This is a genomic window from Stenotrophomonas sp. P2112 (assembly GCF_041897515.1).
Taxonomy (GTDB): Bacteria; Pseudomonadota; Gammaproteobacteria; order Xanthomonadales; family Xanthomonadaceae; genus Stenotrophomonas; species Stenotrophomonas sepilia.
This window is the reverse complement of sequence record NZ_CP169216.1, coordinates 4,154,157-4,210,293: the sequence shown is the minus strand read 5'-3', so window position 1 is coordinate 4,210,293 and position 56,137 is coordinate 4,154,157. Positions and strand designations below refer to the sequence as shown.

General features: G+C 67.9%; 51 protein-coding genes and 1 tRNA gene (2 of these 52 only partly in view). 27 read left to right on the top strand and 25 right to left on the bottom strand.

The window, feature by feature from the left end:
- Both mgtE and ACEPA4_RS19375 read left to right on the top strand, forming a co-directional pair.
- Positions 1-1,257 carry the 3' portion of a magnesium transporter gene (gene mgtE / locus ACEPA4_RS19380; RefSeq protein WP_005420274.1) on the top strand. It extends 114 nt beyond the left edge of the window, so the window shows 1,257 of its 1,371 coding nt (coding positions 115-1,371); its start codon lies off the left edge, out of view; the stop codon is at positions 1,255-1,257.
- 149 nt (positions 1,258-1,406) lie between these two features.
- A complete protein-coding gene (locus ACEPA4_RS19375) occupies positions 1,407-4,133 on the top strand; it encodes a bifunctional acetate--CoA ligase family protein/GNAT family N-acetyltransferase (RefSeq protein ID WP_005420272.1) in 2,727 nt (908 codons plus the stop codon).
- Between the two features lie 55 nt (positions 4,134-4,188).
- Here ACEPA4_RS19375 and ACEPA4_RS19370 read toward each other — a convergent pair whose 3' ends face one another.
- Entirely contained in the window at positions 4,189-4,569 is a 381-nt protein-coding gene (locus tag ACEPA4_RS19370) for a YbjQ family protein (protein ID WP_065185897.1), read from the bottom strand.
- Between the two features lie 139 nt (positions 4,570-4,708).
- Here ACEPA4_RS19370 and ACEPA4_RS19365 point away from each other — a divergent pair, with 139 nt between their 5' ends.
- Positions 4,709-5,416 carry an alpha/beta fold hydrolase gene (locus tag ACEPA4_RS19365; protein ID WP_005420268.1) on the top strand — a complete coding sequence of 236 codons (708 nt, stop codon included), beginning with the start codon at positions 4,709-4,711 and terminating at the stop codon, positions 5,414-5,416.
- Between the two features lie 115 nt (positions 5,417-5,531).
- On the opposite strand, the gene dkgB is transcribed toward ACEPA4_RS19365, so the two are convergent.
- The gene (gene dkgB, locus ACEPA4_RS19360; protein WP_139727987.1) at positions 5,532-6,341 is read right to left on the bottom strand and encodes a 2,5-didehydrogluconate reductase DkgB; all 810 of its coding nucleotides are present in this window, start codon (positions 6,339-6,341) and stop codon (positions 5,532-5,534) included.
- 246 nt (positions 6,342-6,587) lie between these two features.
- The gene (locus ACEPA4_RS19355; protein ID WP_139727985.1) at positions 6,588-8,708 is read right to left on the bottom strand and encodes a methyl-accepting chemotaxis protein; all 2,121 of its coding nucleotides are present in this window, start codon (positions 8,706-8,708) and stop codon (positions 6,588-6,590) included.
- 183 nt (positions 8,709-8,891) lie between these two features.
- Between ACEPA4_RS19355 and ACEPA4_RS19350 the strand changes: the two genes are divergently transcribed.
- Both ACEPA4_RS19350 and ACEPA4_RS19345 read left to right on the top strand, forming a co-directional pair.
- Positions 8,892-9,347, top strand: coding sequence for an Rrf2 family transcriptional regulator (locus ACEPA4_RS19350; protein WP_065177851.1), 456 nt, complete (start codon positions 8,892-8,894; stop codon positions 9,345-9,347).
- A complete protein-coding gene (locus ACEPA4_RS19345; protein WP_374082917.1) occupies positions 9,337-10,242 on the top strand; it encodes an NAD(P)/FAD-dependent oxidoreductase in 906 nt (301 codons plus the stop codon). The genes ACEPA4_RS19350 and ACEPA4_RS19345 overlap by 11 nt, the downstream gene beginning before the upstream one ends.
- 128 nt (positions 10,243-10,370) lie before the next feature.
- Here ACEPA4_RS19345 and ACEPA4_RS19340 read toward each other — a convergent pair whose 3' ends face one another.
- The 4 genes from ACEPA4_RS19340 to ACEPA4_RS19325 all read right to left on the bottom strand — a co-directional run bounded on the left by ACEPA4_RS19340 (position 10,371) and on the right by ACEPA4_RS19325 (position 14,839).
- A complete protein-coding gene (locus tag ACEPA4_RS19340) occupies positions 10,371-11,591 on the bottom strand; it encodes an RtcB family protein (RefSeq protein ID WP_279946559.1) in 1,221 nt (406 codons plus the stop codon).
- Positions 11,592-11,647: 56 nt separating this feature from the next.
- Positions 11,648-12,772 (bottom strand): slipin family protein, encoded by a 1,125-nt coding sequence (locus ACEPA4_RS19335; protein WP_065177854.1) that lies wholly within the window; start codon positions 12,770-12,772, stop codon positions 11,648-11,650.
- A 357-nt stretch (positions 12,773-13,129) separates the two neighbouring features.
- Positions 13,130-13,200 (bottom strand) — tRNA-Gln (locus tag ACEPA4_RS19330).
- 682 nt (positions 13,201-13,882) lie between these two features.
- Complete coding sequence (locus ACEPA4_RS19325; protein ID WP_329843934.1) at positions 13,883-14,839, bottom strand: aldo/keto reductase; 957 nt, start codon at positions 14,837-14,839, stop codon at positions 13,883-13,885.
- A gap of 169 nt (positions 14,840-15,008) precedes the next feature.
- Between ACEPA4_RS19325 and ACEPA4_RS19320 the strand changes: the two genes are divergently transcribed.
- Positions 15,009-15,866, top strand: a complete 858-nt coding sequence (locus ACEPA4_RS19320) for a class I SAM-dependent methyltransferase (protein WP_139727978.1) — start codon at positions 15,009-15,011, stop codon at positions 15,864-15,866.
- Positions 15,867-16,107: 241 nt separating this feature from the next.
- Positions 16,108-16,647 (top strand): pseudouridine synthase, encoded by a 540-nt coding sequence (locus tag ACEPA4_RS19315; RefSeq protein WP_065177857.1) that lies wholly within the window; start codon positions 16,108-16,110, stop codon positions 16,645-16,647.
- Positions 16,648-16,741: 94 nt separating this feature from the next.
- Here the strand turns inward: ACEPA4_RS19315 and ACEPA4_RS19310 are convergent, their stop codons facing one another.
- A complete protein-coding gene (locus ACEPA4_RS19310) occupies positions 16,742-17,116 on the bottom strand; it encodes a hypothetical protein (protein ID WP_005420251.1) in 375 nt (124 codons plus the stop codon).
- A gap of 209 nt (positions 17,117-17,325) precedes the next feature.
- Positions 17,326-19,830, bottom strand: a complete 2,505-nt coding sequence (hrpB, locus tag ACEPA4_RS19305) for an ATP-dependent helicase HrpB (protein WP_164092793.1) — start codon at positions 19,828-19,830, stop codon at positions 17,326-17,328.
- A 67-nt stretch (positions 19,831-19,897) separates the two neighbouring features.
- On the opposite strand from hrpB, the gene ACEPA4_RS19300 reads away from it, so the two are divergent.
- Positions 19,898-20,695 (top strand): TatD family hydrolase, encoded by a 798-nt coding sequence (locus tag ACEPA4_RS19300; RefSeq protein ID WP_005420232.1) that lies wholly within the window; start codon positions 19,898-19,900, stop codon positions 20,693-20,695.
- Between the two features lie 56 nt (positions 20,696-20,751).
- Here the strand turns inward: ACEPA4_RS19300 and ACEPA4_RS19295 are convergent, their stop codons facing one another.
- From ACEPA4_RS19295 to ACEPA4_RS19280, 4 genes are all read right to left on the bottom strand, one after another.
- Complete coding sequence (locus ACEPA4_RS19295) at positions 20,752-21,636, bottom strand: NAD-dependent epimerase/dehydratase family protein (RefSeq protein WP_065177860.1); 885 nt, start codon at positions 21,634-21,636, stop codon at positions 20,752-20,754.
- Positions 21,633-22,571, bottom strand: a complete 939-nt coding sequence (panE, locus tag ACEPA4_RS19290; protein WP_065177861.1) for a 2-dehydropantoate 2-reductase — start codon at positions 22,569-22,571, stop codon at positions 21,633-21,635. The genes ACEPA4_RS19295 and panE overlap by 4 nt, the downstream gene beginning before the upstream one ends.
- A gap of 159 nt (positions 22,572-22,730) precedes the next feature.
- Entirely contained in the window at positions 22,731-23,522 is a 792-nt protein-coding gene (locus tag ACEPA4_RS19285) for an ABC transporter permease (protein WP_005420226.1), read from the bottom strand.
- The gene (locus ACEPA4_RS19280) at positions 23,519-24,487 is read right to left on the bottom strand and encodes an ABC transporter ATP-binding protein (protein ID WP_005420224.1); all 969 of its coding nucleotides are present in this window, start codon (positions 24,485-24,487) and stop codon (positions 23,519-23,521) included. The genes ACEPA4_RS19285 and ACEPA4_RS19280 overlap by 4 nt, the downstream gene beginning before the upstream one ends.
- 84 nt (positions 24,488-24,571) lie before the next feature.
- Between ACEPA4_RS19280 and ACEPA4_RS19275 the strand changes: the two genes are divergently transcribed.
- On the top strand, positions 24,572-25,321 hold the full coding sequence (locus ACEPA4_RS19275) for a ferredoxin--NADP reductase (protein WP_081280473.1): 750 nt from the start codon (positions 24,572-24,574) through the stop codon (positions 25,319-25,321).
- A 115-nt stretch (positions 25,322-25,436) separates the two neighbouring features.
- On the opposite strand, the gene ACEPA4_RS19270 is transcribed toward ACEPA4_RS19275, so the two are convergent.
- From ACEPA4_RS19270 to ACEPA4_RS19260, 3 genes are all read right to left on the bottom strand, one after another.
- On the bottom strand, positions 25,437-26,603 hold the full coding sequence (locus ACEPA4_RS19270; RefSeq protein WP_065177863.1) for a lytic polysaccharide monooxygenase: 1,167 nt from the start codon (positions 26,601-26,603) through the stop codon (positions 25,437-25,439).
- A 175-nt stretch (positions 26,604-26,778) separates the two neighbouring features.
- Positions 26,779-27,948, bottom strand: coding sequence for a lytic polysaccharide monooxygenase (locus ACEPA4_RS19265; protein WP_065177864.1), 1,170 nt, complete (start codon positions 27,946-27,948; stop codon positions 26,779-26,781).
- 233 nt (positions 27,949-28,181) lie between these two features.
- Positions 28,182-28,667: a DUF1203 domain-containing protein gene (locus tag ACEPA4_RS19260; protein ID WP_005420217.1), complete on the bottom strand. Its 486-nt coding sequence runs from the start codon at positions 28,665-28,667 to the stop codon at positions 28,182-28,184.
- Between the two features lie 296 nt (positions 28,668-28,963).
- Between ACEPA4_RS19260 and ACEPA4_RS19255 the strand changes: the two genes are divergently transcribed.
- Genes ACEPA4_RS19255 through ACEPA4_RS19245 form a run of 3 tightly spaced genes read left to right on the top strand, consistent with a single transcriptional unit; the run spans position 28,964 to position 32,414 of the window.
- A complete protein-coding gene (locus ACEPA4_RS19255; RefSeq protein ID WP_065177865.1) occupies positions 28,964-30,490 on the top strand; it encodes an alpha/beta hydrolase in 1,527 nt (508 codons plus the stop codon).
- Entirely contained in the window at positions 30,487-31,233 is a 747-nt protein-coding gene (locus ACEPA4_RS19250; protein ID WP_053496785.1) for an ATP-binding cassette domain-containing protein, read from the top strand. The genes ACEPA4_RS19255 and ACEPA4_RS19250 overlap by 4 nt, the downstream gene beginning before the upstream one ends.
- The gene (locus ACEPA4_RS19245; RefSeq protein ID WP_053496786.1) at positions 31,230-32,414 is read left to right on the top strand and encodes an ABC transporter permease; all 1,185 of its coding nucleotides are present in this window, start codon (positions 31,230-31,232) and stop codon (positions 32,412-32,414) included. Before ACEPA4_RS19250 ends, ACEPA4_RS19245 begins: the two co-directional genes overlap by 4 nt.
- A gap of 51 nt (positions 32,415-32,465) precedes the next feature.
- On the opposite strand, the gene ACEPA4_RS19240 is transcribed toward ACEPA4_RS19245, so the two are convergent.
- Both ACEPA4_RS19240 and ACEPA4_RS19235 read right to left on the bottom strand, forming a co-directional pair.
- Complete coding sequence (locus ACEPA4_RS19240; RefSeq protein ID WP_065177867.1) at positions 32,466-33,146, bottom strand: transposase; 681 nt, start codon at positions 33,144-33,146, stop codon at positions 32,466-32,468.
- Between the two features lie 99 nt (positions 33,147-33,245).
- Positions 33,246-34,043, bottom strand: a complete 798-nt coding sequence (locus ACEPA4_RS19235; RefSeq protein WP_065177868.1) for an AraC family transcriptional regulator — start codon at positions 34,041-34,043, stop codon at positions 33,246-33,248.
- Positions 34,044-34,121: 78 nt separating this feature from the next.
- Here ACEPA4_RS19235 and ACEPA4_RS19230 point away from each other — a divergent pair, with 78 nt between their 5' ends.
- Complete coding sequence (locus ACEPA4_RS19230; RefSeq protein WP_065177869.1) at positions 34,122-34,376, top strand: hypothetical protein; 255 nt, start codon at positions 34,122-34,124, stop codon at positions 34,374-34,376.
- An 82-nt stretch (positions 34,377-34,458) separates the two neighbouring features.
- On the opposite strand, the gene ACEPA4_RS19225 is transcribed toward ACEPA4_RS19230, so the two are convergent.
- Positions 34,459-35,472, bottom strand: coding sequence for an energy transducer TonB (locus ACEPA4_RS19225; protein WP_065177870.1), 1,014 nt, complete (start codon positions 35,470-35,472; stop codon positions 34,459-34,461).
- Between the two features lie 200 nt (positions 35,473-35,672).
- A complete protein-coding gene (locus ACEPA4_RS19220; RefSeq protein ID WP_065177871.1) occupies positions 35,673-36,293 on the bottom strand; it encodes a TIGR00645 family protein in 621 nt (206 codons plus the stop codon).
- A 112-nt stretch (positions 36,294-36,405) separates the two neighbouring features.
- On the opposite strand from ACEPA4_RS19220, the gene ACEPA4_RS19215 reads away from it, so the two are divergent.
- From ACEPA4_RS19215 to ACEPA4_RS19200, 4 genes are all read left to right on the top strand, one after another.
- Positions 36,406-37,095 carry a glutathione binding-like protein gene (locus tag ACEPA4_RS19215; protein WP_053496792.1) on the top strand — a complete coding sequence of 230 codons (690 nt, stop codon included), beginning with the start codon at positions 36,406-36,408 and terminating at the stop codon, positions 37,093-37,095.
- Between the two features lie 161 nt (positions 37,096-37,256).
- Positions 37,257-39,482, top strand: coding sequence for a S9 family peptidase (locus ACEPA4_RS19210; RefSeq protein ID WP_053496793.1), 2,226 nt, complete (start codon positions 37,257-37,259; stop codon positions 39,480-39,482).
- A 25-nt stretch (positions 39,483-39,507) separates the two neighbouring features.
- Positions 39,508-40,023 (top strand): cytochrome c oxidase assembly factor Coa1 family protein, encoded by a 516-nt coding sequence (locus tag ACEPA4_RS19205; protein WP_049414402.1) that lies wholly within the window; start codon positions 39,508-39,510, stop codon positions 40,021-40,023.
- A 67-nt stretch (positions 40,024-40,090) separates the two neighbouring features.
- Positions 40,091-41,887, top strand: a complete 1,797-nt coding sequence (locus ACEPA4_RS19200) for a DUF885 domain-containing protein (protein WP_065185882.1) — start codon at positions 40,091-40,093, stop codon at positions 41,885-41,887.
- Positions 41,888-41,977: 90 nt separating this feature from the next.
- Here ACEPA4_RS19200 and ACEPA4_RS19195 read toward each other — a convergent pair whose 3' ends face one another.
- Positions 41,978-42,442, bottom strand: coding sequence for a hypothetical protein (locus ACEPA4_RS19195; protein ID WP_049439393.1), 465 nt, complete (start codon positions 42,440-42,442; stop codon positions 41,978-41,980).
- A 186-nt stretch (positions 42,443-42,628) separates the two neighbouring features.
- On the opposite strand from ACEPA4_RS19195, the gene ACEPA4_RS19190 reads away from it, so the two are divergent.
- The 4 genes from ACEPA4_RS19190 to ACEPA4_RS19175 all read left to right on the top strand — a co-directional run bounded on the left by ACEPA4_RS19190 (position 42,629) and on the right by ACEPA4_RS19175 (position 45,229).
- Entirely contained in the window at positions 42,629-42,877 is a 249-nt protein-coding gene (locus tag ACEPA4_RS19190) for a hypothetical protein (RefSeq protein WP_005420185.1), read from the top strand.
- A gap of 123 nt (positions 42,878-43,000) precedes the next feature.
- Complete coding sequence (locus tag ACEPA4_RS19185; RefSeq protein ID WP_065177874.1) at positions 43,001-43,918, top strand: bestrophin family protein; 918 nt, start codon at positions 43,001-43,003, stop codon at positions 43,916-43,918.
- A gap of 19 nt (positions 43,919-43,937) precedes the next feature.
- Entirely contained in the window at positions 43,938-44,927 is a 990-nt protein-coding gene (gene hemB, locus ACEPA4_RS19180; RefSeq protein ID WP_262090189.1) for a porphobilinogen synthase, read from the top strand.
- Between the two features lie 32 nt (positions 44,928-44,959).
- Positions 44,960-45,229, top strand: a complete 270-nt coding sequence (locus tag ACEPA4_RS19175) for a hypothetical protein (RefSeq protein WP_061479005.1) — start codon at positions 44,960-44,962, stop codon at positions 45,227-45,229.
- Between the two features lie 82 nt (positions 45,230-45,311).
- Here ACEPA4_RS19175 and ACEPA4_RS19170 read toward each other — a convergent pair whose 3' ends face one another.
- Complete coding sequence (locus ACEPA4_RS19170; RefSeq protein ID WP_262090186.1) at positions 45,312-46,175, bottom strand: TolB family protein; 864 nt, start codon at positions 46,173-46,175, stop codon at positions 45,312-45,314.
- 48 nt (positions 46,176-46,223) lie between these two features.
- Between ACEPA4_RS19170 and aroE the strand changes: the two genes are divergently transcribed.
- The 3 genes from aroE to dinG all read left to right on the top strand — a co-directional run bounded on the left by aroE (position 46,224) and on the right by dinG (position 49,684).
- Complete coding sequence (aroE, locus tag ACEPA4_RS19165; RefSeq protein ID WP_005420177.1) at positions 46,224-47,069, top strand: shikimate dehydrogenase; 846 nt, start codon at positions 46,224-46,226, stop codon at positions 47,067-47,069.
- 3 nt (positions 47,070-47,072) lie between these two features.
- Positions 47,073-47,426 (top strand): hypothetical protein, encoded by a 354-nt coding sequence (locus ACEPA4_RS19160; RefSeq protein WP_005420176.1) that lies wholly within the window; start codon positions 47,073-47,075, stop codon positions 47,424-47,426.
- A 155-nt stretch (positions 47,427-47,581) separates the two neighbouring features.
- Positions 47,582-49,684 (top strand): ATP-dependent DNA helicase DinG, encoded by a 2,103-nt coding sequence (gene dinG / locus ACEPA4_RS19155; protein ID WP_005420175.1) that lies wholly within the window; start codon positions 47,582-47,584, stop codon positions 49,682-49,684.
- Positions 49,685-49,741: 57 nt separating this feature from the next.
- Here the strand turns inward: dinG and ACEPA4_RS19150 are convergent, their stop codons facing one another.
- Both ACEPA4_RS19150 and ilvD read right to left on the bottom strand, forming a co-directional pair.
- The gene (locus ACEPA4_RS19150) at positions 49,742-50,350 is read right to left on the bottom strand and encodes a hypothetical protein (protein ID WP_058979311.1); all 609 of its coding nucleotides are present in this window, start codon (positions 50,348-50,350) and stop codon (positions 49,742-49,744) included.
- Between the two features lie 139 nt (positions 50,351-50,489).
- Complete coding sequence (gene ilvD, locus ACEPA4_RS19145; protein ID WP_065185880.1) at positions 50,490-52,328, bottom strand: dihydroxy-acid dehydratase; 1,839 nt, start codon at positions 52,326-52,328, stop codon at positions 50,490-50,492.
- A 407-nt stretch (positions 52,329-52,735) separates the two neighbouring features.
- Between ilvD and ACEPA4_RS19140 the strand changes: the two genes are divergently transcribed.
- From ACEPA4_RS19140 to ACEPA4_RS19130, 3 genes are read left to right on the top strand one after another with little or no spacing between them, the layout of a single operon-like run.
- Positions 52,736-53,308 (top strand): DUF1190 domain-containing protein, encoded by a 573-nt coding sequence (locus ACEPA4_RS19140; protein ID WP_005420172.1) that lies wholly within the window; start codon positions 52,736-52,738, stop codon positions 53,306-53,308.
- A 7-nt stretch (positions 53,309-53,315) separates the two neighbouring features.
- A complete protein-coding gene (locus ACEPA4_RS19135) occupies positions 53,316-54,494 on the top strand; it encodes a glutathionylspermidine synthase family protein (RefSeq protein WP_065177878.1) in 1,179 nt (392 codons plus the stop codon).
- Positions 54,494-55,141, top strand: coding sequence for a hypothetical protein (locus ACEPA4_RS19130; RefSeq protein ID WP_005420170.1), 648 nt, complete (start codon positions 54,494-54,496; stop codon positions 55,139-55,141). Before ACEPA4_RS19135 ends, ACEPA4_RS19130 begins: the two co-directional genes overlap by 1 nt.
- 98 nt (positions 55,142-55,239) lie before the next feature.
- On the opposite strand, the gene ACEPA4_RS19125 is transcribed toward ACEPA4_RS19130, so the two are convergent.
- A protein-coding gene (locus ACEPA4_RS19125; RefSeq protein ID WP_164092984.1) for a DUF58 domain-containing protein crosses the window boundary here: on the bottom strand, positions 55,240-56,137 show its 3' portion. It continues 401 nt past the right edge of the window; the window shows 898 of its 1,299 coding nt (coding positions 402-1,299); its start codon lies off the right edge, out of view; its stop codon occupies positions 55,240-55,242.

The following is a 56,137-nucleotide window of genomic DNA, read 5'->3' as shown; positions in this document are numbered from 1 at the left end:
CGCGCGGCGGAAACGCTGGCCGCGCTGCCGTTGCCGCGTGCAGTGAAGATGCTGGAAGCGCCGGAGCTGCACCGCAGCGGTGAGCTGGTGGCCGCGCTGCCGCCGGCACGCGCCGCTGCCCTGCTCGGGCTGATGGCTGACGACCGCGCCACCGACATCGTCCACGAGCTGGATGAGGAAGAACGCGCGCGGCTGATCCCGCTGCTGGGCACCGACGCCCGCCAGGTCATCCAGAAGCTGCTGAGCTACCCGCCGAACACCGCCGGCGCGCTGATGACCACCGAATACGTGGCGGTGCCCGCCAGCTGGACCGTGGCGCAGACCCTGCAGCACATCCGCCAGGTCGAGCGCACGCGTGAAACGGTGTACGCGATCTACGTGCTGGACCCGGCCAGCCAGCAGCTGCAGCAGGTGGTGACCATGCGCCGGCTGATCACCGGCCTGCCCGAGGAATCGATCCTGGACGTGGCCCAGGTCAATCCGCCGGTGACGGTGGACGCGCTGATGGACCAGGAAGAAGTGGCGCGGCTGATCCGCCGCCACGACCTGCTGGCGATCCCGGTGGTCGACGCGCAGCAGCAGATGCTCGGCATCGTCACCGTGGACGACGTGCTCGATGCGCTGATCGAGGAATCGACCGAGGACGCGCACAAGTTCGGCGGCATGGAAGCGCTGGACAAGCCGTATATGCAGATCGGCTTCTTCGAGATGCTGCGCAAGCGTGCCGGCTGGCTGAGCGTGCTGTTCCTGGGCGAGATGCTGACGGCCAGTGCGATGCAGCACTACGAGGACGAACTGGCGCGCGCAGTGGTGCTGACCCTGTTCATCCCGTTGATCATGAGTTCGGGCGGAAATTCCGGCTCGCAGGCCACCTCGCTGCTGATCCGCAGCCTGGCGCTGCGCGAACTGCGCCTGCGCGACTGGTGGAAGGTGGCCATCCGCGAGATCCCGACCGGCATGGTGCTGGGTGCCATCCTCGGCTGCCTGGCGATCGTGCGCATCGTGATCTGGCAGCTGGGTGGCCTGCATGACTACGGCGAGCACTGGATCCTGCTGGCGATCACCATCGGCGCCGCGCTGGTCGGCATCGTCACCTTTGGTTCGCTGTCCGGCTCGATGCTGCCCTTCGTCCTGAAGCGGCTCGGCTTCGACCCGGCCAGCGCCTCGGCCCCGTTCGTGGCCACCCTGGTGGATGTGACCGGCCTGGTGATCTATTTCAGCATCGCCGCGCTGATCCTGCACGGCACGCTGCTGTAACAAAACGTGCACGCCGGGGTCGGATCCCTTCGCGCAGCGAAGGGCTCTGACCCCGGATATCCGCAGCAGGGGTCGGAGCCCTTTCCTGCGAAAAGGGATCCGACCCTTCCTCCGACCCCATCGCCACGGAATTTGGGTACCGTAGGCGCATGAGTACCTACCACCTGCAGTCCGTATTCCGTCCGCAGTCGGTCGCGGTGATCGGCGGCAGCCCGCGTGAGCGTTCGGCCGGCCGCGCAGTGATGCGCAACCTGCGCGGCACCGGCTTCCCCGGCAAGGTGGCGTGGATCAACCCGCGGCACGCCGAGATCGATGGCATCCGCACGGTCAAGCGCTTGAAGGACCTGGACTGGGTGCCTGACCTGGTGGTGATCACCGCGCCGGCGGCGATCGTGCCGCAAGTGGTGCGTACAGCTGCAGAGCGTGGCGTGCAGGCGGCGATCATCCTCACCGCGCACCTGGGCGAAGGCCCGGGTTCGTTGTCCGCACAGGTAGAGGCGGTGGCGCGCAAGCATGGCCTGCGCATCCTCGGGCCGCATTGCCTGGGCGTCATCGCGCCGCACGCGCGACTCAATGCCAGCATCGCCGCGCACTTCCCGCAGGCCGGCGACCTCGCGCTGATCTCCGAATCCTCGGCCATTGCCGCCGCGCTGGTGGAGTGGGGCGTGGCGCGCTCGGTGGGCTTCTCCGCCGTGGTTTCGCTGGGCGACACGATGGACGTCGACTTCGGCGACCTGCTCGACTACTTCGCCACGGACTACCGCACCCGCGCCATCCTGCTGTATGTCGAGCAGATCAAGGACGCGCGCAAGTTCATGTCGGCCGCGCGTGCCGCCGCCCGCGCCAAGCCGGTGGTGGTGGTGAAGTCCGGTCGCGCCGAGCGCGTGCAGCCGGGCAGCCGCGATACCCATGTGCAGGCCCTGGCGCGTGCCGATGATGTGTATGGTGCGGCCTTCAATCGTGCCGGCCTGCTGCGCGTGGGTGCGCTGGACGAACTGTTCACTGCTGCCGAATCGCTGGGGCGGCTGGGAACCTTTCCCGGTCGCCGCCTGGCCATTCTCAGCAATGGCGGCGGTGTCGGCCGCCTGGCCGTGGACCAACTGATCGCGCTGCGTGGCACGCTGGCGACCCTTTCCGACAGCACGGTGGAGAAGCTCGATGCGGTGCTGCCGCAGGGCTGGTCGCGCAGCAATCCGGTGGACATCGTGGTCGACGCCGATGGTGACCGCTATGCGTCGGCCATCGAAGCACTGCTGGCCGACAACGAGAACGATGCGGTGATGGTGGTCAACGTGCCAACCGCGTTTACCTCGTCCGCCGACGCGGCGCAGGCCCTCACCCGCACGCTCGGCCTGCGCCCGCGCCATCATCGCGACAAGCCGGTGTTCGCGGTGTGGCTGGGCAACGACGACCAGGCCACCGCCACGCTCAACGCAGCACGAGTGCCGACCTATCCGACCGAGGCCGAAGCAGTACGGGGCTTCCAGCACCTGGTACGCTACCGCGAGGCACAGAACGCGTTGATGGAAACGCCGCCCAGCCTGCCGCAGGACTTCAGCGTCGACACGGCCACCGCGCGCGCACTGGTCGATGCCGCGCTGGCCAACGGCCAGCAGTGGCTGGACCCGCTGGCCACGCACGAGCTGCTCAAGGCCTACGGCATCCCGTCGGCGCCGGTGATGCATGCGCGCGATGCGCATGAGGCGATGGACCTGGCGCAGCCACTGCTGGAACGCGGTGCGTCCGTAGCGCTGAAGATCCTGTCGCCGGACATTCCGCACAAGTCCGAAGTGGACGGCGTGCGCCTGAATCTGTCCACGCTGCCGGCGGTGCAGAGCGCGGCCAACGCGATCCTGTCGCGTGCGCGCCAGCTGCGGCCGGATGCGCGCATCGATGGCCTGCTGGTACAGCCGACCATCGTCCGCCCGAAGGCGCGCGAACTGATTGTCGGCATCGCCGATGACGCGACGTTCGGCCCGGTGATCGTGGTCGGACGCGGCGGAACCGCCGTCGAAGTGATCAACGACAAGGCGCTGGCCCTGCCGCCGCTGGACCTGCGCCTGGCCCACGAGCTGATCGGCCAGACCCGCGCTTCGCGCATCCTCAAGGCCTACGGCGATGTGCCCGCCGCCGACGAGCGCGCACTGGCGCTGGCACTGGTCAAGCTGGCACAGCTGGCCGCCGACATTCCCGAAGTGCGTACGCTGGACATCAACCCGCTGCTGGTCGACGGCAAGGGCATCCTCGCCCTCGACGCGCGCGTGGCAGTGGCACCGTCGCGCATCCTGCACAAGGGCCGCGGGCATCCGCGCTTCTCGGTGTTCCCGTACCCGAAGGAGTGGGAGCGCACCATCGAACTGTCCGATGGCGGCCGCGCGTTCGTCCGCCCGGTGCGGCCGGAAGACGATGCGCTGTTCCGCGCGTTCTTCGCCCGCGTCAGCGACGAAGACCTGCGCCTGCGCTTCTTCCAGTCGGTGAAGCACTTCAGCCACGAATTCATCGCGCGCCTGACCCAGCTCGACTACGCGCGCTCGATCGCGCTGGTAGCGATCGAACCGCGCAGCGGCGAGATGCTGGGCGCAGTGCGCCTGCACGCCGATGCCGATTACCACCGTGGCGAGTACGGCATCCTGATCCGCTCGGACCTGAAGGGCCACGGCATCGGCTGGCGGCTGATGGCGATCATGATCGAGTACGCGAAGTGGCTGGGCCTGGACGTGGTCGAAGGCCAGGTGCTGCGCGAAAACAGCACCATGCTGGCGATGTGCCAGAGCCTGGGATTCAAGACCAGGCTGGACCCGGACGACCCGACGGTGATGATGGTGACCTTGCCGGTGCAGCAGGTCGAGGTGCCCGACGTGCCGCCGGTGGCGTAATTCCTGTAGAGCCGAGCCTACGCTCGGCTGCTTTTGCGTACGCTTGGCGGCTGCATCACCGCACCGGCTCTACCACCACCGCCGTGCCATAGCACAGCACTTCGGTCAGCCCGGTCATCACATCAGTGGCGTCGTAGCGCATGCCGATGATCGCGTTGGCACCCAGCTGCCGCGCGTGCTTGACCATGTCGCGGTAGGTTTCCTCGCGAGCCTGTTCGCACAGCTCGGTGTAGATGGTGATGTTGCCACCGAAGAGCGTCTGGATACCGCCCAGGAAGTTGCCGACGATCGAACGCGAGCGCACGGTGATACCGCGCACCACGCCGAGGTTGCGCACGACGCGATGGCCGGGCAGCTCGAAGGCGGTGGTGACCAGCGCATCGTCGAAGCGCAGTGCCGGCGGGGAAGGGGTGCCGCTGTTGTAGGGGTCTGCCATGGTCGCGTCCGTGTCGCTGCCTTCTGTAGAGTCGAGCCATGCTCGACGGGCTGTGCTGCAGTCGAGCATGGCGCGACTCTACAACGCAATCGCCCGTTGCGGCATGGTTCCGTCACCGTGCTGGCGCGACAATATCCCCATGACCGACCGTATCCCCCTGTTGCTGCTGCCCGGCCTGCTCAACGATGCCGAGCTGTGGCGCGCGCAGCTGGCCGACCTGGCCGATATCGCCGACTGCACCGTGGGCGACCAGACCCGTGGCGAGACCCTGCAGGCGGTGGCCGAAGACGTGCTGGCGCAGGCACCGGAGCGCTTTGCGCTGGCCGGGTTCTCGCTGGGCGGCTTCGTGGCCCAGCAGATCCTGCGCATCGCGCCGGAGCGGGTCCTGCAGCTGGCGCTGATTGATACCTCCATCCACGCCGACTCACCCGAGCGGGCCGAGCAGCGCCGCAGCCAACGTGCCAGCGTGCGCCTACCCGGCAAGTTCCATGGTTTCGGTGATGTGCTGATGCGCAGCTACATCGATGCCTCGCGGCTGGATGATTACGTGCTGGTGCAACGTGTGCGTGACATGACCGCCCGCCTGGGCGCGGAAGTGTTCCTGCGCCAGAGCGCACTGGAACGCCGCGATGGCCATGATGTGCTGGCCGGTTACCGTGATCCGCTGTTGATCGTGTGTGGCGCCAATGACCGCATTACGCCACTCGCGGTGAGCGAGGAAATGCGCGCGATGGTGCCGCACTCGCAGCTGGTGGTGGTGCCCGATTGCGGGCACCTGGCGCCGATGGAGAAACCGGACGAGGTCAGTGCGGCAATGCGTGGGTGGTTGTTGCAGGGCAGGGGATGATCCCCGCGTTCTGGTAGGTGCCGACCTTGGTCGGCACGGTGTTTCATCGATCGGTCAGACGTCTGCGCCGACCAGGGTCGGCGTCTACCAGAGCAGTTGCGCGCCGTCGTTGGAATCAATCCCAGGCTGGGGCGATGCCTTCCGGGTTGGCAAGGCGATGGCCGCGGTCGAGCTTGGCGATCTGTGCCATGTCTTCGTCGGTCAGGCGGATCGCTGCTGCCTCCAGGTTGCTGGCCAGGTTCTCGCGCTTGGTCGAGGACGGAATGACCGAGAAGCCCTGCTGCAGCGCCCAGGCCAGCGCGACCTGCGCCGGCGTGGCCTGGTGGCGGCCGGCGATGGCCTGGATCACCGGGTCCTTGATTACCTCACCATAGGCCAGGCTCATGTAGGCGGTGATGTGGACGCCGTTGTCCTGCAGGAATTTCACCAGCAGGCGGTTCTGCAGGTACGGGTGGATCTCGATCTGGTTGGTGGCGATGGCGCCGGCACCCAGGATGCCGATCGCCTTGCGGGTCTGCGCGATGGTGAAGTTGGAGATGCCGATCTCCTTCGTCAGGCCCTGTGCCTTGGCCTCGGCCAGTGCGGTCAGGTACTCCTCCATCGGCACGTCGACCTTGCCGTTCGGCGACGGCCAGTGGATCAGCGTCAGGTCCACATGATCGGTACGCAGCTTTTCCAGACTGGTACGCAGGCTGGCCAGCAGCGCTTCGCGCTTGAACGCGGTGATCCAGACCTTGGTGGTCAGGTAGATCTCATCGCGCGGCACGCCGGAATCGGCGATGGCCTGGCCGACTTCGGCTTCGTTGCCGTAGATCTGCGCGGTGTCGATGGCGCGGTAGCCGACCTCCAGCGCGTTGCGCACGGAATCGATCACGGTCTGGTCTTTGAGGCGGAAAGTGCCGAGACCGAAGGCGGGGACTGTCATGAGGGGCTCCAGCAGTGGGGGAGGGAGACGGGACTATCCACGAAAGGGTAGGTCAGCGGCCGTGTGCATGCCGGCAACGGTGCATTGCACTGCCGTGTACGACCACAGGCCGTAATGAGTGCGGAACGTTGGTCCGCACTGTTCATGCCGCCACCCATGTAGCGTTGGACGCTGCCGGCCAGCGGCCGGCACTACCCCCGTCCGCGCTCCACGGTGGTGCCGGCCGCTGGCCGGCAACCGGATCACTCAGGCTGCGCGCGCCAACGCGTCCTTCGCTGTCGCCGTGGCCGACAGGTCGAACACATCCACCGCATCGATCAACCGGTTCGCCTGCTGTTCCAGGCTGCGCGCCGCGGCGCTGGCTTCTTCCACCAGCGCGGCGTTCTGCTGGGTGGTGCCGTCCATCTGGATCACCGTCTGGCTGACCTGTTCGATGCCTGCGCTCTGCTCCTGCGACGCCGCGGAGATCTCGGCCATGATGTCGGTCACGCGCTGCACCGAGGCGACGATCTCGGCCATGGTGTCACCGGCCTCGCGCACGCGCTGCGCACCCTCACCGACCTGTTCCACCGACGCCTCGATCAGCGATTTGATCTCCTTTGCCGCCGCCGCAGAGCGCTGCGCCAGGGTGCGCACTTCGCTGGCGACAACCGCGAATCCGCGGCCCTGCTCACCGGCGCGTGCCGCTTCCACCGCAGCGTTCAGCGCCAGGATGTTGGTCTGGAACGCGATGCCATCGATCACGCTGATGATCTCGGCGATCTGCCGCGACGACGTTTCGATCGCACCCATGGTCGCCACCACCTGCCCGACCACGCTGCCACCGTGTGAGGCGACACTCTGTGCACCGATCGCCAGTTGGTTGGCCTGGCGCGCGTGCTCGGCATTCTGGCGCACGGTGGAGGTCAGCTCTTCCATGGATGCCGCGGTCTCTTCCAGATTGGCGGCCTGCTGCTCGGTACGGCGCGACAGGTCATTGTTGCCGGCGGCGATCTCCGCGGCGGCGGTGTGGATGTTGCCGGAGGCGTGCTTGATGTCGGTGACGATGGTCGCCAGCTGCGTGGCGGTGGTATTGGCATCGCCGGCGATACGCGCGAACACACCCTGGAAATCACCGTGCATGCGTGCACCGAGGCGGCCATCGGCGATCGCGCGCAGCATCGTCGAGACTTCGCCGAGGTTCAGTTCTGTGGTCTGCATCAGGCGGTTCAGGCCATCGACCATCGCGCGGAAGTCATGCTCGAAGCGCGCGCTGTCGCCGCGCTGGCTGAAGTCACCGGCGGCCGCCGCTTCGGCCAGGCGGCGGATCTCGCCGTTGATCGCCCCGAGGTTGTGCTTGACCGCATCCAGCGCTTCGGTGATCACTGCCTTCTCGCCGGGCAGGCGTTCCATGTCCTGGCTGAGGTCGCCGACGGCGTAGCGGCCCATGATCGAGATCGCGCGCATCTTCACCCGGATGTGCGCGTCGACCAGCGTGTTGCAGTCGGCCACCATGGTGCCGAACGCGCCGGGGAAGGCAGCGGCGTCCATGCGATGGCTGATGGTGCCGGCCTCGTGCGCCTGGGCCATCGCGGCCTGCGCATCCAGCACGCCGCGCAGCGTGGACTGCAACGCCTGCATCGCTTGGGCGAGGCGTCCGATCTCGTCGCGGCTGCGCACCTGCACCACGTGCTGCAGATCGCCGGCAGCCACTGCGCGTGCAGCGGCTTCCACCGCCAGTACCGGCTGCACGACGGCGCGCCGCAGCCACCAGGCCAGGCCGATCAGCAACAGCACCGCGGCCAGCACCGTCAATGACGCGCACAGCAGCAGGGTCTGCCGCGCCTGCTGCGAACGTGCCGCCAGCGCCGCTTCGGCCACCTGCGTGGCATGCGTACTCAATGCATCCAGTGCGGTCGCCACCGCGCGATCCTTGCCGCGCACGAGGGTGTCGCCGGCGGCGGGATCGTAGCCGGCCGCGGCAAATGCCTGCAGCGCCGCGTGATAGTCCTGCTGCAGCTGCGCGTGCAGGCCGATGAACGCCTGCGCCAGTTCACGCGTGCGCGCGTCCGGGCTGGTCACCAGGCCCTTGGCCAGCTGTTCGACCAGCTGGCCTTCGTTGTCGAAGGCGTCCAGGTGGCGCTGACGCAACGCGTCGTCGTGGCCGCGGAGCAGCACGTTCTTCCATTCCTGCACCTGGCCGCGGAACTCACGCTGCAGGCGTTCGGCGTCGCGGCTGTGCGTGACTTCGGGCGGAACCTCGGTGGACAACTTGAACCAGGCGGAGGCCAGGCCAGCCAGCGCGCACAGCAGGACCACGGCCAAGCCAACAGACACCGCGCCGAGCAGCTTGGACTGCAGGCGCGGAGCACGGACAGACGCATTCATGGGGAAGCACTCTCGGGAAGGGGCATTGCGGTATCGACCCGCCAAGCTCCCGCTGAAGTGCGACGGAAATCACATTGGCGTTTCGTTTAGTGATGTGAAGGAACTGTTTCATAGGACAAATGTGTCCGTATGGAACGAATGTGGACCCTGGACAGGGGATATAAATGTAACTATCGTAGTTACATGAAGACCGCGAACCCGCTCTCCGACGCCCTGCACGTGATGGCGCATCTGGTCGGCCAGGACGGCCCGCGCACCTCCGAGCAGCTGGCGTCCTGCCTGCCGACCCATCCGGTGGTGATCCGCCGTCTGCTGGCGCAGCTGCACAGGGCGGGCCTGGTTCGCAGCGCCCGTGGCCATGGCGGTGGCAGCCACCTGGCCCGTGATGCTGCAACGATCACCCTGCATGACATCTATCTGGCTGTGGGCGCACCACCGCTGGTGCAGGTCGGCGCCCGCGATTCCGGCGGCGGCTGCCCGATCCAGCAGCTGGTCAACAGCGCTTTGCTGGAGGGTGCACGCGAAGCACAGCGCCTGCTCGAACAGCGCCTGCGGGCGACCACACTGGACAAGCTCGGCGCCGACTTCGCCCGCCACCTCGCCCATCACCGCTCCCTGGAAGGTCACCATGAATCCTGATGTGCTCATCGTCGGCGGCAGTTATGCCGGCATTGCTGCGGGCCTGATCCTGGCCCGTGCCCGCCGCCCGGTCACCGTCATCGACGCCGGTTTGCCGCGCAATCGTTTCGCCAGCCATTCGCACGGGGTGCTGGGGCTGGATGGCATCAGCGGTGCCGAGCTGCTGAAGGCCGCGCGCCAGCAGCTGCTGGACTACCCCAGCGTGCGCTGGGTGCATGCCGAGGCAGTGCAGGCCACCGCCGGCGCAGAGGGTGTGGAAGTGCGAACCGCCGATGGGCAGGTGCTCGCCGCGCGCAAGCTGCTGCTGGCAAGCGGTATCGCCGACCAGCTGCCGGAGCTGCCCGGGCTGGCCGAGCGCTGGGGCAGCACCGTGCTCCACTGCCCCTATTGCCACGGTTACGAAGTGGGCGGTGGCGCCATCGGGCTGCTTGGTGGGCATCCGATGTCCGCCAGCAAGGCGCCGCTCTTTGCCGACTGGGGCAATGTCACCTTCTTCAGCCAGGGCATGCCGATCACCGATGAGGAACGGGCTGCCATGCAGCAGCGTGGCGTGCGGATCGAGACGTCGCCGGTGCTGGGCGTGCAGGGCGACCAGCCGACCTGGCTGGAAGTGGAGCTGGCCGATGGCCGCCGCATCGCCCAGCGTGCGCTGTTCGTGCCGGCCACCCAGGCGATGGCCACGCCGCTGGTGCAGCAGCTCGGCTGCGTGCTGGCCGAGAGCCCGTTGGGCGTGCTGATCGAGGTCGATGCGATGAAGCAGACCTCGGTGCCGAACGTGTATGCCGCAGGCGATGCGACCACGGTCGGCAACATCACGTTGGCCGCTGCCGAGGGCGTGCGGGCAGGTATCGGCGTGCACCACGCGCTGGTGGCCGAGGACAGCATGCCGCGCTGAAAGCGCGTGTTCCGGTAGATGCCGACCTTGGTCGGCGCCGTTCCATCCACGCATGGCGTGGCTCGACTGCAGCGCGGTCGAGCATGATTGATGCGCGGTGGGTGCCGGCCTTGGCCGGCACCGCTCCATTACCCCTTCACGCACAACACCTGGCGCAGCGTGTGCACCACGTCGACCAGGTCCAACTGCGCGGCCATCACATCGTCGATCGACTTGTACGCGGCCGGTGACTCGTCCAGCACGCCGCTGTCCTTGCGGCATTCCACATGCGCGGTGGCCTCGCGATGCTGGGCCAGCGTGATCTGCTGGCGCGCGGCGCCACGGCTCATCACCCGGCCGGCACCGTGGCTGCAGCTGTTGAAGCTGTCCGCGTTGCCCTTGCCACGCACGATGTAACTGCGCGTGCCCATGCTGCCGGGAATGATGCCCAGCTCACCCTCGCGGGCACTGACGGCCCCCTTGCGCGTCACCAGCAGCTCCTGTCCGTGGTGCGTTTCCTTCTGCACGTAGTTGTGGTGGCAGTTCACTGCCATCGCCGCCAGCTGGAACTTCGGCAGCCGGTGGCGCATCTCGGCCAGCACGCGCGACATCATCGCCTCGCGGTTCTGCCGGGCGTAGTCCTGTGCCCACGACACGGCTTCGACGTAGTCATCGAACAGCGGCTCGCCTTCCATGAAGAACGCCAGGTCCTTGTCCGGCAGGTGGAAGCCCAGCACGCGCCGGGCCAGTTCCTCGCGCGCCTTCTCGATGAAGTAGGTACCGATCAGGTTGCCGGTACCGCGCGACCCGCTGTGCAGCATCACCCACACCGTATCCGTCTCGTCCAGGCACAGTTCGATGAAGTGGTTGCCGCCACCCAGCGTACCGAGCTGGCGGTCGAGCTTGTCGGTGCGGATCCTGCGGTGCCTGTCCTTGATCTTCTCCAGGCCGACGGCCAGCCCGGACTGCACCAGCCGGGTGTGGATGCTGTCGGGCATGCGCTGATGCTCGCCGCCGCGCCCGTTGCCGACCGGGATGCTGCGCTCGATGCTGTTGCGCAGCTGCCGCAGGTCATCGGGCAGGTCGTTGGCGCGCAGCGTGGTGCGCACGGCCGCCATGCCGCAGCCGATGTCGACGCCGACCGCCGCCGGGATGATTGCACCGCGGGTCGGGATCACCGAGCCGACGGTCGCGCCCTTGCCCAGGTGCACGTCCGGCATCACCGCCACCCACGGCCCGACGAACGGGATCGCGGCGATGTTGCGCAGCTGCTCATGCGCCTGCGCCTCCAGTGGCACGCCGTTGACCCAGCCTTTGATCGGCGTGCTGCCCTCGGCATGCAGCCATTGATAATTGTATTGAGTGTCCATGTCTTCGTGTATGTCCTTGATGGGCCGGCGGCGCGTCCCTGCGCCACCGCGAGCCCCTACCTGATCGTCACCAGCTGCTTCAGCACGCCGTCCAGGCCGCCGAACACGGTGAGCTTGTCGATCTTCTCGGTGACCTTCTCCAGCGCCTCCAGCTCCTTCAGGCGCATCAACACCGGGTTGTCCTCGATCAGCTTTGCGGTGTTGAGCTGCGAACGGGTGGCATTGGCCTCCTCGCGGCGGCGGATCACGCTGGCCTGGGCCTGCTTCTCGGCCAGCACCACGCCGTTGAGAATCTCCTTCATCTCGCCCGGCAGGATCACGTCCTTGATGCCCACGCCAAGCAGACGTACACCGTGGCCCTCGATCGCGGCCTGCACATGGGCGGCGATCTCACCGTCCAGTGCCGCCTTGTCACCCAGCAGCTCGTCCAGGCTGCGCGCGGCAATCGCCTGGCGCAGGCCGAACTGCAGCTGACGATAGATGAACTCATCAGCATTGCTGAGCGAGCGGTGTGCGCGCACCGGGTCGACCACCTGCACGGTCGCGGCCAGGTTCACCCGCAGGGTCACCTTGTCGCGGCTGAGCAGCTCCTGGCCGGACACGTCCAGCGACCGCGCACGCAGCTCCACACGCTCCACCGACACGTTGCCGTTGAAGTTCCAGAACGCGTGCAGGCCGGCGTCCAGCGTCTGCCGCAGCGTGCCATCGATGAACAGCAGGCCCACCGACTCGCTCGGCACGGTGCTGATCACCGCCACACGCGGCAGCACGCCCAGCTGGCCCAGCCGCTGCTGCACGTCCGCCGGGACGCGCGGCTCGTCACCCAGTGCCATCACGCGCACCTGGGTGTCGACAGAACCGCGCCAGTACAGGCGGCGGCTGCCCGGCGGAAGCACTTCATCGATGCGGCCATTGCGCAGCAACAGGCCAACTTCGCTGGCGCCGACGTTGGCCAGCACGAAGTGCGTGTCCAACCGCGCGCCCAGTGCCTCGATCAGGCTGTCCTGGTCGCTGCCGGTGTAGGCCGCGCCCTTCGATGCGGTGTGGATGTCCACCTGCGGGCGGCCGCCGAACGGCGACAGGCGGTGCACGCCCGGCAGCAGGATCTGCTGGAAACGACGGTTGCGATACACCAGGCCGCGCTCGCCGTCGCCGATCACGACCTTGATGGTCCAGAACATGGGAGTCTCTCCTTGTATGGCTCTGGTGGTTCGACCCGTTGCGGATGAATCGCCATGACCCGGGTCGATCGGGTCGTGGCGGGGCCGCCTGCACACCACGTGCAGGCAGCGGAAGAGGGCGGCCATCGGCGGACGGTCCGCGCGCGGAGCCTTCGGTGCACCGGCAGTGCTGCCATAGTCGTTCCCGGCAGGCAGCACCGGGGCGGAACGTGGCTGGCAGTGACAGCGGGCCGAGGCCCGGCGTGCGGTCCGTTGCCTTCCACGCCCCCGCCCGAAGGCAGTGACCGTGGACGGCGACGATGGCCGCTGGGGCTTGCGCCCCAGGTGTTGCTTCAAGTCATGACGTGACAGGTCATGTGGTTGGAGTGGGAGTCGAACCCACGACAGACGGAATCAGGATCCGTTGCTCTACCCGACTGAGCTATCCAGTGGTGAACCGCGCGGAATCGAACCGCGTACCGGCGAACCGGCGCCTGCCTCCAGCAGGCGATCCAGGCGATGGCATGTCCGCGACCTCCGGCATACGCCACGGCAACGCCGCGCGCACCAGCCCGTGATTGAAACGGGACCGTTGGTAGTCGAGGGTGCAGGCCACCGACATTATCGGCGAGCGATAATGTTTGGGTGCGATGCAGATAATGTCCAGGCGTTGCCGTGCACGCGGAGAAAATCCTCCGGCGCGGCAGAAAAACCTGGATCAGTGAGCGGCGGGTCGCCGCGCGGGGTGCAGTTCTGGCATCGCGGGTCCTTGTGCCGACGCAAACGAAAACGCCCCCGGGACTTGCGTTCCGAGGGCGTCGTCAGGCCTCGGAGATCGGGGTGGCCGATCTCCGCAGGGCGGGCATCAGGCCGTTGTCAGCTGGTCTTCCTTGCCGAACGCGCGCGCCGGCCGGTCCATGCGCAGGCATGGCAGCAGTTTGGCGATGGCGACGGAATGCGCGTTCAAGGGAAGTTTCCAGTGGGTGTTGAAACGAGGTGCGCACGATAAACCACGATTTAGTCGCGCGCAACCATTTTGTTGAATTATTTCCTTCTTTACCGCGCGATGCCGGCCAGCGACCGGCACTACCTGACTGTGTCATGCCGGCCAGCGGCCGGCACTACCGGGTCTCATGATTCGGCGCTGGCGGCATCCAGCTGCGCGACATCCTGCACGCTCAGCGATACGTTCGCTGCGGCCAGCAGGTCGTGCAGCTGTTCGACGCTGGTGGCGCTGACGATCGGCGCGGTGATCGACGGCCGCGCGATCTGCCAGGCCAGTGCGATCTGCGCAGCGCTGGCGCTGTGCTTGCTGGCTACGTCATCCAGCGCCTGCAGGATGCGCAGGCCGCGCGGGTTCAGATAGCGCTTCACCACCGTCTCGCCACGCGCCGGGCTCTTGGCCGCATCGGCCGGCGTGCGGTACTTGCCGCTGAGGAAGCCACTGGCCAGCGCGTAGTAGCCGATCACACCGATCTGCTCGCGCTGCACCAGCGGTTCCAGTTCCTTTTCGTAGCCGGCGCGGTCATACAGGTTGTACTCCGGTTGCAGGGTTTCGTAACGCGGCAACTTGTAATCGGTGGACACCTTCAGCGCATCGGCCAGGCGCGTGGCGCTGTAGTTGGAAGCACCGATCGCACGCACCTTGCCGGCCTCGATCAGGCGGCCGAATGCGGCCAGCGTGGCTTCCAGCGGCGTCGACTCGTCATCCTCGTGGGCCTGGTACAGATCGATCACGTCGGTCTGCAGCCGGCGCAGCGAATCCTCGACCGCCGCATTGATGTTGTCCGGGGTCAGGCCGGGGCGTTCGACCCACTTGGCCACCTTGGTTGCCAGCACCACCTTGTCGCGCTTGCCGCTGCGGGCAAACCACTTGCCGATCAGCGTCTCCGATTCGCCGCCGACATTGCCCGGCACCCAGGCCGAGTAAACGTCGGCGGTGTCGACCAGGTTGAAGCCGGCATCGACGAAGGCATCGAGCAGGGCGAAGCTGGCCTTCTCATCGGCGCTCCAGCCGAACACGTTGCCACCGAAGGCGAGCGGACGTACATGCAGGCCGGAACGGCCCAGTTCGCGGGTTGCCGTCATGGGCACGGACTCCTTGGGGGAAGTGTTCCAGAATAGAACGCGATGTGTGACCGTGCTGCGGCGACGACCACAAAACAGTGTTCCGCGACGCGCTCGCCGCTAACGTTTTGTGAACACCTGGGACGCTGCGACTGCTAGTCTCGCCGCATCTTCCGCTGGAGTCGTCCCGATGATGCCTGCTTCGTCCCTGCGTGGTTGCCGCCTGCTGCTTGCTTCGGCCCTGCTTGCCGCTGTTCCCGCGTTCGCTGCACCGGCCACGGTGGTACCGGCGAAGATCGAGGTCTTGCCGGCCATCGACGCGGCGGTAAAGGCGCCCACCCGCGATGCCAACAACGTCAAGCGCGATGGCTTCCGCCATCCGGCGCAGACGCTGTCGTTCTTCAAGGTGGCACCGGGAAAGACCGTCATCGAGATCACCCCCGGCAACGGCTGGTACTCGGAGATCCTGGCGCCGCTGCTGCATGACAAGGGCCACTATGTGGCTGCCGTGGTCGATCCGATGGCGGTGCCCGAGGGTCGCGGCCGCGACTACCAGCAGCGCAGCCGCGACAGCCTGGAAAAGAAGTACGCCGGTGCACCCGCGCAGTTCGGCAGGACCGCCGTCGTCGCCTACGATCCGGCCAAGCCGGTGTTCGGCCCGGCCAATTCAGCCGACGTGGTGCTGACCTTCCGCAACGTGCACAACTGGCGCAAGGCCGGCCAGGCGCAGGGCATGTTCCAGGGCTTCTTCAACGTGCTCAAGCCGGGTGGCGTGCTGGGTGTGGTCGAGCATCGCGCCAAGGCCGACGTGGCCGACGACGATGACACCGGCTATGTCGGCCAGCAGCAGGTGATCGCAATGGCCGAGGCCGCCGGCTTCAGGCTGGACGCGCGCAGCGAGGTCAACGCCAACCCGCGCGACACCAAGGACCACCCCAATGGCGTGTGGACGCTGCCGCCGACCAACCAGCACGACAAGGCCGATGATGCGAAGTACCAGGCGATCGGTGAAAGCGACCGCATGACCCTGCGCTTCATCAAGCCGTAAGCCGGCACGCCGTATTGCCAGCGCGGATTGCCCTGTAGAGCCGAGCCGATGCTCGGCTCATCGCGCGCAGCGCGACGGAGCACAACAGCAGCCGAGCGTGGGCAATGCCGGCCGTCCTGACCGGCACCCTTCGGATCGTCGCATGCGACGTTGGCAGCGGCTCCTGCCGCTGCCTCCGGTTCTACAGTCGCCTGGCGCGAGGCGTGGGACAATGCCTTACCCGCCGCCCGCCGTGCCTGCAATGCTGATCGCCTTCAACAAGCCCTTCAACGTGCTCTGCCAGTTCACCGACCGCAGCGTGCCGCCGCGGCCGACCCTGGCCGGGTTCGGCCTGCCGCCGCGCGTGTATGCCGCCGGCCGCCTGGACCATGACAGCGAGGGCCTGCTGCTGCTGACCGACAACGGCACGCTGGCGCACAAGCTCACCGACCCCAGGCACAAGGCCGACAAGACCTACTGGGTGCAGGTGGAAGGCACGCCCGGTGACGAGCAGCTGCAACAGCTGCGCGATGGCGTTGTGCTCAACGATGGACCGACCCTGCCGGCGAAGATCGAGCGCCTCGACCCGGCGCCGACGCTGTGGACGCGCGATCCGCCGGTACGTTTCCGCAAGACCGTGCCGGACAGCTGGCTGGCGATCACGGTCCGCGAGGGCCGCAACCGCCAGGTGCGGCGGATGACTGCAGCGGTGAACCTGCCGACGTTGCGACTGGTGCGGGTGTCGATGGGACCGTACCGGCTGGAGGACCTGCAGCCCGGGCAGTGGCGGCAGATTGGTTGACACAGAAAGGGCCGGAGGCCTTGCGGCGTCCGGCCCTCATGCAGTGCCTTGCGGTCAGAGCCCTTCCCGCGGAAGGGGTCCGACCCTGGCAAATTCACGCGTCGCTGCCGATATCGCTGTGCTCGTCCACGACGGTGTCGTTGCGGCGGTCACGCGCGCTGATGCGCTGCGCCTGCCCATTCACCACGTGGCCATTGGCGGCCTTCTTCTTCTGCTGCTTGCGGTACAGCGCATAGCCGAGCAGGCCAACACCCACCGCAGCAGCGGCCACGGCCACAGCCGGATTGCGGCGCACGAACTTGGTCGCGGCCTTGCCGCCGGTCTTCACTGCGCCGATGGCGGCGCCGGTCTTGATCCAGTCCGCATTGCGCAGGCTGCCACCGGCGCTCTTCAGGCCATCGCCGGCGGTGTGGGCCAGCTCCAGGGCGCGCTCCAGGGCGCGGTCGGTGATTACGGTCAGCTTGCTCATGCGGGGGTCCTTTGCCTCGGGTCGAAGTCCAGTGTCGCGCGTTGCCCGTAAACGGTATGTCAGCCGGTGACGCACGTGGTGTGACTCTACCGCAGCCATTCAGGATCAGGCAGGGTGGGGCGGATCCCTTTCTTTTGGGAAAGGGCTCTGACCCCGGCGCGGTGTATGGGGTCAGAGCCCATTGCGATGCAATGGATCCGACCCCGCCCTCAGGTTCCGCGCGGCTTTGCCCGGTGCGTGGCCGTGGCTGTCCACGGATCATCCGGCCATGGATGGCGCGGGTAACGGCCCTTCATTTCCTTTTTCACTTCGGCGTAGGTGTTTTCCCAGAAGTTGCGCAGGTCCTGGGTGACCTGAAGCGGGCGGCCGCCGGGGGAGAGCAGGTGCAGGGTCAGCGGCACGCGGCCATCGGCGATGCGCGGCGTGTCGGCCAGGCCGAACAGTTCCTGCAGTTTCACCGCCAGCACCGGCGGCAGCGGATCACCACTCTCGCTGTCCAACGCGTAGGTGATCGGCCGCTCCAGCCCGGACGGCACGGTGATGCGGGTCGGCGCATTACGCTCGACCAGCTGCCGTTGTGACCATTCCAGCGGCGACTTCAGTGCCTCGCCGAAACTGGCCTCATCCAGCGCGTCCAGGCGGCTCTTGCCGGCGAACGCGGGTTGCAGCCACTGCGTGAGGTTGGCCAGCAGGGCCGCGTCGCTGCAGTCGGGCAGGTCCAGCTCCGGCATCCAGCGCCGCAGTGACTCGACGCGCGCCTGCCACTGGCGCAGGCCCTCGGTCCACGGCAGCGCCTGCAGACCGAGTTCGGCTACCGCGCCGGTCAGTGCCTGCGCGGCGTGCTGCGGATCGACTCGGCCGGCCGAGCGGCTGTCCAGCACGATGCGGTCGAAACGCGTCTCGCGCAGTGCCACCAGGGCGCGTCGCTCGCTGTCCCAGCGCACTACGTCTTCGGTGACGAAGCGATCCGGCCACGCCTTGCGCAGCCGATCCTCGTCCACCGGTGCGGCACGCAGCAGCAGTGCATCGCGCGCCTCGAAGCGCAGTTCGCTGGCCACCAGCCACGGCTCACCGCGCAGGTCGCTCAGCTCGTGCAGGCGCGCGCTGCGGCCATTGGCCAGCAGGTAGCGCAGAGGATCGCTGGGATGCTGGAAGCCAATTCGATCGGGAAAGGCATGAGCGAGCAGGTCGCCCAGCTCATGGGCCTCGATGCTGGCCGGCGGCGTGGCTTCGCAGCGCAGGCGGCGACGCCACTGCTTGGCGGCGGCATCGATCGCGGCCAGCCCGCTGCGGTTGGCATCGCCCGGTGTGCGGCCATTGCGGAACGCGGCCAGTGCGCGCCAGCGGGCCGCCAGCGCGTCGCCGCCCTGGCGCAACGGGTCGCGCGCCTCCAGCAGCGCGGCCAGGTCGGCAGCCAGCGCCTGGGCGCGGGCATCGGGCGCTGCCAGCAGCATCGCCGCCATCCGTGGATGCGTGCCCAGCGCCAGCACACGCCGGCCCAGTTCGGTGATCGCGCCACTGCTGGACAGGGCGCCGAGCCGCTGCAGCAGTTCGCGCGCCGCGCCCATCGGACCCGCCGGGGGCGGATCGAGGAAGCGCAGATCGCTGCTGCCCCAGGCCGCCAGTTCCAGTGCCAGTCCGGCCAGTTCCACCTGGTCGATCTCGGCGCGGCGCTGCGGTTCCAGCCGCTGCGACTGTGGCCACAGCCGCCAGGCCACGCCTTCGGCGACGCGCCCGGCACGGCCCGCGCGCTGGTCGGCCGATGCCTGCGCGATGGCCACCACGTCCAGCCGGGTGAAGCCACTGTTGGGGTCGTAGCGCGGTTCGCGTGCCTGGCCGCTGTCGATCACCACGCGCACGCCGGGCAACGTCACCGACGACTCGGCGACGTTGGTCGCCAGCACCACGCGCCGGCGGCCATCGCTGGCCACCTGAAGTACGCGCGCCTGTTGTTCCACGGGCAGTTCACCGTGCAGCGCCAGGACCTCGACATCGCCATTGAGCGATTCCTGCAGGCCCGCCTGCACCCGCGCGATCTCGCGCTGGCCGGGCAGGAACACCAGCAGGTCACCGGGGTGCTCGGCCAGGGCCTGCTGCACCGCGCGGCGCACCTGCAGTTCCAGCGCCTCATCGCGGCGCGCCGGGAAATGGCTGATCGCCACCGGGTAGCTGCGGCCCTCGCTGCTCAGCCGCGGCGCATCGAGAAAACCCGCCAGCCGCTCGCCGTCCAGCGTGGCCGACATCACCACCAGGCGCAGGTCATCGCGCAGCTGCGCCTGCACATCCAGCGCCAGCGCCAGGCCGAGGTCGCCGCTGAGATGGCGCTCGTGGAATTCGTCGAACAGGATCGCACCGACCTCTTCCAGCATCGGGTCGTCCTGCAGCATGCGGGTCAGGATGCCTTCGGTGACGACCTCGATGCGCGTGCGCGCCGAAACCTTGTTTTCGAAGCGGATGCGGTAGCCGACCGAGCCACCGACCTCCTCGCCCAGCTGCCGCGCCATGAACAGCGCGGCGCTGCGGGCGGCGACCCGCCGTGGTTCCAGCAGGATGATCTTGCGGCCCTGCAGCCACGGTGCGTCGAGCAGTGCCAGTGGCACCTGGGTGGTCTTGCCGGCACCGGGCGGGGCCTCCAGCACCAGTCGCTGCTGCGCGGCCAGGTGTTGCTGGATCTGCGGCAGCAGCGGGGAAATCGGGAAGAGCGGGGCGGTCATGTGCAAAGGATAAGGGGGCACGGCGGGCGCAGGTACAATGCGCGGGCACTTTTCCCCCGCGATGACCATGCACCTGATCGATATCGGCGCCAACCTGACCCACGACTCCTTCGACCGCGACCGCGATGCCGTGCTGGACCGCGCGCGCCAGGCCGGCGTGGTGCAGATGGTCATCACCGGTGCCAGCCGCGAGCACTCGCCACTGGCCCTGCAGTTGGCCCAGCAGCACCCCGGCTTCCTGTACGCCACCGCCGGCGTGCACCCGCACCACGCGGTGGAATACACCGAGGAATGCGATGCCGAGATGCGCGCGCTGCACGCGCATCCGGAAGTGGTGGCGGTGGGGGAGTGCGGGCTGGACTACTTCCGTGACTTCTCGCCGCGCCCGGCGCAGCACCGTGCGTTCGAGCGCCAGCTGCAGCTGGCCGCGGACAACGGCAAGCCGCTGTTCCTGCACCAGCGCGACGCGCACGCCGATTTCATGGCACAGATGAAGAACTTCGAAGGCCGCATCGGCCCGGCGGTGGTGCATTGCTTCACCGGCGAACGCGATGAGCTGTTCGATTACCTGGACCAGGACTGGTACATCGGCATCACCGGTTGGCTGTGCGACGAACGCCGTGGCGCGCACCTGCGCGAACTGGTGAAGAACATCCCGGCCAACCGCCTGATGATCGAGACCGACGCGCCGTACCTGCTGCCGCGCACGCTGAAGCCGATGCCGAAGGACCGGCGCAACGAGCCGATGTTCCTGTCGCACATCGTGGAAGAGCTGGCACGTGACCGTGGCGAGGACGTTGCGGTGACCGCGGCCAATGCCACGGCCGCCGCCCGCGCGTTCTTCCGCCTGCCCGACGCGGGTTGATGGTAGTGCCGGCCGCTGGCCGGCAGCACATCTTGATTGCCGGCCGGCGGCCGGCACTACCGGAGCAGGTCGCGCAGGCCCTCACGGTAGCTGGGGAACCTCGGCTCCCAGCCCAATGCTTCACGCGTGCCCCGGCTGTCGATGCGCTTGTTGCTTTCGTAGAAGCGCCGCAGCGTCGGGCTCAGTGCCGGGTCATCCCAGGCCACGGCGGGCGGCAGCGCAAACCCGCCCAGCTTCGCGGCGAAGGCCAGCACATCCTGCGGCGGTGCAGGCTCGTCGTCGCTGGGCAGGTAGAGACCCTGCCGGGCCGGTCGCCGCATTGCGGCGATGATGACGGTTGCCAGGTCATCCACGTGCAGTCGGTTGAACACCTGGCCCGGGCGAACCACGTGGCGCGCACGCCCCTGCGCCAACTGCACCAGCGCATTGCGACCCGGCCCGTACAGGCCGGGCAGGCGGAACACCGCCGAGGCGATGCTGCGTTGTCCGGCCAGTGCACGCCACTGTGCTTCCGCGAGCAGGCGCTGCACACCAGCCGCTTCAGTGGCGTCGGCCGCGCTGCGCTCGTCGATCCAACCGCCGGCGCGGTCGGCATACACCGAGGTCGACGACAGATAGCCGACCCAGCGCAATGCCGGGCTGGCCTGCAGCGCGGGCAGCAGCAGGCGCAGTGCCGGGTCGCCCTCCGCGTCGGGCGGCACGCTGCACAGCACGGCATCGGCCTGCGCGATCTCTTCGAGCAGGGCAGGTGACGGTGCGGTGTCAGCTCGAAGCGGGTGTCGCAGCAGGCCATCGTGCGGTGCCGCAGACGGGTCGCGCACCGTGCCGGCCACGCCTACGCCGTGCGCCTGCAGCTGCGCGGCCAGCACGCGTCCGCTCCAGCCCAGCCCGAGAATCAGTACCCGCGCGGGCAATGGGCTGGCCTGCAAGGCGGGACTCACGCGACCCGCAGTGCCTGGTAGGCCTGCAGGCTGCTGTAGGCAACCTGCAGCAGCAGGGCTTCCTGATCAGCCCTGCGCGCACGCACCAGCATGTCGCCAACAATCTGTTCGGCCTCCACCTGCTGGCCGGCCTCCAGATCACGCAGCATCGAGGCCTTCAACGCCGAGCCGGCCTGGGTCAGCGTGCCGCGCGCAGTGTCCTTCGCTGCCTCCGGAACCGGTTCACCGGCGGCTTCGGCGACGGCCAGGCACTCGTCGTAAAGGCCACGTACGATCGCCTCGCCATCATCGGTGGCGACGATGGTGCCGATATCCGCACGCAGCAGGCAGGTGGCTGCGGCCAGCGCGGTCAGGAAGGTGTACTTGATCCACTGTTCCTGGCCGATGCGCTCGCTGGCCAGGTGATCAAGGTTGGCCTTCGCGCAGACCGTAGCGAAGGCGCGCACGCGCGCGGAGATCGCGCCGCCGTCGCGCTCGCCGAAGGTGAGCTTGGCCGGCTTGCCCAGATGCAGCACCGCGCCATCGGGCGCCTTGGTGGCGCTGATGAAGCACAGGCCGCCGAGCACCGCGTCGCGGCCAAAGCGCAGGTCCAGTGCGTTGTAGTGGTGCAGGCCGTTGAGGATCGGCAGCACGGTGGTGTTCGCGCCGACTGCCGGGGCGATGGCATCGATCGAACTGTCCAGGTCGTAGGCCTTGCAGCTGAGGATGACCAGGTCGAAGGGCTTCTGCGCGGCCAGTGCGGGCAGTGCATCAGCCGTGACGTGCTGAACCGGGAAACGCGCATCACCCAGTGGGCTGCGGATGACCAGGCCATCATGGTCCAGCTGCGCGGCGCGCGCGGGGCGCACGAGGAAGGTCACGTCCACGCCGGCCTGGGCCAGGCGGCCACCGAAGTAACCGCCGGTACCGCCGGCGCCGAGGATCAGGATGCGCATTGCACGTTCACCGTTTTCTGGGGGGAATCAGAACTGCGATTGTGCCGGAGATTGCAGGCAAAAAAGAGCCGAGCATAGGCTCGGCTCTACAGACTGCTGCATCCACGCATGGCGTGGATCTGGTGTTGCCGGCCAGCGGCCGGCACTACCACGCAGGTCTCAGCTGCGCATACCCACGCCACGGCGCAGCAGCCACAGGGCCAGCGCCGTCAGCACCACCACGAAACCGATCATCAGGCCGTAGGCCACCGGCAGCGGCACATCGCTGCTGCCCAGCAGGCCATAGCGGAACGCGTTGACCATGTAGAAGATCGGGTTCGCGTGCGTGGCCGCTTCGGCCCAGCCCGGCAGCAGCTTCACCGAATAGAACACGCCACCCAGGTAGGTCAGCGGGGTCAGGATGAAGGTCGGCACGATCGCCACGTCATCGAACTTCTTCGCATACACCGCATTGATGAATCCGGCCAGCGAGAAGATCGTCGCGCCGAGGATCACCGTAGTCAGCATCACGATCGGATGCGGGATTCGCACCGGGGTGAAGAACATCGCGATGATCAGCACGATCACGCCGACCATCAGGCCGCGCAGCACGGCACCGGCCACGTAGCCCCACAGGATCACCCAGTTCGGCATCGGGCTGACCAGCAGTTCTTCGACGTGGCGGCCGAACTTGGCACCGAAGAACGAGGAACTGATGTTGCCGTAGCTGTTCTGGATCACGCTCATCATCACCAGGCCCGGCACGATGAACTGCATGTAGGTGTAGCCGCCCATGTCACCCACGCGCGACCCGATCAGGTTGCCGAAGATGAGGAAGTACAGGGTCATGGTGATCGCCGGCGGCACCAGGGTCTGGCCCCAGATGCGCATGATGCGGGCGACTTCGCGGCGCACGATGGTCATCAGCGCGATGCGGTTGCGCTGGCCGTCGGTCAGCTCGGTGGTGCTCATGCAGGCTTCTCCATGTTGCCGGTGAGGCGCACGAACAGCTCCTCCAGGCGGTTGCTCTTGGTACGCATCGAACGCACGCGGATGCCGGACTCGTTCAGCGTAGCGAACACGCGGTTGAGGTCCATCGCGCGTGGCATGTCGATGTCCAGCGTGTGCGGGTCCGGCGCGGTCAGCGTCGCGCCCTCGATCACCGGCAGCTGCGCCGGCAGGTCACCGTCGATGTCCAGCAGGAAGCCTTCCACGTCCAGCTTGGCCAGCAGGGTGCGCATCGGCCCCTGCTCGACGATCTGGCCATGGTTGATGATCGCCAGGTGGCGGCACAGGTACTCGGCTTCTTCCAGGTAGTGCGTGGTGAGGATGATCGTGGTGCCGGCAGCGTTGATCTCCTTCAGCACGCGCCACATGTCGCGGCGGATCTCGATGTCCACGCCGGCGGTCGGCTCATCCAGGATCAGCAGGCGCGGGCGGGTCATCATCGCGCGGGCGATCATCAGCCGGCGCTTCATGCCGCCGGACAGCGTGCGGCTCATCACCTGGGCCTTTTCCCACAGGTGCGCGCGCTTCAGCTCTTCCTCGGCGCGCTGCTCGGCTTCCTCGCGCGGCACGCCGTAGAATCCGGCGTAGTTCACCAGGATGTCGAAGGGCTTTTCGAACAGGTTGAAATTGATCTCCTGCGGCACCAGCCCGATCAGGCGCATGGTGGCGCTGCGGTTGCGCACCAGGTCGCTGCCGAACACCTCCACCTGGCCCTCGCTGAGGTTGACCAGGGAGCTGATGATGCCGATCAGGGTCGACTTGCCCGCCCCGTTGGGGCCGAGCAGGGCGAAGAAGTCGCCCGGGGCCACTTCCAGGGAAACGCCCTTCAGGGCCTGGGTGCCGTTGTCATAAGTCTTGCGCAGGTCGCGCACGCGCAGGGCGGGCGCCGTATCGTTCTGGGATGCCAAGCTCGAAGCCTTCGCGCCCATGGGCTGGCGCTGGAGAGGGGCGGGGAGGGGCTATTATAGAAGACCCCGAGGGCTTGCCCCGGCTACACACTGTCCCGAAAAGTCGTGCCTGTTCAATTCCCCCTCAAGCTGGTCGGCTGCCGCATGCTGGCCCCGACCGTCGGCCACTACCAGTTCGTGCGTGACGATGGGCAGCCGCTGGATTTCCAGCCCGGCCAGTTCATCCAGGTCCATTTCAGCTACGCCGACGGCACCGAAACCAAGCGCAGCTACTCGCTGGCGACCATCCACGACCATGCGCTGGGCCCGGGCGAGGCGGTGGACATCGCGGTCAGTTTCGTGCCCGGTGGCGCCGCCACGGCCCTGTTCGAGGCGCTGGAGCAGGGCAGCCAGATCAGTGCGTCCGGCCCCTATGGCCGGTTCTGCCTGAATCCCGGTGACCACAACGCCCGTTACCTGCTGATCGCCACCGGTACCGGCGTTACCCCCTACCGCTCGATGCTGCCGCTGCTGGAGAAGGCCATAGCCGAACGCGGCGTGCAGATCGTGCTGCTGCAGGGCGCGCGCAGTCCGGGCGAGCTGCTGTACAGCGAAGATTTCTACAGCTTCGCCGAAAAGCACGCGAACTTCCGCTATGTTCCGTGCCTGTCGCGCGAACTGCCGGCCGAACCGCACCCGGATGTACAGCACGGCTACGTGCAGCAGGCGCTGGCCGGTTTCACGCCGGACCCGGCCACCGACATCGCCTACCTGTGCGGCAACCCGGACATGGTCGATGCCTGCGCCGAGCTGCTGAAGGCGGCCGGCCTGGGCAACCCGCAGATCCGCCGCGAGAAGTACGTCAGCAGCAAGTAGGCCCGGGTGGTGCCGGCCGTTGGCCGGCAACCCCATGAACCCCGGTAGTGCCGGCCGCTGGCCGGCACCCCCCCGCAAACCGGAGGCGGCACCACGCCGCCCCCGGTGCCCGGCCTCAGTACGCGATCCAGGCATCACGCCAGGCAAAGCCGGTGCCCGGGCGATAGGCATCGGCGTTGATGTTGCACCACGCACCTTCCGGGAACGGACGGCAGGCGTACAGCTTGCCGTCGGTGCCCTTCACCACGGTCTCGCCAGGCTTGTAGCTGCCGAGGCCGGCCGGATACACGAAGTCGAAATCGCCACCCGGCGGATCGACCGGATCAACCGGGCCCGGAATCTGGGTTTCCAGTTCAAAGCGGTTGCCTGGCTTCAGGTAGACGCGGTTCTCGGTGGCGGACGCCACCGGCGTGATCACGCCGTTCTTCATCACGCCGACGCGGGCGTGCTGGGCACTGCCGTTGACCTTGCGGGCCAGCGCCATCGGCCACTGTGCCGGAGCGGTCTGGCCAGCAGCCAGGGTGATTTCCGGGCGCTCCAGATCGTTGCCGTTGGCATTGAACACGCGCAGGGTCAGCGTGGTGCCTGCCTCCAGCGCACCGCGGGCGGTGACCGGGCCGGCATCCTGCCACTGCGGCGGCGGAATCACGCCATTGCCGCCTTCGAATCGCACGTCCATGCAGGTGTAGAACGCTTCACCCGAATCCGAACGCTGCCAGGTGTTGTAGATGATGTGCTGGCCACTGCGCTTGGGCAGCGGGCAATCCAGCTTGTAGGTCTTGCCATCCACCGGCACGTTGCCCAGGGTGCAGAACTCCTGCAGGTCGGCCCAGCGCAGCGGGCTGCCCGGCTGCCAGCCCTCACGGGTGACATAGAACTTCCACTCGCGGGTGGCATGCGGGGCCGGGGCATAGAATTCGAAGGTGTAGCGGCCACGCGCGTCGGCGCGGATCGGCGTGGTCGGCCAGTCCGTGCGGTTCAGGTCGAGCCCGCGGTACTTGGGAATGCTGGCACTGCACAGCTCGCCGTCGCGCACCAGTTCACGATGGTTGCCATTGGCATTGCCGTGCGCAATCGCGCTCCAGTCGTAGAACGGCTGCGCGCCGCCAATGGCCTTGGCGGCGGCGCAGGCCGGGTTGGTCGGGTTTTCCGGATTGCCCTCGTGGCACTGCTTCACGCGGCTGAGCGGCTTGGTCATGGTGCCGTGGGCGAAGGCGCTGCCGGACAGGGCGAGGCCGGCAACGACGGACAGTGCGAGGACTGCCCGGTGGGACAGGTGCATGCAGAGACTCCTTTGCGAGGTGTGGGAAACCTCATGGAGTCTTCACATGCAGACGCGCCGTCAACATCGGACAAGTTTGAATTTGATGGCTGTCGTGCCTGATCTGCAGCGCCCTGCTCAAAACACTGCGGCCCAGGCAGAAGGCGGCGCGATGCGCACCGCCTTCTACAACGGGTCAGTAGGGCACCCAAGCATCGCGCCATGCACTGCCCACACCGGGGCGATATGCCTCGGCATTGACGTTGCACCACGCCCCTTCCGGGAACGGGCGGCAGGCGTACAGCTTGCCGTCGGTGCCCTTTACCACGGTCTGGCCGGGGACGTAACTGCCAATGCCTGCGGGGTACACGTGGTCGAAATCACCGCCCGGCGACGGCGTGCCCGCGTCGGGCACCCGGGTGTCGAGCTGGAAGCGGTTGCCGTCCTTCAGGTACACACGGTTGTCGGTGGCCGAGGCCGCCGGCGTGATCACGCCGTTGCTGAGCACGCCCACGCGTGCGTGCTGCGCACTGGCATTGACCGTGCGTGCCAGCACCAGCGGCCACTGTGCGGCGGCAGTCTGGCCGCTGGCCAGCGTGGCTTCCACGCGTTCGACATCATTGCCGTTGGCATTGAACACGCGCAGCGCCAACGTGGTGCCGACCGGCAGCTCGCCGCGCGCGGTGACCGGGCCGGCATCCTGCCACTGCGTTGCCGGTGCCGTTCCGCCGCCGCCCTGGAAACGCACATCCATGCAGGTATAGAACGCCTCGGTCGAATCCGAGCGCTGCCAGGTGTTGTAGATCACATGCTGGCCGGTGCGCTGCGGCAACGTGCATTGCAGCTTGTAGGTGCCATCGGCCGACAGCGGTGTATTGCCCAGGGTGCAGAACTCCTGCAGGTCGGCCCAGCGCAGCGGGCTGCCCGGCTGCCAGCCTTCGCGGGTGACGAAGAAGCGCCAGTCACGGGTGGCGTGCGGCGCGGTCGCCTTGAACACGAAGGTGAACCTGCCATTGGCATCGGGCTGGATCGGCGTGGTCTGCCAGTCACTGCGGTTCACGTCCAGGCCGCGGAAGGTCGGGTTGTTGCCGCTGCACAGCTTGCCGTCGGGCACCACGGCCTGGTGGTTGCCGTTGGCATTGGCCTGGTTGATGCCGTTCCAGTCGTAGAACGCCTGCGAACCGCCGATGGCCTTGGCGGCGGCACAGGCCGGGTTGGTCGGGTTCTCGGGGTTGCCCTGGAAACAGGCGTAGACGCGGCTGACCGGCGTGGTCATGGTGCCGTGGGCGAACGCGTTGCCGGCCAGGGACAGGCCCGCAGCCACGAACGAGGTAGCCAGCAGCAGCGGTGTGGATCGGAATGACATGGCGCATCCTTGTGGTCGTCGAAAGGGAACGGTGACCGCAGGCGCTGCGCTGCGCAGTGGACTTCCGGCGGCACCACGGCGAGTATCGAGTCGCGATGCAGGCGACGGAACCATCGCAGTGTCGATCCGTGACTGCGCATGTGAAGCCCTTCCCGCAGGCTTCACGCAGGGCTGAACGGATGCGCTGGACGTCACGTGACCGGCGTGGCATCGATCACGTCATGGGGATCACGCTACGCAGTCACGGTACCCACCCGATCTGCCTGGCACGAGAAACAGCCATGCGCCGCGTTGTGCAGCTGGACGAACGCCACCGACGGGTCGGCAAACAGTGCATCCAGGTGGTCGGCCACCTCGGTGCCCGCACAGACCTGGGCACCGCACATCAGCGCGGCGTGGTCATAGGCACGCATCGATATCATCCGGCGCTGCACATACGGGGGCACCTCGCCTGGCGGCAGGACGCAACGGGTCACGCCGCGCTGCACGAAGATCGGGCCGGCGGCGCGATACGGTGAATGCAGCGGCAGGTGGACGTGGGACAGCAGGAGCAGCTCGCTGCCAGGCGCGGGATCGCTCAGGCTGATCCGGCAGGGATGGCCGCCGTTGGCGCCGGCCCAGCGACGCTGGATGCCGAGCGCGGCGAGCGCGCTGTCACTCATCTCGAACAGGTGCAGGAAGGGGCGATGGTCGATGCCACCGAGGTACCACGTGTGCATGAGCGTCTCCTGGGTCTGCGGCGGATTCTGCGCGTGCGCCGGCGGCCGTGCTCGCCGTTTTCAGACCCCGCATCGCCGCCGGGCCGGTGCACTGGCCCACGGGGCGCTGCGGGCCGCCGCCGATGCCGCCCTGTGCCGGCCAAGGCCGAGAGGCGGGACCGCCTGGTCTGCGCGCCGTTGGCTGCGGATTCGTCATTGCCCATCGCCGTCGGCGCGCTGCCCGTGTAAGTTGGGTCACATCTTCCGCGGCAGCCCGTCGTGGTCGACAGGAACGTCCTCCAGGGGAAACGAGCACGATGCAAAGACACCACCTCGCGCTGGCCGGGATGCTGGCCAGCCTGATGCTTGCCGGGTGCAGCCAGCCGCCGCCGGCCGACGCCGGAAGCGCCAGCGATGCACCCAGCCGCCGCTTCGGCACGATCGACTTCCAGCCCTGCACACTGTCCACCGAAGGTGCCAGCGCCAACGTGGAGGCGCAGTGCGCCACCCTGCAGGTGCCGGAGGACCGGGCCCAGCCTGACGGTCGCTGGATCGGCCTGCGTGTCGCCTGGCTGGAATCGGGCAGCAGCGGCGCCAGCCAGCCCGACCCGGTGTTCTTCCTGGCCGGCGGCCCTGGCCAAGCGGCCAGCGAGGTGGCGGTCATCGTCGATACTGCACTGCGCCAGGTGCGCAAGCAGCGCGACGTGTTCCTGATCGACCAGCGCGGCACCGGCGGCTCCAACCCGCTCAGCTGCCTGGGCGCGGACGGCAAGCCGCTGCAGGTGGACGAGGATGCCGCGCCTTCCGAGGCATCGCTGCGCGATTACGCCCAGCGCTGCGCCGCATCGCTGCAGGGGCGTGCCGATGCGCGCTTCTACACCACCACCGAGGCGATCGCCGATCTGGATGCGGTGCGTGCGGCGCTCGGTGTGGACCAGCTCAACCTGGTTGGCGGCTCCTACGGGACCCGCGTGGCCCAGCGCTATGCCGGGGCCTACCCGCAGCACACCCGCAGCATCGTCATCGATGGCGTGGTACCGAACGAGCTGGTGGTCGGTGGCGACTTCGCAACCACCTTCGAGGATGCGATCGCCCTGCAGTCGGCGCAGTGCCGCAAGGATGCCGCGTGCAGCAAGCGTTTCCCGACCGATACCCGCGCGCAGCTGCGCAGCGTGGTCGACACCCTGCGCCGTGCACCGGTCTCGGTCGAGTATCGCGACCCGGGTACCAACGCACCCCGGCAGGATGTCCTGACCCCGGACAGCGTGGTCGGCCTTGCCTTCGCCTTCTCCTACGTGCCGCAGTATTCCTCGCTGCTGCCACTGGTGCTGGATGAAGCCGCACACGGGCGCTATGCCCCGTTGGCATCGCTGGCGCGCGGCGCGAACCGCAGCATGGATTTCCAGATCAACCGCGGCATGCAGTGGTCGGTGATCTGCAGCGAGGATGCGCCGCGCTACCACGCGCCGGCCGAGGATCCCGAGCGGCTGTTCGGCAACGAAGTGGCCAGTGCGTTCTTCGCGGCCTGCCCGGTGTGGCCGCACCGTCCGGCGCCGGCAACCGATGCCGTGCCGCTGCGCAGCGACGTGCCGGCACTGCTGCTGTCTGGTGAGCTGGACCCGGTGACGCCGCCGCGCTACGCCGCACAGGTGCTCAAGGGCCTGCCCAACGGCCGTGCGCTGGTCGCCCGTGGCCAGGGCCATGGCACGTTGACCGCCGGCTGCATGCCGCGGCTGCTCGGCCAGTTCATCGACAAGACCGATGCCAAGGCGCTGGATGCCGGCTGCCTGGACACGCTGAGCTACGTGCCGGCGTTCACCTCGTTCAACGGATGGGAACCATGATCGTCGCCGACAACCTGCACAAGGCCTTCGATACCCGCACGGGCCGCATCCAGGCGGTCGCCAACGTCGGCTTCCGCGCCGGGGATGGGCAGATCACCGGCCTGCTCGGCCCCAACGGTGCCGGCAAGACCACCACCATGCGCATGCTGTACACACTGATGACGCCCGACCAGGGCAGCATCACTGTCGATGGCATCGATGCGGCGCGCAATCCGGTGGAGGTACGTCGCCACCTCGGCGTGCTGCCCGATGCGCGTGGCGTCTACAAGCGCCTGACCGCGCGCGAGAACATCGCCTACTTCGGCGAACTGCATGGCCTGTCGGCCGAGCGCATCCGCGAACGCATCGAGGTGCTGTCGCACGCGCTGGACATGGGGGACATCCTCGACCGGCAGACCGATGGTTTCTCGCAGGGCCAGCGCACCAAGACCGCGATTGCCCGCGCGCTGGTGCACGACCCGCGCAACGTCATCCTCGACGAACCGACCAACGGCCTGGATGTGATGACCACGCGCGCGCTGCGCCGCTTCCTGCTGGGCCTGCGCGAAGAGGGGCGCTGCGTGATCCTGTCCAGCCACATCATGCAGGAGGTGGGCGCGTTGTGTGACCACATCGTGATCATCGCCAAGGGCACGGTGATGGCTGCCGGCAGCGCCGACGAGCTGCGTGCGCAGGCCGGCGAAGCCAATCTTGAGGACGCGTTCGTGAAACTGATCGGCAGCGAAGAGGGCCTGCACGCATGAGCATGATGTCGACCCTGATGACGGTGATGCGCAAGGAACTGCGCGACCTGTCGCGTGACCGCCGCACGCTGCTGCTGACCCTGCTGTTCGGGCCGCTGCTGTACCCGGTGCTGCTGCTGGGCATGGGCAAGCTGGCCGAGAGCCGGGTACGCACCCAGATCGAAGAGCCGTTGCAGATCCCGACCATCGGCGCCGAAAACGCGCCGAACCTGGTGCGCTTCCTCGCCGCACAGGGCCTTAATGCCGCACCGGCACCGAAGGACCTGGCCGAGGCCATCCGCACCCAGGACATCGATGTGGCGCTGCGCATCAGCGATGATTTCGGCAAGGACTGGGCCGAGGGCAAGCCGGCGCTGGTGGAGGTGATCAAGGACAGCACGCGTCGCGCGGCTGAAGTACCCAGTGCGCGCCTGGAGGCGGCGCTGGCCACCTACAACGGCCAGGTCGGTGCACTGCGCCTGATGGCGCGTGGCATCGACGCACAGGTGGCACGCCCGCTGGACGTGGCGCGCCAGGACCTGGCCAGTGCCGAGGCCAAGCGCGGCATGATCCTGTCGATGCTGCTGCCGGTATTGCTGACGCTGACCTCGTTCATCGGTGGTGCCTACCTGGTGATGGACGCCACCGCCGGCGAGCGCGAGCGGCAGTCGCTGGAACCCCTGCTGGCCACGCCGGGCTCGCGCAGCGCGATCGTCAGTGGCAAGATCGCCGCCGCCTGCGTGGTCGGTTTCGTGTCGCTGCTGCTGACCCTGGTCGCGTTCAAGGTGAGCGCGCAGATCGCACCCGGCAACATTGGCCGCCAGTTCAACATGAACGTCGGCTCGATGCTGCAGATGCTGCTGGTGATGTTGCCGATGCTGCTGATCGGCACCTCGCTGCTGACCTTCCTGTCGGCCGCAGCCAAGAGCATGAAGGAAGCGCAAAGCCACATGACCTGGCTGATGCTGCTGCCGATGCTGCCTGGCTATGCACTGGTAGCCTATCCGCTGAAGAGCGAGCTGTGGCAGTACGCCGTGCCGTTCCTGTCGCAGAACCAGATGCTGCTGAAGGTGATCCGCCACGAGATCATCACCCCGGCGGTCTGGGCGATCTACCTCGGCGCCAGCCTCGGCCTCGCCGCCGTGCTGTGGTTCGCCGCCGTGCGCCGCTACCACAACGAGCGCCTGGCGATCTCTGGCTGACCAAAAAGGGGACGGAGGGGATTAGGTCGTTTCTGCCTCTCCCGTCCCCTCCTAGCGCGGACGTCCTCGTCCGCGCATCTCCACCGGGCGCCCCAGCGTCTGCTCCACCATCCGCAGGAACGCATCGTTCCCCATCGGGCGTTGTCTGGCGCTGTGGTTGCGGATCGCGGGTACGTCGGCGGACGCATTCACATCGCGCAGGAATTCGGCATACAACGTCGCCCTTCCCAGAGCGGTCGCTGCCAGCGCCTCGAACGCGGGATGTTGCGTCAACATCGGATCATCGCGTCGTTGAAGGTTGCCATGCACGCTGGACCACGGGTGATCTTCAGCACTGACAGCAATTCCTGCACGAACGGGATTGCGTTCGATATAGCGGTATACGCTGAGAAGATACGCATCGCTGTCGATCATTGAGGAATGGAAGCGGCCCTGCCACAGAGGTCCACTGCGCCCGTGCCGCTGGTTGAAGGCCTGTCCGTAGTTGTTGCCCTGCATGCGCATTGCACCAGCCAGACCCGGCTGTGTGGAGGGCGTGGCCAACAGGTGAACGTGGTTTCCCATCAGGACATAGGCATGCAGTGCGACGTGGTGCTTGAGGAATGCGCTGTGCAACAGATGCAGGACCAGTTGGCGGTCGATGTCGTCGACGAAGATCGCGCCCTTGTTCACACCGCGCTGGATCACGTGATAGGCCTGGCCTGCCAGCATCAGGCGCGCTTGTCGGGGCATCGGATCTGGAGACTGGACGGGGTTTCAGCCTGTCATTGCGGCCGCGAAGCCGGACATCAGGCAACGCCGCGATGCCGTGTCGGAAGAGTCAAAAGCGACTTAATTCCCTCCGTCCCCTTTTGCGTACTGCGCAGGCGTCACCCCCATCTCGCGCTTGAACACGGTGATGAACGCGCTTGGGGTGTCGTATCCCATCGACAGCGCAACGCTGATCACCGGCTCGCCCGCCAGCAGGCGTGGCAGCGACAGCAGCACGCGCAGGCGCTGCCGCCACTGGCCCAGGGTCATGCCTGTTTCGGCCTGCCAATGGCGGGCGAGGCTGCGGCTGGACAGTCCGCTGGTGGCTGCCCACGCTTCGACGCTGCGAAGGTCGTCCGGCGACCGTGCCAGCGCCGCCGCGATCCGCCGCAACCGTCGATCCTGCGGTTGTGGCAGGGCAAGTGGCAAGGGAGTGCTGGCACGGATCTCATCGGCGATGACGCCGGCCAAGCGTGCCTGCGCAGCGTCCAGTGCCTGATGCGGCCAGCGCAGTGCCCGCGTCACCGCCGCCTGCAACAGCACATCGGGTTGGAAAATGCGGGGCAGCGGCGGCAGATCCAGGCCGGCATCGGCGCGGACGTACAGGCTCCAGCCATCGAATGCGTCTGCCCCTACCAGGGCGTGGGGCAGCAAGGGCGGTATCCAGGCAACATGCCCCGCCGGCAGCAGCCAGTGCAGGTCGCCGGCCTCGATCCGCAGCAGGCCGTGGTGGGCACCCAGCAACTGGCCGCGCACGTGCTGGTGGCGCGCGGTGCGCCGCCTTCCGGGCACGCGCAGCTGGCCGGCCAGCACGATGGGGCCGTCGTCGGCGTCCGCCAATGCCGGATCAATCAAGCCGGTCGGTGTCTGATCTGCCATATCCATTGGCAGTTATACGGCAGAAGTGCCAATGGCTGGGTGGCACACTGGGCTCCCGATCCCACAGGAGCATCACCCATGCAGCCGCAGGACATCCTTCCCGACCATCAGAACGAGGTGCAGGTGAACGGCCTCACCGTGCGCAAGGGCAGCGTCGGCGCCTTCCTCGCCAGCGTCCGTGACTGGCAGGACTCCGCCGGCGATGACGCCACCCGCGCCACCGCCGAAGCCGACCTGCGTGCGCTGCTGCCGGGCCTGCATGCGCTGGGCCTGTTCCAGGTGCTGGACGCGCGCGATCCGGCACTGCAGCGCCTGATCGACAGCCTCGCCTGAAACGAACACGGCCCGGACATGCCGGGCCGTGTGGTCATTGCGGGTCGGAAACGACTTAATCCCCTCCGTCCCCTTTTCGTGGTCAGCTGCCGCCCGGGGCGAACACCAGGGTGCGGCGGGTGGTGACCGGTGCGCTGACCGGCTCGAAGCGCCAACGCTTGACCGCGTTCATGGCCTCGCGATCGAAGACGCGCGATGGCGTTGCGCGCAGCACACGGGCGTTGGTCACCGAACCGTCGGTGCCGACGGTGATTTCCACCAGCACTTCGCCGGAGGTGCCTGCGCGCAGCGCCTCGGACGGATAGCGCGGCGCCGGGGTGCTGACCGGGCGCAGGTTCGGCGCCGCAGCGGCCGCCGGAGCTGCAGCCTGGCGTGCGGCGCTGGCCTGCTGGGCGGCAGCCTGCTGCTGCTTCTGCTCGGCTTCGCGGCGGGCCGCAGCCTGGCGCTCGGCTTCCTGGCGCTCATTGTCGCGGCGGGCGGCGTCCTGCTGGGCAGCGATCTGCTTGGCCGCGTCGGCTTCCCTGGCACGCTGCTCGGCCAGGCGCTGCTGTTCGGTCTGCTGCTTGCTGCGGTCCTCGGCGTCCTTCTTCGCCTTCTCGGCTTCGGCCTCGGTGCGCTTGGCCGCGTTCTGCACGCCCTTGGCCAGGCCGTCCTTCAGGCGTGGCAGGGCCGGCGCGGACGCATCCACCTTCTCGATCAGCGCCACCAGGCGCTGCGCTTCGGTGTAGTCCTCGCGGCCCAGGTGCTGTTCGGCGGCGATCAGGGTGTAGGGCAGAAGGTCGGTCAGCGCGCTCTTCACCGAGGCGTCGTCCGGCGTCTTGTCGCGCAGGGCGAGGTAGTACTCGATGGCGTTGTCGCCGGCCGGCGCGTACATGCGGTTCTCGCGCAGGGCCTGGCTGGCCGACTCACGCAGCTGCTCGGTGCCCATCGACTGCACCTTGGCGGCGACCACCGGTGCGGCCGGTGCAGCGGCGGTGGGTGCGGCGGCCGGGGCCGGTGCGGCGGTTTCCTCCTTGCCCGAGCAGGCAGCCAGTGCCAGTGCCAGGGCAACCGGCAGCCACCGGCGCGCGGCGGTGATCGTTGAGACGTGCGACATCCTGCTCCCCTCTAGAAGACGACGTGACGTAAATCATTGATATGCATGGCCGGGACCTGCGGTCCGGGCGCGGCAGGGTGACGTTTCCCGACGCCACCGCCGGCAACGGCGAGGGTGCAATCTAGCATCCCGGCCGCCGCCGCGTACAAGAGCAGTGGCCGGGATGGGCAACGGCGGCCGTGCCGTTGCCGGCGCCGACCTCAGTGGTCGTGCGCCTTGTCGTGCGACTTGCTGTGGCCGTTGGACATCAGCTTGTCGGTCCAGGCGATGCCGATCGCCGACAGGATGAACACGCAGTGGATGATGGTCTGCCACAGCACGCCTTCCTGAGTCAGCATCGAGCAGCGGGCGACACCGATGTTGGCGGCGGCCACGCTCATCTGCTCCGGCGTGCACAGCGGGATGCCATTCAGTGCGCCACTGGCGATGAAGGTCTTCAGCAGGTGGATCGAGGAGATGCCGATGATCGCCATCGCCAGCTTCACCTTCAGCACGCTGGCATTGACGTGGCTCAGCCATTCCGGCTGGTCCGGGTGGCCTTCCAGGCGCAGGCGCGAGACGAAGGTCTCATAGCCGCCGACGATCACCATCACCAGCAGGTTGGAGATCATGACCACGTCGATCAGGCCCAGCACGATCAGCATGATCTGCTGCTCGCCCATCGACACCGAATGCGAGATCAGGTGCCACAGTTCCTTGCCGAACAGGAACACGTAGACGCACTGCGCCACGATCAGGCCCAGGTACAGCGGCAGCTGCAGCCAGCGCGAGGCGAAGATCAGCGTGGACAACGGGGAGAGCGGCGGGCGGTTTGCACTCATGCGGGGGATGCTGCGTTTCGGGGGAGAGGCGAGGTTACCGGCCCGCCATGACGGTGCCAACCCAACTCACGCACTAGACTTCAGGTTCCTTTCCGCACCCCGAGCCGACGCCATGATCGACCTGTATTACTGGCCCACCCCGAACGGCCATAAAGTGACCCTGCTGCTGGAGGAAGCCGGCCTGGAGTACCGCATCCACCCGGTCAACATCGGCTCGGGTGACCAGTTCAAGCCAGAGTTCCTGGCCATTTCGCCCAACAACAAGATGCCGGCCATCGTCGACCACGCCCCGGTCGATGGCGGCGCCCCGCAGAGCGTGTTCGAGTCCGGCGCGATCCTGCTGTACCTGGCCGAGAAGACCGGCCGCTTCCTGCCCAGCGACCCGCGCGGCCGCATCACCACCCTGGAGTGGCTGTTCTGGCAGATGGCGGGCCTGGGTCCGATGAGTGGCCAGATGGGGCATTTCAATGTGTATGCCCCGGAAAAGATCCCGTATGCGATCGAGCGCTATGACAACGAGGTGCGCCGCCTGCACGGGGTGATGGACAAGCGCCTGGCCCAGCACGCCTTCCTGGCCGGCGACGCGTACACCATCGCCGACATGGCCAGCTACCCGTGGATCGGCGCCTACGACAAGCTGCCGGTGGACTTCGCCGCGTTCCCGAACCTCAAGCGCTGGCACGAGACCATCGCCGCGCGCCCGGCCACCCAGCGCGCCTATGCGCTGCGCCAGCAGGTGAACCCGAACGCCGGCAAGCCGCTCAGCGACGAAGAGCGCAAGCATCTGTTCGGCCAGCGCTGACCCCGGCATCTGAAGGTGGGTGCCGACCGTTGGTCGGCACTCGTCCGCACTGCTTATGGGCAGAAGGTCATGCTGCCTTCCCGCACGGGCTTGGTTAGGATGGGGGCACGACCGTCCCGCGCCCCGCGTGGAGGCGGACCTGCCGTTTGCCGGGATCCTCCATGCGCCACCTGTTCGCTTCGCTTGCCCTCATGCTCGCCACCAGTACCGCCGCCCACGCCGAAAAGCTGACCCTGGAAGCCATCACCGGCCCCCTGCCGTTGTCCGGCCCGACCCTGATGAAGCCCAAGGTGGCGCCGGACGGTTCGCAGGTCAGCTTCCTGCGCGGCAAGGACAGCGACCGCAACCAGCTGGACCTGTGGACCTACGACATCGGCAGCGGCCAGACCCGCCTGCTGGTTGATTCCAAGGTCGTGCTGCCCGGCACCGAGACCCTCAGCGATGAGGAAAAGGCCCGACGCGAGCGCCAGCGCATCGCCGCGATGACCGGCATCGTCGATTACCAGTGGTCGCCGGACGCGCAGCGCCTGCTGTTCCCGTTGGGCGGCGAACTCTACCTGTACGACCTCAAGCAGCATGGCCAGGCGGCCGTGCGCCAGCTGACCCACGGTGAAGGCTTCGCCACCGACGCCAAGCTGTCGCCCCAGGGCGGCTTCGTCAGCTTCATCCGCGGCCGCAACCTGTGGGTGATCGACCTGGCCAGTGGCAAGCAGCTGCAGCTGACCCGCGACGGCAGCACCACCATCGGCAACGGCGTGGCCGAGTTCGTCGCCGATGAGGAAATGGATCGCCACACCGGTTACTGGTGGGCGCCGGATGATTCGGCCATCGCCTTCGCCCGCATCGACGAGGCGCCGGTGCCGGTGCAGAAGCGCTATGAGGTCTATGCCGACCGCACCGACGTGATCGAACAGCGTTACCCGGCCGCCGGCGACGCCAACGTGCGCGTGCAGCTGGGCGTGATCGCACCGGCCGCCGATGCGCAGCCACGCTGGATCGACCTGGGCAAGGAACAGGACATCTACCTGGCCCGCGTCGATTGGCGCGATGCGCAGCACCTGAGTTTCCAGCGCCAGTCGCGTGACCAGAAGCAGCTGGACCTGGTCGAAGTGGCGCTCGACTCCAACCGCCAGCGCGTGCTCGCCCACGAGACCAGCCCGACCTGGGTGCCGCTGCACAACAGCCTGCGCTTCCTTGAAGATGGCAGCGTGCTGTGGTCGTCCGAGCGCACCGGCTTCCAGCACCTGTACCGCATCGATGGCAAGGGCAAGGCCACTGCGCTGACCCATGGCAACTGGCCGGTGGACGAACTGCTGGCGGTCGATGAGAAGGCCGGCAAGGCCTACTTCCGTGCTGGCATCGAGACCTCGCGCGAAAGCCAGATCTACGCGGTGTCGCTGCAGGGCGGTGAGCCGCAGCGCCTGTCGAAGGCGCCGGGCATGCACAGCGCCAGCTTCGCCCGCAATGCCAGCGTCTACGTGGACAGCTGGTCCAACAGCACCACGCCGCCGCAGATCGAACTGTTCCGCGCCAACGGCGAGAAGATCGCCACGCTGGTCGAGAACGACCTGACCGATCCCAAGCACCCGTATGCGCGCTACCGCGATGCGCAGCGCCCGGTCGAGTTCGGCACGTTGATGGCTGCCGACGGCAAGACCCCGTTGAACTACAGCCTGATCAAGCCGGCCGGCTTCGATCCGTCCAAGCGCTACCCGGTGGCGGTGTACGTCTACGGCGGCCCGGCCAGCCAGACCGTCACCGACAGCTGGCCCGGCCGCGGCGACCATCTGTTCAACCAGTACCTGGCCCAACAGGGCTACGTGGTGTTCTCGCTGGACAACCGCGGTACTCCGCGCCGTGGCCGCGACTTCGGTGGTGCGCTGTACGGGAAGCAGGGCACGGTGGAAGTGACCGACCAGCTGCGCGGCGTGGCCTGGCTGAAGCAGCAGCCGTGGGTGGACCCGGCGCGCATCGGCGTGCAGGGCTGGTCCAACGGCGGTTACATGACTCTGATGCTGCTGGCCAAGGCATCGAACCAGTACGCCTGTGGCGTGGCCGGCGCACCGGTCACCGATTGGGGCCTGTATGACAGCCACTACACCGAACGCTACATGGACCTGCCGGCGCGCAACGAAGCGGGGTACCGCGAAGCGCGCGTGCTGACCCATATCGAAGGCCTGCGTTCGCCGTTGCTGCTGATCCACGGCATGGCCGATGACAACGTGCTGTTCACCAACTCGACCAGCCTGATGAGCGCGCTGCAGAAGCGCGGCCAGCCGTTCGAGCTGATGACCTATCCGGGTGCCAAGCATGGCCTGTCCGGCGCCGATGCCCTGCATCGCTACCGTGTGGCCGAAGCCTTCCTGGGACGCTGCCTGAAGCCCTGATGCACAAACGGGAAGGAGCCCGCCGATGACACTGCCGCCGCCGATTCCCACCCATGGCCCGAAGCCTGCCGGCTGGTGGTCCCGTCACTGGCGCTGGGCGATGCCGCTGGCCGTGCTGCTGGTGTTGGCCGGTGCCGGTGGCGTGGTGGCCTGGAGCGTGCTGCGCTGGAGCGAGGCCGCACGCGAGAGCCCGCCGATGCGCGAGGCGATGCGCCGCGCCGGATGCAGCATCGAACTGGTGGAAGCCTTCGGCGAGCCGCTGCGTGCCGAATCGATGCCGCTGGGCAGCATGCAGACCGCGATCAATGGCCAGCGCGACGTCGGCCTGACCGTGGCCCTGGAAGGCCCGCGCGCGCACGGCCGGCTGTTCGTGAAGGGCACCCGCAGCGACGACGTCTGGGACTATCCGGTGATGTATGTGCTGGGCGAGAACAAGCAGACGTTCGACCTGACCGCGCTGGATGATGACGAGGCCGCGCAGGAATGCGAGCTGCAGGCCTGCCGCGAACGCGGCGAATGCCCGCTGGCCGCGGCGTTGTGACCTCCGGCCGATTGTCGCCACAGCGCTGAGCGCGTAGGGTGCGGGCAACCCTGTCCTGGAGTGCACCATGAAGCCGATCGCGTTGGCCGTTGCCCTGGCCCTGACTGCCGCCCCGCTGATGTCCGCACCGCCGGCGCTGGCGGCACCCGCCGCCAAGGCCGCTACTCCGGCCAGCCCGGCCTGGGTGGCCCGCAGCAACGCACTGGCGCAGATCCTGCTTGATGCGCAGGGCCCGTTCCAGCCGGAAGAAACCGGCTTCTTCGGCGTGCCCGGCTATGACGACAAGGTGGCCGACCTCGGTGCGGACAATGGCAAGCGCTACCGCGCCGCGATGGCCAAGGCCCGCGATGAACTGAAAGCCAAGCTGGCCACCGAGCAGGATCCCAACGTCCGCCAGGACCTGGAGATCATGATCCACGCCGCCAACCAGAACATCGAAGGCAGCGAGCTCAACGAGAAGTACCTGCTGCCATGGAGTGACGCGCCGCAGACCATCTTCAGCGGCCTCAACCTGCTGCTGTCCGACCAGGTGCCGGCCGAGCGCCGGGCCAAGGCGATCGACCGCCTCAAGGCCTACGCCGGGCTGCAGCCGGGTGGCACCGCGTTTACCACGCTGGCCCGCCAGCGTTACGAAGAGCGCTTGAAGGACGGCAGCCTGCTGCAGCCGACGAAGATCGAAGTGCAGCAATCGCTGGACAATGTCGAGACGTACATCACCGGCATCGAGTCGCTGCTGAAGAAGTACCAGATCGCCGGCGCCGATGAGGCGATGAAGGCCCTGGCCGGGCAGATGAAGGACTACGCCGCCTGGACCCGCAAGGACGTGCTGCCGAAGGCACGCACCGACGCGCGCCTGCCGGCGCCGCTGTACGCCTACCAGCTCAAGCAGGTCGGCATCGATATCGACCCGAAGCTGCTGATGCAGCGCGCGCAGCTGGAGTTCATGGAAACCCGCTCGGCGATGCAGCAGCTGGCGCCGCTGGTGGTGAAGGACAAGGGCCTGAAGGTGGCCGACCCGAGCGACCCGGTGGCGGTGATCCGCGCGCTGAAAGCCGACAAGATCGCCGACGACCAGCTGGAAGGCCACTACCGCAAGGTGATCGATGCGATCGATCCGCTGATCCGCGAGCATGCCATCGTCGACGTGCCCAAGCGCGCCATGCAGATGCGCCTGGGTTCGGCCGCCGAGAGCGCGGCCAGCCCGGCCCCGCATTTCCTGCCGGCGCCGCTGGTCAACAACACCGGGCAGCAGGGCACCTTCGTGCTGCCGCTGGGCAACCCGGCGGCGGGCCCGGGCGCACAATACGACGATTTCAACTTCGGTGCGGCGGCATGGACGCTGAGCGCGCATGAAGGCCGCCCCGGCCACGAGCTGCAGTTCACCGCGATGGTCGAGCGTGGTGTCTCGCTGGCACGCACCATGTTCGCGTTCAATTCGGTGAATGTTGAAGGCTGGGCGCTGTATGCCGAGGCCGAGATGGTGCCGTACGAGCCGCTGGACGGGCAGATGATCGCCCTGCAGTTCCGCCTGCTGCGGGCCGCACGCGCAATGCTTGACCCGATGCTCAATCTCGGCCTGACCGACCGCGCCAACGGCGAGCGCGTGCTGATGGAGCAGGTCGGCCTGTCCAAGGCGATGGCCACCCAGGAACTGGACCGTTACATGGTGCGCATGCCGGGCCAGGCGGGCAGCTACTTCTATGGGTACACCCGCATCCTCGAACTGCGCATGCAGACCGAGCTGGCACTGGGCGCGAAGTTCGACCGCCTGGCGTTCAACAACTTCCTGCTCGACCAGGGCCTGCTGCCGCCGGACCAGCTGGCCGACGCGGTGAACAAAGTGTTCGTGCCGAAGTACAAGTGATGCCCGCGCCGGGGTCGGATCCCTTTCCGCAGGAAAGGGCTCTGACCCCGTGCGTCAACGTCCATCCACGCATGGCGTGGATCTACTGCGTCACCGCTGCGGTTGCGGCGTGATCACCTGGGTCGGCAACCGTGCCGGCGGTTCCGGATTGGGTACCCAGATCGCCACGCCGGCGGCGCGCTTCTGCGTGGTCGGAATACCGATGCCGACACCACCCCCCACATGCGAGCCGAAGGTGCCGGCGCCCACCGACATGCCCACCGGTGAGCCGCTGCTGCCCACGCCCATCAGCACCACGCCATTGGCGCCCAGTGCCGCCGCTTCACGCTTCAGGCGTGCCACCGCGGCATCGGTCTGGCCCTGCGTGCCGAAGCCCACGGCAGATGCCGATTCCAGCTGCGCGATTTCCTGCGAGCCGGCCGGTGGCGTGGAATAGATCTGCACCAGTGCCGGATCGATCGGCGCGCGGGCGCGCCCCAGCATGACCTTGGAGGTGCTGGCACAACCGGCGGCGACCAGCAGGATGGCCGCCAGCGCGGCCCAACGGATGTTCATGGCACGACCCCTGTAGGACTGGTTGCGATCTTGGGTGGGCCACTCTGAATCGGCGCCAACACCCGGGCCCGGGCACCCACGGCAGCACGCTAGCACGCGTCGGGTGACAGCCCCGCCAACGGCAGTAGGCGGCGACCGCGTGAACGACTATGGTGGACAGACAGGAACCAACTGCGGGAGAGCGGAATGGGCGTGATCAGTCTGTTGTGGGGCGTACTGGCGCTGTTGTGGATGATCCTGGCGCTGATTCCGCTGCTTGGCTGGGGCAACTGGTTCCTGATCCCGTTCGCCGCCGTCGGCGCGGTGATCGCCGCGCTGGGCATCCTGTTTACCCACCCGACCAAGCGCGGTCGGGCCTGGGCCGGGCTGGTGCTGAACGGCATCGTGGTGGTGGTCGGCATCCTGCGCCTGGGCCTGGGCGGCGGCGTGATCTGAATCCCGGCACCCGGTGCGACCGGGCGTCGCAGGTACACGGCTGCTGGCCGGGCAGGGGCGTACAATGAGCGGCTGCGCGAGCCCCCCGCGTGCCTGTGATTCCGCGCCTGGCGCGGCTGCCCGATGATCATCCGACCCCGTCCCCACGGCTGGCAACTGCTGTACATCCTGCGCGGCTCGATCGTCAAAGCGATCGCGCCGAAGGTGCTGGCCATCCTGATCCTGTCCATTGCCGTGGCGGCCGTGGTGGAACTGGCCCCGCCGACCGGCATCGAACGCGTGTCGGTCACGCCGTTCACCCTGCTCGGCCTGGTCCTGTCGATCTTCCTCAGCTTCCGCAACAGCGCCTGCTATGACCGCTGGTGGGAAGGCCGCAAGCTGTGGGGCCAGCTGGTCTACGAATCACGTTCGCTGGCCCGCCAGGTGCACCTGCTGCTGGCCGATGACAGCGGCCGCCGTCGCCGCATCGCGTACCTCACCACCGCGTTCGCCCATGCGCTGGCCGCGCGCCTGCGTGGACGCATCGTGGCCCTGGCCGCCTTGCCATGGCTGGACAAGCCGCAACGCGAGCAGCTGGGCCAGCGCGAGAACGTGCCGGATGCATTGCTGTCGATGATCGCTGCCGAGCTGGCCCAGGCGCTGCGCGCCGGCGAGCTCGATCCGATTCTCTACACCCAGCTGGAGGAGCGCCTGCACGCGATGTCGTCGATCCAGGCCGGCTGCGAGCGCATCCTCACCACGCCGCTGCCGTTCGCCTACACCCTGCTGCTGCATCGCTGCGCATGGATGTTCTGCGTGCTGCTGCCGTTCGGCCTGGCCAGTTCGCTGGGCTGGGGCACGCCGGTGCTGTCGGCGGTGCTGGCCTATGCCTTCTTCGGCCTGGACCAGCTGGGCGAAGAAATGGAAGACCCGTTCGGCCTGGAGCCGAACGACCTGCCGCTGGACGCGCTGGTGCGCACGATCGAGATCGACCAGCTCGACGCGCTCGGCGAACGCCCCTTGCCCGAACCCCTGCTGCCGCAGGGTTACCTGTTGCAATAGCCACTCCTCGGAGCCTGCCATGTCCCATCCGCTTTACCGCCCGCGCCGCATGCGCCGCGACGAGTTCTCGCGCCGCCTGATGCGCGAGCACACGCTGACCACCGACGACCTGATCTACCCGGTGTTCGTGCACGAACTGGCGGGCCGCACCGCAGTGCCGTCGATGCCGGGCGTGGAGCGGCTGTCGATCGAAGAGCTGCTGAAGGTGGCCGAAGAAGCGCTGGAACTGGGCATTCCGGTGATCGACCTGTTCCCGGTGATCGACCCGTCGCTGAAGTCGCTGGACGCGTCGGCGGCGTGGGCCGAGGACGGCCTGGCGCAGCGTGCGATCCGCGCGCTGAAGTCGCGCTTCCCGGAACTGGGCGTGATGACCGACGTGGCGCTGGACCCGTACACCACCCACGGCCAGGACGGCATCATCGACGACAAGGGCTATGTGCTGAACGACATCACGGTCGAAGCGCTGGTCAAGCAGTCGGTGTCGCACGCCGAGGCCGGTGTGGACATCGTCTCGCCGTCGGACATGATGGACGGCCGCATTGGCGCGATCCGCCGTGCGCTGGATGCCGACAACCACATCAACGTGCGCATCATGGCCTACTCGGCCAAGTACGCTTCGGCGTTCTACGGCCCGTTCCGTGATGCGGTGGGCAGCGCGTCCAGCCTCGGCAAGGCCGACAAGAAGACCTACCAGATGGACCCGGCCAACGGCGACGAGGCTCTGCGCGAGATCGCGCTGGACCTGGAAGAGGGCGCCGACATGGTGATGGTCAAGCCGGGCATGCCGTACCTGGACCTGGTGCGCCGGGTGAAGGAGACGTTCGGCGTGCCGACCTTCGCCTACCAGGTCAGTGGCGAGTACGCGATGATGAAGGCCGCCTTCGCCAACGGCTGGCTGGACGAGCGTGCCTGCGTGCTGGAGTCGCTGCTGGGCTTCAAGCGGGCCGGTGCCGATGGCGTGCTGACCTATTTCGCGCCGCAGGTGGCGCGATGGCTGCGCGAGCGCTGACAATAGCGCCACGATAGACGGAGGACTGCGCGATGGGACCCGAACTGGGATGGATGCAATGGCTGATCTGGGGCATCGGTACGCTGGTGTTCGGCGCCATCATCGTCGCTGTCTTCATCGCCGCATGGCGCGCGGGCAAGCGCCCACCGGAGCAGCTCTCCGCCGCCCGCCACGTGGCCCGTGAGCAGGCCCTGCCGGACAGCGTGCAGGCCGAGCTGGCCGCGTTGAACCAGCGCAAGGACAACGGCCAGCTGAGCGAGATGGAGTACGAGCAGTTGCGCGCCAAGGTGCTGTCGCGCTGACGGGCGATCCCCGGGGTCGGATCCCTTTCCGCAGGAAAGGGCTCTGACCCCTTCGCGGGCGCCATCCACGCATGGCGTGGATCTACCGCACGCACCCGGCCACCGCCGTCACCCTCGGCACCGCCAACCGGTACACGTCCACGCCACCGGCGCGCGGCGCCTTTGCCGCGCTGCTGGCCACCATCATCTCGCCGGGCTTGGCGTTGTCGATCACCGGCGCGCCGGTCCAGCCGCCGGCCTGGTTGAACGACAGCCCCAGCGGCTGCAGCGCCACACCGCTCCACGCACAGCCGCTGCTCCACACCTGCGCGGTACTGCCGTGGCCGCGGCTGAACACCACGGCGCCGTCATGGCCCAGCCAGTCGCCGTCGGTCTCGTCGTCGGCGCTGTTCAACGCGCTCAGTGCGGTGGCCGGGCCACGCAGGCCCTGCGCATCCAGCGTCGCTACGAACAGATCCCAGCCGGCGCCATGGCCCTGCTGGCGGGCAAACAACAGCTGCTTTCCATCCGCGCTCAGGGCCGGTCCGCGCTCTTCCCGGCGCCCGCCGTCACCGGCCAGCGGCTGCGCCGGGCCCAGCCGGCCATCGGTGGCCAGCGCAGCGCGGTACAGCGCCAGCGCGCCCTCGCGACCGGCCGCGAACAGCAGCCAGCGGCCGTCACGGCTGAAGTAGGGATCGCGGGCTTGACCGGCCACGCCGACCGGCAGTTCCTGTGCCTGCTGCCAGCGACCGTCGACCACGCGCGCCTGCCACAGGCCCCAGCCGGCCTCGCCGCGGCGGGCGAAGACGATGCGCTGGCCATCGGCGCTGATCGTGGCGCGGCCTTCGTCGGCGCGGGTCGAGACCACGCCCATGCCTTCGATGCCGTACTCGTTCAACGCCATCGCCACGGGGGCAGAGAGTAGACTGGCGGCGAGCACCAGCAGGGGCGGGGTGATGCGCATCATCCGGTTCCGTGCACGAAAGAGCATCAGTCTAGCCAGCTTGAGGATTCCATGACCGACCGTTACGCCGTCTTCGGACACCCCGTTGCCCACTCGAAGTCGCCGCAGATCCATGCGTCGTTCGGTCGCCAGGAAGGCATCGCCATCGACTATCGCGCGATCGACCTGGCCCCGGAGGCGTTCCTGGCCGGCCTGGAGGCCTTCGCTGCCGAGGGCGGTGTCGGTGCGAACGTCACCCTGCCGCACAAGGAAACCGCGTTCTCGGTGTGCACCACGCTGACCGCAAGGGCGCGCCGCGCCGGATCGGTCAACACGCTGCTGCGCAAGGGCGACCGTTGGCACGGCGACACCACCGATGGCATCGGCCTGGTGCGCGACCTGACCGACCGCCACGGCCTGGACCTGCGCGGCCGTCGCGTGCTGATGATCGGTGCCGGTGGCTCGGCGCGCAGCGTCGCCCCGGCGCTGCTCGATGCCGGCATCACCGAACTGGTGGTGGTCAACCGCACGCCGGAACGTGCCGACGAGCTGATCGATGCCATGGGCGAACCGGGCCGCGCGATCAGCCGCTACTGGGAGGACCTGCGCGACCTGGGCGACTTTGAACTGATCGTCAACGCCACCTCGGCGGGCCGCGACCGCGATGTCGAGTTCAAGCTGCCGCTGTCGCTGGTCAACTCGATGACCACCGCCGTCGACCTGAACTACGGCGAGGCGGCGATCGCCTTCCTGGCATGGGCACGCGCGGCGAACTGCCGCAACACCGTGGATGGCCTGGGCATGCTGGTCGAACAGGCCGCCGAGAGCTTCCTGCAGTGGCACGGCGTACGCCCGCAGACCGACGAGGTCTACCAGGCGCTGCGCCAGGGCCCGGCTGTGTTGGCCGGCGAGGACTGATCGATGGACGGCACGACCTTGATGGTGACCGTGCTGAGCATGGTCGGTGTGCGCCTGCCGGTGCTGATCGCGCTGTGCGTCGGCCTGGTCTGGGTGGTCGGTGCGCCGCGCGATGCGACCCGCACCGGCGCCCTGGTCGGCCTGCTGCTGTTGCTGTTGACCAGCCTCGGTGGGATGGCGGCGGGCATCCTGCCGATGTGGATGGTCCGCAGTGGTGATTTCAGTGCCGTGTCGAGCCTGAGCGCCATCCTCGGCGTGCTGCATTTCGCGCTGGCAATGGTCGAGGCCATCGGCGTGGTGCTGCTGGTGTGGGCGCTGGTGCGCCTGCTGCGGCTGCGCGGCAACGCGGTGCAGTGACACCGCGGTGACGGCCCAGGGCCGTCGCCAGCAGCGTCCGGCGTGTTCATCCAGCCGCCGGGCGTCGCCGCTGCCCCGTTCAGGCAGCCAGCGGCGGCGGACATGGCCGGCCATGCGACAATGACCGGCCCGATCCAGCCACGGTAATTCCCGGCGTGACCGAAACCGTCGCCGCTCCGCGCACGCTCGATGACCCCTTGAAGGACGCGATCCGCAAGGCGTACACGACGCTGCAGGCCAATACTCCCGGCTTCTCCACCCGCCGCTCGCAGAGCCAGATGATCGGCGTGGTGTCACGCGCGCTGTCGAAGAGCGGCGGCGTTGGCGTGGTCGAGGCGCCGACCGGCGTCGGCAAGAGCCTGGGTTACCTCACTGCGGGCGTACCGATTGCGCTGGCCAGCAAGAAGAAGCTGGTGATCAGCACCGGCACCGTGGCGCTGCAGTCGCAGCTGGTCGAGCGCGATATCCCGAATTTCCTCAAGGCCACCGGCCTGGAAGCAACCGTGGCGCTGGCCAAGGGCCGTACCCGCTACCTGTGCACGCGTAACGCCGCCGAAGCACAGGGCGAGGGCTCGCAGGGCGGCATGTTCGAGGATGATGCACCACTGTTCGACCGGCCGCTGGCGCCGATCGAGATGGACATCGCCAAGCGCCTGACCGATGCCTTCACCGGCGGCAGCTGGGACGGCGATATCGACAATGCGCCGGAGACCATCAGTCCCGGCCTGCGCAGCCGCATCACCACGCCGGCCTCGGGCTGCGCCGGGCGCCGTTGTGCGTATTCGGCGCAGTGCGCGGTGCTGCGTTCACGCAACACCGTGCGCGATGCGCAGATCGTGGTCACCAACCACGCGCTGCTGCTGTCGGCGCTGTCGATCGGCGACAGCGACAACGGCCAGCCGTTGATCGCGCCGCCGTCGGACATGCTGCTGGTGCTGGACGAAGGCCATCACATCGGCAACGTGGCGATCGACCAGGGCGCGGCCAGCCTGGCGCTGGATGAAATGGCCAAGCGCACCGGGCGCCTGCAGATCCTGATTGCCGGTGCCTACCGCGCGGTTGACAAGGACCGCCTCGGCAACCTGCTGCCGAACGAAGCGATCGAGGTCGCCAGCAACGTCGCCAAGCAGCTGCGCGCGTTCCGCGATCACATCGAGCGGGTGTGGATGCCGGCGCCAGCGGATGAGGAGCCGATGTGGCGCGCGGCCAACGGCCGTTTGCCGGAGGCCTGGCGCGAGCCGATCGAGGCACTGGCCGACGAGACCCGCAGCCTCTACAACTGGGCGCATGCCGCTACCGCGCAGGTGGCCAAGGGCAAGCCGGACGACGCCGCGCGCGAGCGCCTGCAGCGCAACCTGGGCATGGCGCTGGAAATGATCGAGCAACAGTACAACCTGTGGCAGGCCTGGCGCCGCGAGGACAAGGACGGCGCGCCGCCGATGGCGCGCTGGGTCACCGCCACCCGCGACGGCGACCTGGTGCTGCACGGCTCGCCGGTATCGGCCGCGCACGTGCTGCGCAAGCTGCTGTGGGATGAGGTGGACTCGGTGGTGATGACCTCGGCGACGCTGACCGGCGGTGGCGATTTCCAGTCGCTGGCGATCGACAACGGCATTCCGGAAGAGGCCGAGATGGTCTCGCTGTCGTCGCCGTTCGACCTGCCCAACCAGGCCGAGCTGATCGTGCCCAGGTTCCCGGTCACCCCCGACGACCGCGAAGGCCATCCCCGCGAAGTGGCGCGCTACCTCGACACCGAGTTGGATTGGGCCAAGGGCTCGATGGTGCTGTTCACCTCGCGCTGGAAGATGGAAAAGGTGGCCGGGCTGATGCCGGCCGCGCGGCGCAAGCAGGTGCTGGTACAGGGCGAGATGTCCAAGACCCGGCTGATCGAAGAGCACCTGCGCCGCGTCGCTGCCGGCGAAGGCTCGGTACTGTTCGGCCTGAACTCGTTCGGCGAAGGCCTCGACCTGCCCGGCGAAGCCTGCACCACGGTGGTGATCACCCAGGTACCGTTCGCGGTGCCGACCGATCCGCAGACCGCCACCCTCAGCGAATGGTTCGAAGGCCGCGGGCTCAATGCGTTCAACCTGATCGCCATTCCGCACGCGCTGCGCACGTTGACCCAGTTCGCCGGCCGCCTGATCCGCACCTCCACCGACACCGGCCGCGTGATCATCCTCGATTCGCGGCTGCTGACCCGCCGCTACGGCAAGCGCATCATCGACGCGCTGCCGCCGTTCAAGCGCGTGATCGGCTGAGACGGGGTCGGATCCCTTCCGAAGGAAGGGCTCTGACCCGACCACGCCCTCTGTCGCTCAATCGCCCTCCGGATTCCGGCAGGCCTGGTTGCCCATCGCATTGTGGTAATCGCGATCAAAGCAGCGCAGGAAGCCATCGAGCACGTCCAGGTTGGGCGGCCACGGCACATCCACCTTCTGCCCGCCGGCGGTCGTGAAATGATAACGCCCATCCTTCAGCGCCTTGGCAATCTGCTCCGGCGCAGGAATCGCAATCAACCTTGCTCGCGCTTTCTCCAGCGCCGCACGATCACGCTGCAGGAAGGCGATCGTGCCGTCCACGTAGGCGTTCCAGTAACCGGGGTCGGTGGCGGTGGGCTTGTAGGTGCGCTGCATCAGCGCCACCGCCTCCGGGTACTGGCCCGCCTCCGCACGCATCTGGCTTTCATGCCACAGAATCATGGTGTTGCCCGCAGCCTTGGGCAGCACAGCATAGGCGGCGAGCAGATCAGCGGCTTCACGGTGGCAGCCACGGTCGGCCAGCGTGCGCCAGCCACCTTCCAGGTCCTGATCGAACGCATCCGGTTCCATCGCCAGCATCGCTGCACGGTCGTAGCTGCAGTCGGGTGCTTTGGGTGGTTCTGCTGACGTGCCCATGGCAGCGGCCAGTGCAAAGAAAAGCAACATCCTCTCAACCTCCGTGTTGATGACCTCCTGGCCACCATAACGGATCACGACGGGTAGTGCCGGCCGCTGGCCGGCAACCTCAATGATGTGGGACGCGGCGTGCAGATGCCGGCCAGCGGCCGGCACTACCGCGCAGGGATCAATCGCCGAGCAGGGCGGTGTTGCGTACGGCGCCCTTGTCGGCGCTGGTGGCGAGCAGAGCGTAGGCCTTCAACGCGCTGGTGACCTTGCGCGGGCGCGGCGCACGCGGTTTCCAGCCGCGTGCATCGGCCTCGCTGCGGCGCTGGACCAGCGTGGCCTCATCCAGCAACAGGTCGATGCGGCGGGCCGGGATGTCGATGCGGATGCGGTCACCGTCTTCCACAAGCCCGATCGCGCCGCCACTGGCCGCTTCCGGCGAAACGTGGCCGATCGACAACCCCGAGGTGCCACCGGAGAAGCGGCCATCGGTGAGCAGCGCGCACTGCTTGCCCAGTCCCTTCGACTTCAGGTAGCTGGTCGGGTACAGCATCTCCTGCATGCCCGGGCCGCCCTTCGGCCCTTCGTAGCGGATCACCACCACCTCGCCCGGCTGCACCTCGTCGGCGAGGATGCCGGCGACGGCGGCGTCCTGGCTTTCGTAGACGCGTGCGGGGCCTTCGAACACATGGATCGATTCGTCCACGCCGGCGGTTTTCACCACGCAGCCATCGACGGCCAGATTGCCGCGCAGCACAGCCAGGCCACCTTCCAGCGAATACGCATGCTGCAGCGAGCGGATGCAGCCCTCGGCGCGGTCCAGGTCCAGCGCGGGCCAGCGCGTGGCCTGGCTGAAGGCCTCCTGGGTGGGGATGCCGGCCGGGCCGGCCTTGAAGAAGGTATGCAGGGTGTCGTTGTCGCTGCGCGCCACGTCCCAGCGTTCCAGCGCTTCGGCCAGGCTGGCGCTGTGCACGGTCGGCACTGTGGTATCGAGCAGGCCGGCGCGATCCAGTTCACCGAGGATGCCGAACACGCCGCCGGCGCGGTGCACGTCCTCGATGTGGTACTTCGGTGTGTTCGGCGCCACCTTGCACAGCTGCGGGACGCGTCGCGACAGCGCGTCGATGTGGGTCAGGTCGAAGTCGACCTCCGCTTCCTGCGCTGCGGCCAGCAGATGCAGGATGGTGTTGGTGGAGCCGCCCATGGCGATGTCCAGGGTCATCGCGTTGGCGAACGCGGCCTGGGTGGCGATCCCGCGCGGCAGCGCGCTCGGGTCTTCGCCGCCGTACCAGCGATGGCAGAGCTCGACGATCAGGCGGCCGGCGCGGCGGAACAGCGCCTCGCGGTCGGCATGGGTGGCCAGCGTAGTGCCGTTGCCGGGCAGCGACAGGCCCAGCGCTTCGGTCAGGCAGTTCATCGAGTTGGCGGTGAACATGCCCGAGCAGGAGCCGCAGGTGGGGCAGGCGCTGCGTTCAAAGGCCGCGACCTTCTCGTCGGAGGCGCTGTCATCGGCGGCCACCACCATCGCGTCGACCAGGTCCAGCTTGTGCTCGGACAGCTTTGTCTTCCCCGCTTCCATCGGCCCGCCGGAGACGAACACCACCGGGATGTCCAGGCGCAGCGCAGCCATCAGCATGCCGGGGGTGATCTTGTCGCAGTTGCTGATGCACACCAGCGCGTCGGCGCAGTGCGCGTTGACCATGTACTCCACGGCGTCGGCGATGATCTCGCGGCTGGGCAGCGAATACAGCATCCCGTCGTGGCCCATCGCGATGCCGTCGTCCACGGCGATGGTGTTGAATTCCTTGGCGACGCCACCGACCTGTTCAATTTCGCGCGCGACCAGCTGGCCGAGGTCCTTCAGGTGCACGTGGCCGGGCACGAACTGGGTGAAGGAGTTGGCGATGGCAATGATCGGCTTGTGGAAGTCGCCGTCCTTCATGCCGGTGGCACGCCACAGGGCGCGGGCGCCGGCCATGTTGCGGCCGGCGGTGGAGGTGCGGGAACGGTATTCGGGCATGGCTGGCGGAACGGGCGGGCCGTACGACGTGGGGGTCAGCCGATCATGGCCAATTTTTTCGGTTGCTGCTGCAACCACCTTCACCGCTTGCAGCGGCTTGGTGGTCCGCGCATTTCCCCTTATCCCCGCGCCTGCGGCGCGCCCCCTTGAACAACAAGGGGGCTTCTCGCCGGAGACTTGGCTGCGCGCGCCGGGCATAGCGCGGCGCCGCGGGGCGTGTGCCAACCAAGGTTGGCACCTACCAGTGCGGTGTGCCGCCCGGGGTCGGATCCCATCGCAGCGCGATGGGCTCTGACCCCAATGCCGACGAAAATGAAAGGCCGTTCATCTTTCCCGCTTTGCCGATTCCGGTTGTTGGTGAGGATTTGGCATCATTGGGCATTGATCCGTATACAGGGCATGAGGCCATGAAACGTTCCCGCACCACCGCGCTGCTGCTGATGAGCGCTGCGCCGCTGCTGTTCACCGCCTGCCAGAAGGAGCCGGAGGTGAAGGTGCAGGAAGGCCTGTACACCTCGGTCGAGGCCTGCACCGAGGCCACCGGTGATCCGTCGTCGTGCCGCAATGCCTTTGCCGAAGCGCAGAAGCAGGCCGCCGATGCGGCGCCGAAGTACGCCAGCAAGGAAGCCTGCGAGAAGGATTACAAGCCGGAGCAGTGCGTGCAGCAGCACACCTCGGCCGGCACCTCGTTCATCGGCCCGATGATGATGGGCTTCTTCATGTCGCAGATGCTGAGCAACCGCGGCGGCCTCGCCCCGCAGGCGCCGGCGTCGGCACCGGCATACCAGGACAAGAACGCTGGCTGGGCGCGCCCGGCACCGGGCGGCACCGGTGGCCTGAACACCGCCAGCGGCATCGGCGCCGGCAAGGCCGGTCTGGCACCGGTCACCAGCGAACCGAACCGTGCGGTCACTGCCAGCCGTGGTGGCTTCGGCAACACCAGCGCACGCCGCAGCACCAGCGGCAGCTACGGCGGCTGATCGACCCATGCAGCGCATCCGGATTGCCGAGCGTGCCCAGTGGCGGGCACGCGCGGAGGAAGCGGGTTTCCGTTTCCATACCATCGATGGCCAGCCCTACTGGGATGAAAGCGCGTACTACGCGTTCACCCTGCGCCAGATCGAACAGGACATCGAAGACCCCAGTGCCGAGCTGCACCAGATGGCGCTGGACCTGGTCGGTGATGTCATCGGCAGCGAGCGGTTGATGGACCAGCTGGCGATTCCGTCGCATTACCGCGACTGGATCGCCGACAGCTGGCGCCAGCGCCAGCCGCACCTTTACGGCCGCCTGGACCTGGCCTACGACGGCACCGGCCCGGCCAAGCTGTACGAGCTGAACTACGACACGCCGACCTCGCTGTTCGAGGCCAGCTTCTTCCAGTGGCAGTGGCTGGAAGACCAGCGCAACGCCGGCCGCCTGCCGCAGCATGCCGACCAGTTCAATGCGATCCATGAGGCGCTGGTCGAGCGCTTCGGCGAACTGGCCACGCAGCTGCCGCCGCCGTTGTACTTCAGCGCGGTGGGAAGCTCGGAAGAAGACCGTGGCACTGTCGATTACCTGCGCGACTGCGCGTCGCAGGCCGGCCTGCATGGCCAGGCCATCGCGATCGAGGACATCGGCCTGTCCGAGGACGGCCGCTTCACCGCGCTGGATGATTCGGTGATCGGCACGCTGTTCAAGCTGTACCCGCTGGAAGACCTGATGGCCGAAGAGTTCGGCCGCGCGCTGCCCGGTTCGGGCGTGCAGTTGCTGGAACCGGCGTGGAAGGCAGTGCTGAGCAACAAGGGCATCCTGCCGTTGCTGTGGCAGCGCAACGTAGGCCATCCGAACCTGCTGGAGGCGCACTTCGATGACGGCAGCACGCTGGCCCCGGGCTGGGTGCGCAAGCCGCTGTTCTCGCGCGAAGGTGCCAACATCGAGATGCACCTGGCCGACGGCAGCACCCAGCGCAGCGACGGTCCCTATGACGGCCCGGCGATCATCCAGCGCGCCCATCCGCTGACCCGCTTCGAAGGTGGCTACCCGCTGATCGGCAGCTGGGTGGTGGGTGACCACGCCTGCGGCATCGGCATCCGCGAGGACGACAGCGCGATCACCCGCGACAGTGCGCGGTTCGTGCCGCACGCGATCGTCGACGAGGCGCCGACGCGGATCTACGTCTGATGACGGTGCGGCGTTGGCCTGGCCGGCATGGGCGTGCCACGCCCGCGCCGGGCCGGCATTTCGATGACGGGCGCAGCCTGCAGGCCTTCGCGGACCGCGTCGCGGTGCGTTGCCACCGCTGCGATGCCCCCGGTTGGGTGATCGCCCGCTGGGAACCCTATCGATGGACCGCGCGTTTCCGCTGCACCGCTTGCAGCGCTGCATTGGACAGCGGCGACTGGGTGGGTGCGGTCCGCATTCTGGGCCGCCAGCCCTGTGGATTCTGCGGGCATCAGTGGCTGCATGTGTGTCGGCCGATTCCCGCCGGCATCCCCGCGCCTGCATCCTTCCCCGCCCGATGCGCACAGTGCGGTCGCAGCACCGAGGTCACGGTGTTGACGCGTCCCCTGCGTGACGCCGAGCCTGCCGATCCGCATTTCGGTCTGCCGCTGCGCCTGGTCGAATCGACCCGCGCGGGCCTGCTGTGGGCCTACAACGCCGAACATCTGCAGGCACTGCACGAATACGCGGGCGCGACGCTGCGCGAGGGCCGCGGCCATCATCGATCCATGTTCTCGCGCCTGCCGCAGTGGATGAAGCTGGCCCGCAACCGGGCGCTGCTGCAGCGTGCGGTGGAGCGGTTGCAGCGTCGCTTGCTGCAAGGGTAGTGCCGGCCGCTGGCCGACAGCCGAGCATGGGCTCGGCGCTACAGGAATCAGGCCGTCTGTAGAGCCGAGCCCATGCTCGGCGCCGGTCAATCGCAGGGCTACAGCAACCCTTCGCGCTTCACCGCCAGGTAGCGCTCCACCAGCGCGCCCGGCAGGGCGTCGGCGGTGACGTCCAGCACCATCACCTTCTCGCTGCGCAGCGCTTCGTGCGCCTTCGCGCGCTGCTGCAGGTACAGCGCCGCGGCACCGGCCTGGGTGGCGTCCTCCAGCGTCTGCACGTCCCCCTCCAGTACGCCGTCCAGCTCGCGCTCGCGCAGGCTGGCCACGCACACCAGGTGGCGCCGTTGCAGCAGGCGCACCGCCGCCAGCAGGTCTTCGATGTCTTCATCGCGCACGTTGCTGACCAGCATCACCAGTGCTCGCCGGCGCTGGCGCAGCGACACCTCGGTGGCAGCGGCCAGGTAATCGGTGGCCACCGCGCGTGGCTGCAGGTCGTAGCTGGCGCGCAGCAGGTGCTCGACCGTGCCCATGCCGCGCTGCGGCGCGACCCAGCGGCGTTCGCCACCGGCAGCGAACAGGCCGGCGGCATCGCCCTGGCGCAGCGCCAGGTAGGCCACCACCAGCGAGGCATTCAAGGCATGGTCGAAGTGCGAGAGACCGCCTTCGCTGGCCAGCATGCGCCGGCCACTGTCGAGCATCAGCAGCAACTGCTGGTTCTTCTCGTCCTGGTACTCGCGCGAGATCAGCTTGCGCGCACGCGCGGTGGCCTTCCAGTCCAGCTGGCGCAGGCTGTCGCCGACGCGGTACTCGCGCATCTGGTGGAAGTCGGTGCCTTCACCACGACGGCGCTTCACGTGTGCACCGACCAGCCGCGAGGCCTGGTCGGCACTGAACAACGCAAAGCGCGTGAGCGGCACGAAATTCGGATAGACCCGCACGTCCAGTGCGGGCGGCAGCGTGCGTTGCTGCCACCACAGGCGCCAAGGCGAGCGCATG

Coding starts and splice junctions, on each gene's coding strand:
- ACEPA4_RS19205 (WP_049414402.1), top strand. CDS start 39,508: ATGACACTGCCGCCGCCGATTCCCACCCATGGCCCGAAGCCTGCCGGC.
- ACEPA4_RS19190 (WP_005420185.1), top strand. CDS start 42,629: ATGGGCGTGATCAGTCTGTTGTGGGGCGTACTGGCGCTGTTGTGGATG.
- ACEPA4_RS19345 (WP_374082917.1), top strand. CDS start 9,337: ATGAATCCTGATGTGCTCATCGTCGGCGGCAGTTATGCCGGCATTGCT.
- ACEPA4_RS19170 (WP_262090186.1), bottom strand. CDS start 46,175: ATGATGCGCATCACCCCGCCCCTGCTGGTGCTCGCCGCCAGTCTACTC.
- ACEPA4_RS19245 (WP_053496786.1), top strand. CDS start 31,230: ATGAGCATGATGTCGACCCTGATGACGGTGATGCGCAAGGAACTGCGC.
- panE (WP_065177861.1), bottom strand. CDS start 22,571: ATGCGCATCCTGATCCTCGGCGCCGGCGGTACCGGCGGTTACTTCGGT.
- ACEPA4_RS19150 (WP_058979311.1), bottom strand. CDS start 50,350: ATGTTGCTTTTCTTTGCACTGGCCGCTGCCATGGGCACGTCAGCAGAA.
- ACEPA4_RS19255 (WP_065177865.1), top strand. CDS start 28,964: ATGCAAAGACACCACCTCGCGCTGGCCGGGATGCTGGCCAGCCTGATG.
- hrpB (WP_164092793.1), bottom strand. CDS start 19,830: ATGACCGCCCCGCTCTTCCCGATTTCCCCGCTGCTGCCGCAGATCCAG.
- ACEPA4_RS19340 (WP_279946559.1), bottom strand. CDS start 11,591: ATGGACACTCAATACAATTATCAATGGCTGCATGCCGAGGGCAGCACG.
- ACEPA4_RS19320 (WP_139727978.1), top strand. CDS start 15,009: ATGATGCCTGCTTCGTCCCTGCGTGGTTGCCGCCTGCTGCTTGCTTCG.
- ACEPA4_RS19315 (WP_065177857.1), top strand. CDS start 16,108: ATGCTGATCGCCTTCAACAAGCCCTTCAACGTGCTCTGCCAGTTCACC.
- ACEPA4_RS19200 (WP_065185882.1), top strand. CDS start 40,091: ATGAAGCCGATCGCGTTGGCCGTTGCCCTGGCCCTGACTGCCGCCCCG.
- ACEPA4_RS19175 (WP_061479005.1), top strand. CDS start 44,960: ATGGGACCCGAACTGGGATGGATGCAATGGCTGATCTGGGGCATCGGT.
- ACEPA4_RS19160 (WP_005420176.1), top strand. CDS start 47,073: ATGGACGGCACGACCTTGATGGTGACCGTGCTGAGCATGGTCGGTGTG.
- ACEPA4_RS19185 (WP_065177874.1), top strand. CDS start 43,001: ATGATCATCCGACCCCGTCCCCACGGCTGGCAACTGCTGTACATCCTG.
- ACEPA4_RS19355 (WP_139727985.1), bottom strand. CDS start 8,708: ATGAATGCGTCTGTCCGTGCTCCGCGCCTGCAGTCCAAGCTGCTCGGC.
- ACEPA4_RS19250 (WP_053496785.1), top strand. CDS start 30,487: ATGATCGTCGCCGACAACCTGCACAAGGCCTTCGATACCCGCACGGGC.
- ACEPA4_RS19370 (WP_065185897.1), bottom strand. CDS start 4,569: ATGGCAGACCCCTACAACAGCGGCACCCCTTCCCCGCCGGCACTGCGC.
- ACEPA4_RS19230 (WP_065177869.1), top strand. CDS start 34,122: ATGCAGCCGCAGGACATCCTTCCCGACCATCAGAACGAGGTGCAGGTG.
- ACEPA4_RS19260 (WP_005420217.1), bottom strand. CDS start 28,667: ATGCACACGTGGTACCTCGGTGGCATCGACCATCGCCCCTTCCTGCAC.
- ACEPA4_RS19285 (WP_005420226.1), bottom strand. CDS start 23,522: ATGAGCACCACCGAGCTGACCGACGGCCAGCGCAACCGCATCGCGCTG.
- ilvD (WP_065185880.1), bottom strand. CDS start 52,328: ATGCCCGAATACCGTTCCCGCACCTCCACCGCCGGCCGCAACATGGCC.
- ACEPA4_RS19365 (WP_005420268.1), top strand. CDS start 4,709: ATGACCGACCGTATCCCCCTGTTGCTGCTGCCCGGCCTGCTCAACGAT.
- ACEPA4_RS19300 (WP_005420232.1), top strand. CDS start 19,898: ATGCACCTGATCGATATCGGCGCCAACCTGACCCACGACTCCTTCGAC.
- ACEPA4_RS19215 (WP_053496792.1), top strand. CDS start 36,406: ATGATCGACCTGTATTACTGGCCCACCCCGAACGGCCATAAAGTGACC.
- ACEPA4_RS19195 (WP_049439393.1), bottom strand. CDS start 42,442: ATGAACATCCGTTGGGCCGCGCTGGCGGCCATCCTGCTGGTCGCCGCC.
- hemB (WP_262090189.1), top strand. CDS start 43,938: ATGTCCCATCCGCTTTACCGCCCGCGCCGCATGCGCCGCGACGAGTTC.
- ACEPA4_RS19375 (WP_005420272.1), top strand. CDS start 1,407: ATGAGTACCTACCACCTGCAGTCCGTATTCCGTCCGCAGTCGGTCGCG.
- ACEPA4_RS19220 (WP_065177871.1), bottom strand. CDS start 36,293: ATGAGTGCAAACCGCCCGCCGCTCTCCCCGTTGTCCACGCTGATCTTC.
- ACEPA4_RS19225 (WP_065177870.1), bottom strand. CDS start 35,472: ATGTCGCACGTCTCAACGATCACCGCCGCGCGCCGGTGGCTGCCGGTT.
- ACEPA4_RS19210 (WP_053496793.1), top strand. CDS start 37,257: ATGCGCCACCTGTTCGCTTCGCTTGCCCTCATGCTCGCCACCAGTACC.
- ACEPA4_RS19310 (WP_005420251.1), bottom strand. CDS start 17,116: ATGAGCAAGCTGACCGTAATCACCGACCGCGCCCTGGAGCGCGCCCTG.
- ACEPA4_RS19270 (WP_065177863.1), bottom strand. CDS start 26,603: ATGCACCTGTCCCACCGGGCAGTCCTCGCACTGTCCGTCGTTGCCGGC.
- ACEPA4_RS19240 (WP_065177867.1), bottom strand. CDS start 33,146: ATGCCCCGACAAGCGCGCCTGATGCTGGCAGGCCAGGCCTATCACGTG.
- dkgB (WP_139727987.1), bottom strand. CDS start 6,341: ATGACAGTCCCCGCCTTCGGTCTCGGCACTTTCCGCCTCAAAGACCAG.
- ACEPA4_RS19325 (WP_329843934.1), bottom strand. CDS start 14,839: ATGACGGCAACCCGCGAACTGGGCCGTTCCGGCCTGCATGTACGTCCG.
- ACEPA4_RS19130 (WP_005420170.1), top strand. CDS start 54,494: ATGACGGTGCGGCGTTGGCCTGGCCGGCATGGGCGTGCCACGCCCGCG.
- ACEPA4_RS19350 (WP_065177851.1), top strand. CDS start 8,892: ATGAAGACCGCGAACCCGCTCTCCGACGCCCTGCACGTGATGGCGCAT.
- ACEPA4_RS19280 (WP_005420224.1), bottom strand. CDS start 24,487: ATGGGCGCGAAGGCTTCGAGCTTGGCATCCCAGAACGATACGGCGCCC.
- ACEPA4_RS19265 (WP_065177864.1), bottom strand. CDS start 27,948: ATGTCATTCCGATCCACACCGCTGCTGCTGGCTACCTCGTTCGTGGCT.
- ACEPA4_RS19335 (WP_065177854.1), bottom strand. CDS start 12,772: ATGTTCTGGACCATCAAGGTCGTGATCGGCGACGGCGAGCGCGGCCTG.
- aroE (WP_005420177.1), top strand. CDS start 46,224: ATGACCGACCGTTACGCCGTCTTCGGACACCCCGTTGCCCACTCGAAG.
- ACEPA4_RS19235 (WP_065177868.1), bottom strand. CDS start 34,043: ATGGCAGATCAGACACCGACCGGCTTGATTGATCCGGCATTGGCGGAC.
- ACEPA4_RS19135 (WP_065177878.1), top strand. CDS start 53,316: ATGCAGCGCATCCGGATTGCCGAGCGTGCCCAGTGGCGGGCACGCGCG.
- ACEPA4_RS19140 (WP_005420172.1), top strand. CDS start 52,736: ATGAAACGTTCCCGCACCACCGCGCTGCTGCTGATGAGCGCTGCGCCG.